Annotated in this window: 50 protein-coding genes and 2 riboswitches (1 of these 52 running past the window's edge); of the genes, 11 read left to right on the forward strand and 39 right to left on the reverse strand. The window is 45.7% G+C overall.

What is annotated here, in order from left to right:
• Positions 1-285 (reverse strand): hypothetical protein (locus MH215_RS24600; protein WP_239293722.1); only part of this gene is annotated, 285 nt, incomplete at its 3' end.
• Between the two features lie 415 nt (positions 286-700).
• Positions 701-1,093 carry a glycine cleavage system protein GcvH gene (gene gcvH, locus MH215_RS24605; RefSeq protein ID WP_239293723.1) on the reverse strand — a complete coding sequence of 131 codons (393 nt, stop codon included), beginning with the start codon at positions 1,091-1,093 and terminating at the stop codon, positions 701-703.
• Positions 1,094-1,433: 340 nt separating this feature from the next.
• A riboswitch (glycine riboswitch) is annotated at positions 1,434-1,557 on the forward strand.
• 3 nt (positions 1,558-1,560) lie between these two features.
• A riboswitch (glycine riboswitch) is annotated at positions 1,561-1,659 on the forward strand.
• Between the two features lie 245 nt (positions 1,660-1,904).
• On the opposite strand from gcvH, the gene gcvT reads away from it, so the two are divergent.
• The 3 genes from gcvT (at position 1,905) to gcvPB (ending at position 5,955) form a co-directional block, all read left to right on the forward strand.
• Positions 1,905-3,041, forward strand: coding sequence for a glycine cleavage system aminomethyltransferase GcvT (gene gcvT / locus MH215_RS24610; protein WP_239293724.1), 1,137 nt, complete (start codon positions 1,905-1,907; stop codon positions 3,039-3,041).
• Positions 3,038-4,393, forward strand: a complete 1,356-nt coding sequence (gene gcvPA / locus MH215_RS24615; RefSeq protein WP_239293725.1) for an aminomethyl-transferring glycine dehydrogenase subunit GcvPA — start codon at positions 3,038-3,040, stop codon at positions 4,391-4,393. Before gcvT ends, gcvPA begins: the two co-directional genes overlap by 4 nt.
• A 77-nt stretch (positions 4,394-4,470) precedes the next feature.
• Positions 4,471-5,955, forward strand: coding sequence for an aminomethyl-transferring glycine dehydrogenase subunit GcvPB (gene gcvPB / locus MH215_RS24620; RefSeq protein WP_239293770.1), 1,485 nt, complete (start codon positions 4,471-4,473; stop codon positions 5,953-5,955).
• A 1,457-nt stretch (positions 5,956-7,412) separates the two neighbouring features.
• Here gcvPB and ptsP read toward each other — a convergent pair.
• The 11 genes from ptsP to MH215_RS24675 form a co-directional block, all read right to left on the reverse strand.
• Positions 7,413-9,125, reverse strand: a complete 1,713-nt coding sequence (gene ptsP, locus MH215_RS24625; protein WP_056701316.1) for a phosphoenolpyruvate--protein phosphotransferase — start codon at positions 9,123-9,125, stop codon at positions 7,413-7,415.
• Positions 9,118-9,393 carry an HPr family phosphocarrier protein gene (locus MH215_RS24630; RefSeq protein ID WP_036617010.1) on the reverse strand — a complete coding sequence of 92 codons (276 nt, stop codon included), beginning with the start codon at positions 9,391-9,393 and terminating at the stop codon, positions 9,118-9,120. Before MH215_RS24630 ends, ptsP begins: the two co-directional genes overlap by 8 nt.
• Before the next feature lie 79 nt (positions 9,394-9,472).
• Positions 9,473-11,527 carry a glucose-specific PTS transporter subunit IIBC gene (ptsG, locus tag MH215_RS24635; protein WP_239293726.1) on the reverse strand — a complete coding sequence of 685 codons (2,055 nt, stop codon included), beginning with the start codon at positions 11,525-11,527 and terminating at the stop codon, positions 9,473-9,475.
• Positions 11,528-11,815: 288 nt separating this feature from the next.
• Positions 11,816-12,670, reverse strand: a complete 855-nt coding sequence (gene glcT, locus MH215_RS24640) for a glucose PTS transporter transcription antiterminator GlcT (protein WP_239293727.1) — start codon at positions 12,668-12,670, stop codon at positions 11,816-11,818.
• Positions 12,671-12,836: 166 nt separating this feature from the next.
• Entirely contained in the window at positions 12,837-14,384 is a 1,548-nt protein-coding gene (locus MH215_RS24645) for a flotillin family protein (RefSeq protein WP_275446328.1), read from the reverse strand.
• A gap of 74 nt (positions 14,385-14,458) precedes the next feature.
• A complete protein-coding gene (locus MH215_RS24650; RefSeq protein WP_239293728.1) occupies positions 14,459-14,995 on the reverse strand; it encodes an NfeD family membrane protein in 537 nt (178 codons plus the stop codon).
• Between the two features lie 282 nt (positions 14,996-15,277).
• The gene (locus MH215_RS24655) at positions 15,278-16,441 is read right to left on the reverse strand and encodes an iron-containing alcohol dehydrogenase (RefSeq protein ID WP_239293729.1); all 1,164 of its coding nucleotides are present in this window, start codon (positions 16,439-16,441) and stop codon (positions 15,278-15,280) included.
• Positions 16,442-16,534: 93 nt separating this feature from the next.
• Positions 16,535-17,122 (reverse strand): MSMEG_1061 family FMN-dependent PPOX-type flavoprotein, encoded by a 588-nt coding sequence (locus MH215_RS24660; RefSeq protein WP_239293730.1) that lies wholly within the window; start codon positions 17,120-17,122, stop codon positions 16,535-16,537.
• A gap of 175 nt (positions 17,123-17,297) precedes the next feature.
• Positions 17,298-18,896 (reverse strand): UDP-glucose--hexose-1-phosphate uridylyltransferase, encoded by a 1,599-nt coding sequence (locus tag MH215_RS24665; RefSeq protein WP_239293731.1) that lies wholly within the window; start codon positions 18,894-18,896, stop codon positions 17,298-17,300.
• Positions 18,897-18,911: 15 nt separating this feature from the next.
• Entirely contained in the window at positions 18,912-19,901 is a 990-nt protein-coding gene (galE, locus tag MH215_RS24670; RefSeq protein ID WP_056701300.1) for a UDP-glucose 4-epimerase GalE, read from the reverse strand.
• Between the two features lies 1 nt (position 19,902).
• Positions 19,903-21,084: a galactokinase gene (locus MH215_RS24675; protein WP_239293732.1), complete on the reverse strand. Its 1,182-nt coding sequence runs from the start codon at positions 21,082-21,084 to the stop codon at positions 19,903-19,905.
• Positions 21,085-21,254: 170 nt separating this feature from the next.
• On the opposite strand from MH215_RS24675, the gene MH215_RS24680 reads away from it, so the two are divergent.
• Entirely contained in the window at positions 21,255-22,196 is a 942-nt protein-coding gene (locus MH215_RS24680) for an AraC family transcriptional regulator (protein ID WP_239293733.1), read from the forward strand.
• A gap of 270 nt (positions 22,197-22,466) precedes the next feature.
• On the opposite strand, the gene mgrA is transcribed toward MH215_RS24680, so the two are convergent.
• From mgrA to MH215_RS24710, 6 genes are all read right to left on the reverse strand, one after another.
• On the reverse strand, positions 22,467-23,474 hold the full coding sequence (gene mgrA, locus MH215_RS24685) for an L-glyceraldehyde 3-phosphate reductase (RefSeq protein ID WP_239293734.1): 1,008 nt from the start codon (positions 23,472-23,474) through the stop codon (positions 22,467-22,469).
• Positions 23,475-23,553: 79 nt separating this feature from the next.
• Complete coding sequence (locus MH215_RS24690) at positions 23,554-24,294, reverse strand: NAD-dependent protein deacylase (RefSeq protein WP_239293735.1); 741 nt, start codon at positions 24,292-24,294, stop codon at positions 23,554-23,556.
• Between the two features lie 41 nt (positions 24,295-24,335).
• Positions 24,336-25,115: an HAD family hydrolase gene (locus MH215_RS24695; protein ID WP_239293736.1), complete on the reverse strand. Its 780-nt coding sequence runs from the start codon at positions 25,113-25,115 to the stop codon at positions 24,336-24,338.
• A 29-nt stretch (positions 25,116-25,144) separates the two neighbouring features.
• A complete protein-coding gene (locus tag MH215_RS24700; protein ID WP_239293737.1) occupies positions 25,145-25,921 on the reverse strand; it encodes an alpha/beta fold hydrolase in 777 nt (258 codons plus the stop codon).
• An 85-nt stretch (positions 25,922-26,006) separates the two neighbouring features.
• A complete protein-coding gene (locus MH215_RS24705) occupies positions 26,007-26,672 on the reverse strand; it encodes a bifunctional 2-keto-4-hydroxyglutarate aldolase/2-keto-3-deoxy-6-phosphogluconate aldolase (protein ID WP_145408163.1) in 666 nt (221 codons plus the stop codon).
• A gap of 84 nt (positions 26,673-26,756) precedes the next feature.
• Positions 26,757-27,722: a sugar kinase gene (locus MH215_RS24710; RefSeq protein ID WP_239293738.1), complete on the reverse strand. Its 966-nt coding sequence runs from the start codon at positions 27,720-27,722 to the stop codon at positions 26,757-26,759.
• A 219-nt stretch (positions 27,723-27,941) separates the two neighbouring features.
• Between MH215_RS24710 and MH215_RS24715 the strand changes: the two genes are divergently transcribed.
• From MH215_RS24715 to ilvD, 3 genes are all read left to right on the forward strand, one after another.
• Positions 27,942-28,982, forward strand: a complete 1,041-nt coding sequence (locus MH215_RS24715) for an acyltransferase family protein (protein ID WP_239293739.1) — start codon at positions 27,942-27,944, stop codon at positions 28,980-28,982.
• A gap of 121 nt (positions 28,983-29,103) precedes the next feature.
• Positions 29,104-29,355, forward strand: coding sequence for a KGG domain-containing protein (locus MH215_RS24720; protein WP_239293740.1), 252 nt, complete (start codon positions 29,104-29,106; stop codon positions 29,353-29,355).
• Positions 29,356-29,671: 316 nt separating this feature from the next.
• Positions 29,672-31,357, forward strand: coding sequence for a dihydroxy-acid dehydratase (ilvD, locus tag MH215_RS24725; protein ID WP_239293741.1), 1,686 nt, complete (start codon positions 29,672-29,674; stop codon positions 31,355-31,357).
• A gap of 159 nt (positions 31,358-31,516) precedes the next feature.
• Here the strand turns inward: ilvD and MH215_RS24730 are convergent, their stop codons facing one another.
• Positions 31,517-32,941: a polysaccharide deacetylase family protein gene (locus MH215_RS24730; protein ID WP_239293742.1), complete on the reverse strand. Its 1,425-nt coding sequence runs from the start codon at positions 32,939-32,941 to the stop codon at positions 31,517-31,519.
• Positions 32,942-33,131: 190 nt separating this feature from the next.
• On the opposite strand from MH215_RS24730, the gene MH215_RS24735 reads away from it, so the two are divergent.
• Positions 33,132-34,358: an AI-2E family transporter gene (locus MH215_RS24735; protein WP_239293743.1), complete on the forward strand. Its 1,227-nt coding sequence runs from the start codon at positions 33,132-33,134 to the stop codon at positions 34,356-34,358.
• Here the strand turns inward: MH215_RS24735 and MH215_RS24740 are convergent.
• The 15 genes from MH215_RS24740 to cymR form a co-directional block, all read right to left on the reverse strand.
• Positions 34,322-36,145 (reverse strand): peptidoglycan D,D-transpeptidase FtsI family protein, encoded by a 1,824-nt coding sequence (locus tag MH215_RS24740; protein WP_239293744.1) that lies wholly within the window; start codon positions 36,143-36,145, stop codon positions 34,322-34,324. The genes MH215_RS24735 and MH215_RS24740 overlap by 37 nt on opposite strands.
• A 114-nt stretch (positions 36,146-36,259) precedes the next feature.
• Positions 36,260-38,521: a methyl-accepting chemotaxis protein gene (locus tag MH215_RS24745; protein ID WP_239293745.1), complete on the reverse strand. Its 2,262-nt coding sequence runs from the start codon at positions 38,519-38,521 to the stop codon at positions 36,260-36,262.
• A gap of 239 nt (positions 38,522-38,760) precedes the next feature.
• Positions 38,761-40,089: a peptidase U32 family protein gene (locus tag MH215_RS24750; RefSeq protein WP_239293746.1), complete on the reverse strand. Its 1,329-nt coding sequence runs from the start codon at positions 40,087-40,089 to the stop codon at positions 38,761-38,763.
• 17 nt (positions 40,090-40,106) lie between these two features.
• Positions 40,107-41,036, reverse strand: coding sequence for a peptidase U32 family protein (locus MH215_RS24755; protein ID WP_056701275.1), 930 nt, complete (start codon positions 41,034-41,036; stop codon positions 40,107-40,109).
• Between the two features lie 15 nt (positions 41,037-41,051).
• Entirely contained in the window at positions 41,052-42,074 is a 1,023-nt protein-coding gene (gene mltG / locus MH215_RS24760; RefSeq protein WP_239293772.1) for an endolytic transglycosylase MltG, read from the reverse strand.
• 93 nt (positions 42,075-42,167) lie between these two features.
• Positions 42,168-42,482 carry a DUF1292 domain-containing protein gene (locus MH215_RS24765; RefSeq protein ID WP_239293747.1) on the reverse strand — a complete coding sequence of 105 codons (315 nt, stop codon included), beginning with the start codon at positions 42,480-42,482 and terminating at the stop codon, positions 42,168-42,170.
• Complete coding sequence (locus MH215_RS24770) at positions 42,483-42,782, reverse strand: DUF1292 domain-containing protein (protein WP_024633075.1); 300 nt, start codon at positions 42,780-42,782, stop codon at positions 42,483-42,485.
• A 12-nt stretch (positions 42,783-42,794) separates the two neighbouring features.
• A complete protein-coding gene (gene ruvX, locus MH215_RS24775; protein WP_186380887.1) occupies positions 42,795-43,211 on the reverse strand; it encodes a Holliday junction resolvase RuvX in 417 nt (138 codons plus the stop codon).
• Positions 43,212-43,338: 127 nt separating this feature from the next.
• Positions 43,339-43,599: an IreB family regulatory phosphoprotein gene (locus MH215_RS24780; protein WP_056701269.1), complete on the reverse strand. Its 261-nt coding sequence runs from the start codon at positions 43,597-43,599 to the stop codon at positions 43,339-43,341.
• Positions 43,600-43,831: 232 nt separating this feature from the next.
• Entirely contained in the window at positions 43,832-46,462 is a 2,631-nt protein-coding gene (gene alaS, locus MH215_RS24785) for an alanine--tRNA ligase (protein ID WP_239293748.1), read from the reverse strand.
• Positions 46,463-46,888: 426 nt separating this feature from the next.
• Positions 46,889-47,956 carry an AI-2E family transporter gene (locus MH215_RS24790; protein ID WP_056701265.1) on the reverse strand — a complete coding sequence of 356 codons (1,068 nt, stop codon included), beginning with the start codon at positions 47,954-47,956 and terminating at the stop codon, positions 46,889-46,891.
• A gap of 574 nt (positions 47,957-48,530) precedes the next feature.
• Positions 48,531-48,740 carry a hypothetical protein gene (locus MH215_RS24795; protein WP_024633070.1) on the reverse strand — a complete coding sequence of 70 codons (210 nt, stop codon included), beginning with the start codon at positions 48,738-48,740 and terminating at the stop codon, positions 48,531-48,533.
• A gap of 10 nt (positions 48,741-48,750) precedes the next feature.
• Positions 48,751-49,272 carry a PRC-barrel domain-containing protein gene (locus tag MH215_RS24800; protein WP_056701263.1) on the reverse strand — a complete coding sequence of 174 codons (522 nt, stop codon included), beginning with the start codon at positions 49,270-49,272 and terminating at the stop codon, positions 48,751-48,753.
• Between the two features lie 165 nt (positions 49,273-49,437).
• Positions 49,438-50,589 carry a cysteine desulfurase family protein gene (locus MH215_RS24805; RefSeq protein WP_239293749.1) on the reverse strand — a complete coding sequence of 384 codons (1,152 nt, stop codon included), beginning with the start codon at positions 50,587-50,589 and terminating at the stop codon, positions 49,438-49,440.
• A gap of 159 nt (positions 50,590-50,748) precedes the next feature.
• Positions 50,749-51,168 carry a cysteine metabolism transcriptional regulator CymR gene (gene cymR / locus MH215_RS24810; protein ID WP_056701259.1) on the reverse strand — a complete coding sequence of 140 codons (420 nt, stop codon included), beginning with the start codon at positions 51,166-51,168 and terminating at the stop codon, positions 50,749-50,751.
• Between the two features lie 438 nt (positions 51,169-51,606).
• Between cymR and mnmA the strand changes: the two genes are divergently transcribed.
• Positions 51,607-52,731 (forward strand): tRNA 2-thiouridine(34) synthase MnmA, encoded by a 1,125-nt coding sequence (gene mnmA / locus MH215_RS24815; protein ID WP_056701257.1) that lies wholly within the window; start codon positions 51,607-51,609, stop codon positions 52,729-52,731.
• A 183-nt stretch (positions 52,732-52,914) separates the two neighbouring features.
• On the opposite strand, the gene crcB (MH215_RS24820) is transcribed toward mnmA, so the two are convergent.
• From crcB (MH215_RS24820) to MH215_RS24835, 4 genes are read right to left on the reverse strand one after another with little or no spacing between them, the layout of a single operon-like run.
• Positions 52,915-53,271: a fluoride efflux transporter CrcB gene (gene crcB, locus MH215_RS24820; RefSeq protein WP_239293750.1), complete on the reverse strand. Its 357-nt coding sequence runs from the start codon at positions 53,269-53,271 to the stop codon at positions 52,915-52,917.
• Positions 53,268-53,666, reverse strand: coding sequence for a fluoride efflux transporter CrcB (gene crcB / locus MH215_RS24825; RefSeq protein ID WP_239293751.1), 399 nt, complete (start codon positions 53,664-53,666; stop codon positions 53,268-53,270). The genes crcB (MH215_RS24820) and crcB (MH215_RS24825) overlap by 4 nt, the downstream gene beginning before the upstream one ends.
• Positions 53,667-53,668: 2 nt before the next feature.
• A complete protein-coding gene (locus MH215_RS24830) occupies positions 53,669-54,976 on the reverse strand; it encodes a replication-associated recombination protein A (RefSeq protein ID WP_239293752.1) in 1,308 nt (435 codons plus the stop codon).
• A gap of 18 nt (positions 54,977-54,994) precedes the next feature.
• On the reverse strand, positions 54,995-55,876 hold the full coding sequence (locus tag MH215_RS24835) for a LysR family transcriptional regulator (protein ID WP_239293753.1): 882 nt from the start codon (positions 55,874-55,876) through the stop codon (positions 54,995-54,997).
• 146 nt (positions 55,877-56,022) lie between these two features.
• On the opposite strand from MH215_RS24835, the gene MH215_RS24840 reads away from it, so the two are divergent.
• Both MH215_RS24840 and MH215_RS24845 read left to right on the forward strand, forming a co-directional pair.
• Entirely contained in the window at positions 56,023-56,778 is a 756-nt protein-coding gene (locus tag MH215_RS24840; protein WP_239293754.1) for an SDR family NAD(P)-dependent oxidoreductase, read from the forward strand.
• A gap of 29 nt (positions 56,779-56,807) precedes the next feature.
• Positions 56,808-57,671, forward strand: partial view of a DMT family transporter gene (locus tag MH215_RS24845; RefSeq protein ID WP_239293755.1) — the 5' portion only. It continues 12 nt past the right edge of the window; 864 of the gene's 876 nt are visible here — the first part of the coding sequence; the start codon lies at positions 56,808-56,810; the stop codon falls past the right edge of the window.

The raw sequence follows: 57,671 nt of genomic DNA on the forward strand, positions 1-57,671 counted from the left end.
TGCCGACACATATCCCCCTAATACAGGAGAGATCCTGGTCGCAATGATCGGTGCAATCGTTTCTGCCAGAATGGCTGTGTTACTGGATAACGCTCGCATGTTCGCTGCTAAATCTTTTACTGTGCTTTTGTCCATGGTGTAGGTTGCGATCGTTGAATACTGAGGTTGGGGAACTGTGCCAATGTAATCACTTGCAGAAGCTTGATTCAGAGTGACAGGAACCAGCGGGTACACAGCCGCCGTAACCATCGAAGCCAGCAACACTTTTTGAATGATATTTTTCATAGACTTGTACACCTCCACATGTTGTTAAATTCTAAATTCAAGAAAGCTGTCGTTCCTTGCTTATATGTCATTATAGACGCTCCAATACGAGAAACAACTGTAATCCGTGAATTCAGGATGATAGCCCCAAATGAGTTAAAGTCATTCAATTGCTGTACGTTCATCCATCAACTTCCATGTCCCATAGGCAATCATGGGCATCTTTTCTGCCTTTGAAACTATAGTTATCCTTACCAAAAATAGGGACTTAGTACCTATCCATTTATCAGCAAATAATATCCTTTCTATGCTTATTCAGCACGACAAACCACAACAAAAAGCACCTTTGTGATTCAAAGCTTCCCCAAAAGGCGATTACTTTGTTCCACAAAAGGTGCTCATATTTATTATAGGTATATTCAATTACATTCGAAGTTTAATCCTCGGTATGTTTGCGATAAGCGTCCGCGTTCATGAGCTTAGATAAGGCTGTACTCAAATCCCCATTTACCCGGATCTCAATCATCCAACCTTCTTCATAAGGAGAGCTATTTACAAGCTCTGGCGCATCTTGTAATGCATCATTGATCGCAATAATGGAGCCGCTAACCGGTGAAAACAAATCAGACACCGTTTTGACAGATTCAATCGTACCAATGCTCTCTTCGGCTTGTACACTGGATTCAAGATCAGGCAATTCAACAAACACAATGTCACCCAGCTGATGCTGCGCGAACTCGGTAATACCAATACGTACGGTATCCTCCCCTACGGTCTGCACCCATTCGTGCTCTTCACTGTACAGGAAATCACTTTTCAATTCGCTCATCGATATCCGCCTCGCTTTTCATTAATGAGTGCATGCGTTCTTCAGCCATTCCTTTTTCCCAGAACATAGCGTATGATATTTTCGATTCAAATGTCAAGATACCTTACAATTTATTTGTGTTCTACTACCTAAAAACAAGCTCATCAAAATACGAACTTACATATACTAGTTATTATTGGAATAGTAAGCGCAGTCTTTTAATTTATCCGAACATTAATTTATATTTAAACACAAATATTCGTATTTATTTGAAAACCGATGACATTGTTCTTGACATTACTATGCAATTCGCGTATTAATGGAAGGAGTAAAACTGTTTTCGTTGTGTGCAATATCGCGGATGAATGTAAAGGGAGAGATTACCCAAACACCCAAATCTGGATGTTCATGCGGTAACGCCGAAGGAGTAAACCACCCGACAAGCGGGCGGTGAATCTCTCAGGCAAAAGGACTTTTACGGGACGCAACTCTGGAGAGCATCTACCCGCCCGGTAGGGCGTTACGATCACCCAAGGGGAAACCTGCTGCATTGGCGGCGGGGTAACTCTCAGGTACCAAGGACAGAGCCTAAGAATACAGCGTGCTTCTGGCATGCCGGTTCTTTGGCCTGTCCTTTTCCTTTTTCCCAAAAAAAAGATGAACTCAGGAACCAAACCGTGCGGCATAACGCATCTCAGAAGTACGGGCTTAAGTAAGACTTATATTCATTACTCAACATACTTATACCATTTTTAATAACGATCATGTCCTTTCAATGATAATCCATATGCAACACATTCAGCCGCTTGACGGCTAATGAAGAGGTGATTCGATGTCTGATTTACTTAGAACTCCACTCTTTCCACTCTATCAGCAGTATGAAGGTGTACGTTGCATTGACTTTGGCGGCTGGGAACTGCCTGTACAATTTAGTGGCATCCAGAAGGAACACGAGGCCGTTCGTGAACGCGCTGGACTGTTTGATGTATCCCATATGGGCGAATTCACCGTTCAGGGTGAGCAAGCGGAGGCTTTTTTGCAGCAAATGACCACGAATGATGTAACTGTGCTTGTTCCCGGTCAGGCACAATATACGTTGATGTGTTATCCCGATGGCGGTGTGGTGGATGACCTGCTCGTGTATAAGCTAGAGGAACAGCATTATATGTTAGTGGTTAATGCCTCCAATATCGATAAGGATTGGGCATGGTTGGTAGAACATCTCGCTCCTGGGGTAACCATGACAAATGACTCTAAGCAGACTGCCCTTCTAGCACTGCAAGGTCCATTGTCTGTTGATATCCTCACAAAAGTTACGGACATCAATGTAGCTACCATTGAGCCGTTTCGTTTTGTACAGAATGCGGAAGTCTGCGGTGTAAAATTGCTGTTATCCCGCACCGGATATACCGGCGAAGATGGCTTTGAGCTTTATGTTGGAGCAGATCAAGCAGCTACGGTATGGAACGGATTGATGCATGCTGGGGAGGATCACGGATTAGTTCCGGCTGGGCTTGGTGCACGGGACACCCTACGCTTTGAAGCAAAATTACCTTTGTACGGACAGGAATTATCACCTACGATCTCCCCGCTGGAAGCTGGGGTTGGTATGTTTGTGAAGCTGAATTCTGGATCTTTTATCGGACACGACGTTTTATCCCAGCAGAAAAATGATGGGCCTGCTCGCAAATTAGTCGGTATCGAAGTGCTGGAGCGTGGAATTCCACGTCCCCATTACCCTCTCTACGCGGATGGTGTACAGATTGGCGAAGTAACGACAGGCACACAATCACCTACGCTGAAACGGAATCTTGGGTTAGCCCTCATTGACAGCAAATATGCTGCGCTAGGTACGCCACTGGAGATTGAGATTCGTGGCAAAAAACTAAAAGCCGAAGTCGTAAAGACCCCTTTTCATAAACGGATACGCACGTCTAAGACACCTACTCAAGGAGCTGATCAAGCATGACCAAGCATCGTTACATTCCCATGACCGAGCAGGATCAGAGCGCTATGCTGGCAACAGTTGGTGTAGACACGATTGAAGATCTCTTCCGAGATATCCCGCAGGAGATTCGTTATCAGGGCGAGCTTCCCGTATCCTCTCGGTTAGATGAATATGCTCTTACACGTCATATGTCCAAACAAGCTGGAGCCAACGCCAACTTCGAGACACACGCAAGCTTCCTGGGTGCAGGCATCTATGATCACCATATACCGTCTGTCATTAATCATGTAATCTCCCGTTCAGAATTTTATACTGCATATACACCCTACCAACCTGAAATTAGTCAGGGCGAGCTTCAAGCCATATTTGAATTTCAATCATACATTTGCGAATTAACAGGCATGGCCGTGGCCAATGCGAGTATGTACGATGGTGCAACAGCTTTTGCAGAAGCAGGAAATTTGGCTGCAGCAGCCACTCGCCGTAAACAATTGATCGTATCACGTACCGTCCACCCGGAAGCACGCCAAGTATTGAAAGCCTATGCTCATGGTCTTAGTCTCGATATCGTTGAGATCGGGTATCAGAATGGCGTAACCGACTGGGATGCCTTACAAGCTGCTATTTCAGAAGATACAGCCGCAGTCATGATTCAAAACCCGAACTTCTTCGGTGCCATTGAACCGATCCAACAAGCAGCTGACCTTGCTCATGCACATAAAAGCCTACTTGTTGTCAGTACCAATCCTATTTCACTTGGACTGCTAGAGGCTCCTGGCAAGCTTGGTGCTGACATTGTTGTCGGCGACGCTCAACCTTTGGGAATTGCCGCGTCACTGGGCGGGCCAACATGTGGATATTTTGCTGTATCACAAGCTCATATGCGCCGTATTCCTGGTCGAATCGTAGGTCAGACGACTGATCGTAACGGCAAACGCGGCTTCGTACTAACGCTTCAGGCACGCGAACAACATATCCGCCGGGAAAAGGCGACGTCTAACATTTGTTCCAACCAAGCCTTGCTTGCACTCAGCGCATCCGTGTATATGTCCACAATGGGAAAACAGGGCATGATCGATGTAGCCGATCTCAATTTGCAGAAGAGTCATTATGCACTCGAAGTGTTCAAAGCTATACCTGGTGTAAAAGCAACCTTCAACACACCAACATTTAACGAGTTCGTCATTCAATTGCCTGAAGGAACAAACGTTGATGCCCTGCAACTATCGTTGCTGGATAAAGGTTTTATCGGTGGTTACGAACTCAGCCGGGAGTATCCCGAGCTTGCCGGACATATGTTACTCGCAGTTACGGAGCGACGAACCAAAGAAGAAATTGACGAATTCGCACGAGCATTGGAGGGATCGTTGTGAACCAAGAAACGAGAACATCACCAGGACAAACCGAGTTAGCGCCTGTTACTGCATCACCGGTGAACACCGAAACCGAATTGAAGAATACTGCTTCAACAGCATCTCCTGCTCCTGAACAGACTCTCATATTTGAACTTAGCAGCCCTGGACGTGTGGCTTATTCTCTACCGGAATGTGACGTGCCTCGCCGAGATCCCGGAGCTTTGATTCCCCGGGAAATGCTACGGTCAGAAGCAGCTGCGTTACCTGAAGTATTCGAAGTCGATGTCATCCGTCACTATACAGCTCTATCCCGCCGTAACTTCGGAGTAGATAATGGATTTTACCCACTCGGCTCCTGTACGATGAAATACAATCCCAAAATTAATGAGGATGTTGCACGCTACAGTGGATTCGCCAAAATTCACCCATATCAGCATGAGTCCAGTATTCAAGGTGCTCTTGAGCTGTTGTACACACTGCAAAAGGATCTTGCTGGCCTGACTGGCATGGATGCCGTAACTTTACAACCAGCTGCAGGCGCCCATGGCGAATGGACGGGGCTTATGATGATTCGGGCCTACCATGAAAGTCGTGGTGAAGTGCGTACTAAAGTAATCGTGCCTGATTCATCCCATGGAACTAATCCAGCCAGTGCAACGGTTGCTGGGTTCGAGACGGTAACCATTCCTTCGCGAGCGGATGGCCTTGTTGACCTTGATGCACTTCGCGGGGCAGTGGGCAACGACACAGCCGCATTGATGCTTACGAATCCTAATACGCTTGGTCTGTTCGAGAAGGATATCCAGGAGATCGCTTCAATTGTGCATGAGGCAGGCGGATTATTGTATTATGATGGCGCTAATTCAAACGCAATTATGGGCATTACCCGTCCGGGAGACATGGGCTTCGATGTCGTACATCTGAACTTGCACAAAACGATGAGTACCCCACATGGTGGCGGCGGCCCTGGTGCTGGCCCTGTCGGCGTGAAAAACCGCCTCGTGCCTTATCTGCCTAAACCGATGGTGATCAAAAATGATCAAGGCCTCTATGCTCTGGACTATGAAGGCGATCAATCCATTGGACGTGTCAAAGCGTACTATGGCAACTTCGGCATCTTGGTACGTGCTTATGCTTACATGCGTACGTACGGCCCTGAGGGACTGCGACGTGTATCTGAATGTGCTGTGCTTAATGCGAATTATATGATGGCACGTCTTGCACCTTATTACGAAATTCCATACCCAGGTGTATGTAAACATGAATTCGTGATGTCCGGTCGTGGACTGAAGCAATATGGTGTTCGTACATTGGACGTTGCCAAGCGGTTGCTTGATTTTGGCTATCATCCACCAACGGTGTATTTCCCACTCAATGTGGAGGAATGCATTATGATTGAGCCTACCGAGACCGAAAGTAAAGAAACACTCGATGGATTCATTGATACAATGATCCGCATTGCGAAGGAAGCAGAAGAAACACCTGAATTGGTGCTTAACGCCCCTTACGGCACACCGGTAACTCGTCTGGACGAAACAACCGCTGCTCGTAAACCTGTATTGAACTGCGCTTGCAGTTAGGACATTTAGAATCTTATTTGAGGGCAAATCAGACTTGAAAACATTTCCACTACCTTTCCGTTGCCTTACCTGAGCCTTTTCGCTGACTTTCCGCTGACTTTCTGTCATACTGCATCTGTGTTGGCTACCTCTTGCGTAGATCGGTACGTCTGTGGAAATTTCCTTGGTTGGAACGTAAATTGGGCACAATCTGCTCCTTTTGGAACGAAAAGTTTTTGCAAACTTTGCATCTTTCAGAGTTATAGAACGTGCCTAACCAAATCATTGTTCACACAAAAGCTCTTGCGGATTGTACTTCTGCAAGAGCTTTTGTGTGTTACTTTCCCCTTCTGCTGATGGCATTGTTGCTGCCAGTTGCTTTTGTCTTCTTACAGATACCAGTGTTACAGCCCAGTTGCTTTCCTCTTCTTACAGAAACTAGTGTTGCCGCCCAGTTACTTTTCCCTTCTTACAGATACCAGTGTTATCACCCCGTTGCTTTCCTCTTCTTACGAAAACTAGCGTTGCCGCCCCATCATGCTGTTAGAACATGTCTTAAACATAGGTAAGCTGTATTCAGATCAATTATGGCGTCTATATTACTCACGTCTAGATTGGCTTATGGGCTCACATGGTGATGTCCAGTGGGATTTTCGGCTCCAGACACTGGCTTATAACCGTGAGCGACAACACCGGTCCATAAGATACTTTATGAACCATGACATCTTATTGAGCCCATAGGCGCACACTGGTGGCGTCCATCGTAGTTCTTAACTCCAGACTGGCTAATGCCTCTGAAGGGACAGCACTGACTCTGAAGATATGCTAAGGAATCCAGGACATCTTATTTGGCCCATAGGCTCAATTTTTCAATTTTTAGGAACACCAGACACGTTATTTCTCGAAATCACCGGCTATTAAAACGAAAAATGGCTGGTATTTCCGATATAACGCGTCTCAGGTTCTTTAGATTTCTGCGGGCTCTTCAAACACCTGAATAAGACGTTTCAGATTCTTTAGAACTGAGTGCCTACTACTCACCACTTAAAAGTCATTGCTAGGAACTTAGCACTTGCGACTTGAGACTTGCATCTTACAACTTGCAACATTTAGAACTCAAATCTTGGCTCTTTGCACTTACACTTGGCTCTCGGCTCTCGGCTCTTGGCTCTTCACATAGCACTTGATACTTGGCTCTCGGCATTGGTAAGTGACCCTAGCTCTCAGCACTTACACTTGGCTCTTGGCATCTAGCTCTTGGCATCTAGCTCTTAGCTTTAGCTAATCCGACTTAATAGTTTCCCTGCTTGAATCAAAAGAAGCCGGCATCTACTGTCAGGTAGATCCCGGCACATGCTGCTCGAAACAAAAAAAGCCAGTAACCGCTGTAACAGCGGATACTGGCAAAATCGCTGCATAAACGCAGCTCATTATCGGAAAAAGAAGACCTTTAAGCTCCGGAGGAAACCCCGGCAAAATTACGCTTGAATGCTTTGAACCAATTCAACGACTTGTTCAGCCGTTTGCATATCCAATGCTTTGGCAGCCAATTCTTGCATGTCCGCACGGGACAATTTCGTGATTTGGCTACGTGCTGGCAGAATGGATGTTGCGCTCATGCTGAACTCATCAAGTCCAAGACCGAGCAACAATGGAATTGCTGTTTCGTCTCCCGCCATTTCTCCACACATGCCAACCCATTTTCCTTCACGGTGAGCTGCATCAATGACCATTTTAACCAAGCGCAAGATGGCAGGGTTGTATGGTTGATACAGGTAAGATACACGTTCGTTCATACGGTCAGCAGCCATTGTGTATTGAATCAGATCGTTTGTTCCGATACTGAAGAAATCCACTTCTTTAGCAAACTGATCCGCCAGAACTGCAGTCGAAGGAATTTCGACCATGATTCCGAGTTGGATGCTGTCTGAAACAGCGATACCTTCAGCAACGAGCTTCTCCTTCTCTTCGAGCAGGACAGCTTTTGCTTCACGGAATTCACCCAGTGTTGCGATCATTGGGAACATGACACGCAAGTTACCGTGTACGCTTGCCCGCAACAATGCACGCAATTGTGTACGGAAGATATCCAGGCGATCCAGACACAGACGAACTGCGCGGAAGCCGAGGAATGGGTTCATTTCTTTTGGCAGATCCAGGTATGGAAGCTCTTTGTCTCCACCGATATCGAGTGTACGAACAACAACAGGTTTACCTTCCATTTTTTCCAATACAGCTTTGTAAGCATTATACTGGATGTCCTCAGAAGGAAGCTTGTCTCTGCCCATGTACAAGAACTCCGTACGATACAGACCTACAGCCTCTCCACCGTTCTCTAGAACGCCAGCAACATCATTTGGAGTACCAATGTTTGCTGCGAGCTCCACATGAACGTTATCCACAGTTACAGTTGGCTCGTCACGCAGTTTTCTCCACTCCGCACGTTGTGCGTCATACTGCTCCTGTTTGGCGCGGTATTCAGCAACAACCTCGTCTGTAGGATTAACCAAGACATGACCATCCAGACCGTCCACAATAATCAGATCGCCTTGTTTCGCTTGAGCCAGAATGTCTTTTGTTCCAACAACAGCTGGGATTTCAAGCGAGCGAGCCATAATTGCGGAGTGAGAAGTACGTCCACCAATGTTCGTTGCAAAACCTTTAACGAATTGGCGATTCAATTGCGCTGTATCGGAAGGTGTAAGATCCTCTGCAAGCACAATCACTTCTTCACTGATCTCTGCTGGACTCATGAAGTCGATACCAAGCAAGTGATTTAGCACACGCTTGGTTACGTCACGCATATCTGCTGCACGTTCTTGAAGATATGCACTCTTCATGTTCTCAAACATGGAGATAAATTGTGATGCCGTTTCGTTCAAAGCAAATTCTGCATTGATCATGTCATCTGCAATTCTAGCTTTAACCGGATCAATCAGTTCCGGGTCATTCAGAATGAGCAAATGCGAAGCAAAAATCTCAGCTTTTTTCTCGCCAAGCTCTTGTAAAGTACGCTCTTTGATCGCCTCAAGCTCAGCCTGGGATTTACCCAGAGCTGAGTCGAGTTTCGCGATCTCTGCGTCAACGTCGTTAATTTGGCGTTTTTCTACAGAGTAATCAGGATGCTCCAAGATAAACGCCTTGGCGATAGCAATACCCGCCGAAGCCGCGATCCCGGAAACATTAAGCATTAATTTCGCCCAACCCTTCGTTAACCATAACGTCAGTCAAAGCTTGAAGAGCTTCAGCTTCGCCTTCACCTTCAACGATGATGCTGATAGTGTCGCCTTGTTCCAATCCGAGGGAAAGAACACCCAGAATGGATTTCAATGTTACTTTTTTACCGTTAGCTTCTGCAAAGGATTCTGCACCTTTGAATTTGTTTGCTGTATTTACCAAGGCTGTCGCCGGACGTGCGTGGATACCATCTTCATCTGTAATTCTGAATGTTTGTTGCATTACAATCATCTCACTTTCGCAATTTGTTTTTTTAGGCATTGCATATATTTACACTTGCTTGCCATCATCGTAACACTTCTTATTTTATCTCAATGATTGACTGATCGCCAATCTTCAACACGCCACTCTTCTTAAGAGTGACTGTAGAGCCCTCTGGCAGGTTGGTGAAAATGACTGGTGAAATAATCGATGGAGCGTTCGCTTTTACATACTCCAGATCAACTTCCATAATCGGCTGTCCTGCCGATACCAAGTCCCCTTCCTGCACAAGCACGTTGAAGCCCTGACCTTTCAGCTTCACCGTGTTCACTCCTATATGAACAAGCACTTCCTTACCACCGTCAGACATAATACCTACGGCATGTTTGCTTGGAAATACATTAAACACTTTACCATACACAGGAGATGTTATCGTTCCGTCATGTGGCAGAATTGCGAATCCGTCACCTGTCATTTTCTCGGCAAAGACCGGATCAGGTACATTCGTAATATCCAGTAACTCACCATTGACTGGCATGACGATATCTTCTGCAACAATACGTTCACCTTGCTCTCCTTGCGCCTTTTCTTCCTCTGGCGTTGGCTTCAAATTAGCAGCCGGAGTTGGTGCAGGTGTACGTCCTGCGATGATGTCTTGCATTTGAGATTTAATTGTATCTGAACGTGTACCGAAGATGGCCTGTACATTATTACCCACTTCTAGCACGCCAGATGCACCCAATTGCTTCAAACGGTCTTTATTTACATTCGATTTCTCGTTCACTTCAATCCGCAAACGAGTAATACATGCATCCAGATGTTTGATGTTTTGTTGCCCACCGAATGCAGCAAGAATATTGTGCGGTAGGTCGTCTGTCGAACCCGTCCCTCCGCCTGCTCTTGTTTCCATGGTTGCTTCTTCACGTCCTGGCGTCTTGAGATTGAATTTGCGAATAATAAATCGGAAACCAATATAGTAGATCACCGCAAGAATCAAACCAACGATAATAACGTCCCACCATGGTGTGCGATTCGGAATAATCCCGAAGATCAGGAAATCGATGAACCCACCGGAGAAGGTCATTCCGATCTTGACACCAAGAATTTGCATGGTCATGAATGACAAACCTGCAAAGATACAGTGTACTGCGAATAGCACAGGCGCTACAAACAAGAAGGAGAACTCTAGTGGTTCTGTGATTCCTGTCAGGAATGAAGTCAGCGCTGCCGAACCCATGATGCCTGCTACATACTTTTTGTGCTCTGGTCTTGCTTCATGGTACATCGCAAGTGCCGCTGCGGGCAAACCAAACATCATGAACGGGAATTTACCTACTTGGAAGGTTCCCGCCGTAATATCGGCACCATCACGAAGCTGATTGAAGAAAATTTGCTGATCTCCTCGAATAACATCTCCAGCCTTATTCACGTATTCACCGAACTCAAACCAGAATGGTGAGTAGAAAATGTGATGCAAGCCAAACGGAATCAATGACCGTTCAACTACACCGAAGATGAATGCCGACAATGTTGGACTTGTATCTACCATGAAATGAGATACAGCATTCAGTCCATTTTGAATTGGAGGCCAGACAATCACCAGAAGTAACCCAATGATGAGGGAAACGACTGAAGTGATAATCGGAACAAAACGTTTGCCTGCGAAGAAACCTAGATAAGACGGCAACTCAATTTTGAAAAACCGATTGTAGCATAGTGCGGCGGTAATACCTATGATAATACCTCCGAACACGCCGGTACTTAATGTAGGGATACCTAGTATACTCGCATACCCCGGTACTTCCCCAATCATGGCTGGCGTAACACCTACAGCTGTACCTAGTGTCACATTCATGACCAGATAACCGATGATGGCTGCAAGTCCAGCTACACCTTCACCACCAGCTAATCCTACGGCTACACCAACGGCGAACAACAGTGCAAGATTATCAAATACGATCTGACCCGCATTCATCATAATCGTTGCGATCGAGTTCACCCAAGGAGTATCTAGCGCCGTAACGTATTGCAAAAAGTCTGGATTAACCAGCATGTTACCAATGCCTAAGAGTAATCCTGCCGCAGGCAAGATCGCTACAGGTAGCATTAGCGCTTTACCAACTCTTTGCAGAACACCAAAAAGCTTTTTGAACATCGCGTCGTTTACTCCCTTTCGTTCTATGTTAGTATGTCTTGATGCAAGCAAGGGGACACAAAAAAAGCATGAATTAATAAAGGAATCGAAATAACCTTTTCGGGTATAGCATACCCGGGTTAAGGTAAGAACAATCACACTTTAATAACTCATGCCTGATCGAGTCAGTAACACGTCGCTTATGTTTATTCAGTTGCTTGATTACGGAAACCATTGTAGCATCACTTTAATTTCAGTGCAAGCCTTTACAGGAAATTTCCTAAAAACCATTCCACATGTGGAAATATATCACTTCTTCTCTTCTTCTTTCCTCTGATACAACCGTTGAAGATGAATAGTAAGATATCCCACCTCAGCTGGATACACAGGCAGATTCAGCCTTTTCTCCATAACTTTTGTTAGCTTCCATGCAAGCGAGTACATTTCAGGGTATTCCAATTTCAAAAGAGAATCCAATTTATGAAGCTCCTCGACTTTGTCTCCACGACGAACACGCTCTAGAGCAAAACGCAGATGAGTTAATAAACGTGAATAATCCAGCGATTCCGTTTCAAACGAATAGTCCAACTGCTTCGAGACAAGACTCACCAAATCCGTTATCAATTGAGAATGCTCTCGTACTTGGGAGATGCTCTGGTTCGTCATAGCACTATAGATATGAAGGGCAATAAACCCGATCTCATCCATCCCTAAATCGACGCCCAGCTTCTCTTTAATCAAACGAACAGCGTATTCACCCATACGATATTCTTCCGGATAAATCTCGCGCGTTTCATATAAAAATGGATTTTGAATGACGATTCCCTGTTCCTTACGCTTCAACGCAAAAGAAATATGATCCGTTAATGCGATATGGATATGCTCATTTAATGGAACATCCGTACGTTCAGCAATATACGTAATGACTTCGTTAATAATCTCGATCAACGCTTCATCCACTTGTGGAAGAAGCTGCTTGTACTGCTCCTGCTCCTGCTGGTTCTTCAAAATAAACATTTTCTCCACAGCCATAAGTGGGATATTGTCACTTGTTTTGCGGTTAAAGCCGATGCCTTTACCAATGACGACGACTTCCCCATGTTCAGGATGCTGTGCAATGATTACATTATTATTTAGCGCTTTATCTACATGCAGGCTGCTCATTGTTTGCACCTCTTTTTTCACACCATCTTGGGCGTGATGAAGTCACACCCTGTTACGAACGAAAAGACATCCGGAGCGGGCAAACCGCGCCGGACGTCTTGCTTAAAAAGTAACAAAAATTCGCCTTAAGGTCAATAGAGCTTACCACTGACAATGCTTGTAATACTTACTCGTCACCTCTCGTTTTTTCCACAATTCTATCTACGATGGACGGAGTCGTTCCAGAATCGCTCTGTTGCACAGCAACTGGTGCAGCTGTTTTGGTTTTGGTAAGGCCTTTAATCAACTGTTCGACATCAATCCCGGACACACTTTTGAGCATCTCTGGTGCAGTTGCCATCAATTCAGTTACATAGTTGCTAACACGCGTTGCCCCTTCACCTTTACCAGTATCTACCACCGTCAATTTATCAATGGATGAGATTGGTTCTGCAATTTTGCCAGCCAGTTCAGGCAGCATTTTGACAATGATATCGAGCACGGCTGCTTCGCCAAACTTTTGGAAAGCTTCAGCAAGCTTCTCTTTTGCTTCTGCTTCGGCAAGACCACGCAGGCGGATAACTTCAGCATCCGCTGTACCTTTAGCACGCTCTGCATCTGCCATAGCCTGACCTTCAAGTCGCTTCTGTTCAGCTGTTGCCTTGGCATGCGTTTCGATGGAGTACTGTACAGCATCGGCTTCACGCATTCTCTTGGCTTTATCCGCTTCGGCAGCCTGTTCCACCGCATAACGGTCCGCTTCTGCCTTCTTCTTCACTTCCGCATCATATTGCTTCTCACGTACGACGATTTCTTTCTCCTGTAGATCAATCTCGCGTTCTTTACGAACGAGCTCAACCTTCATTTCTTCTTCCACCACGGTCTGTCTCGCGCGAGCTTCATGGATATGGTACGCCTGATCGGCTTCTGCTTTCGCTGTATCCTGATCCCGCTTAAACGTCGCTACTTTCAGTTCCTTTTCTTTAGCTGCCTCGGCGATATTCGTATCACGCAGCAATTCGGCTTTTTGACCCTGTTCTTCTGCGTTAGCCTTCTGAATACGCGCATCACGCATCGCTTCCGCTTCAGCAATCTCAGCATCACGCTTCACCGCGGCAATTCTCGGTTTACCGAGAGCATCCAGATAGCCCTGTTTATCACGAACATCCTTAATGGTAAATGAGACAATTTGAAGCCCCATTTTCTTCAGATCTCTAGCCGCTACTCCCTGCACCTCTTGTGCAAACCGATCCCGGTTCCGGTATACTTCTTCCACCGTCATTGTACCGAGGATAGCCCGCAAATGCCCCTCCAGCACCTCCTGTGCTTCGCTTCTCAGCGCTTCTACAGGTTTACCGATAAATTGCTCAGCTGCCGTAGCAACATCCTCTACAGCGCCTCCAACCTTGATAATCGCGACACCGTCAGCAATAACCGGCACACCTTGTTCCGTGTACACTTCAGGTGTGGAGACATCTAACTTGTGGGATAACAAGGAGATGAACTCAGATTGCTGGAATACCGGCAGAATAAATGCACCGCCACCACGAACAATTTTAATTTTTCGGCCAGAGTCATCATCGGAAATATTTTTGCTACCCAGGAATGACCCCGTAACGATCATCGCTTCATCCGGTCCAACCGTTTTGTATCTTGCCCAGAACGCCAAACCCAGAATCAAAATTACACCAACCACAACAACCGGAATCAACAATACATCCCAATTCAAATCCATTCCACATCTCTCCCTTTAATCTTTGTTGAGTACAACTTAACTTCGTATACTTACCTGTTACTACGTGGTCTCACTCATACATCTTTAAGTACATCATCTTCCCATTCCGACACTCGTAACACACCATCTACTACATCAATAATAACAACACGCGCTCCCGCCGCAATGGGACGATGTTCAAAACTGGATGCCGTTTGAATGGTACTGCCAGAGGCGAAACGGATCATTACTTCACCAAAACCCTTTTCCGGCACCGGAATCGTAATCTCTCCAATTTTGCCTGATAGTTCCTTCATTGAGAATCCAATGGAGACATCGCTATTGCGCATCGGTTTGATATATGCAAAAAATACCAGTAAAGCTGCAGCAATACCTATTAGCAGGGATAATATTAGCCCCGTCATCGCACTTAACGAGCTATAACGTGTCAGCATAATGCCTGCCCCGCCAAAAGCTGTTATGGAACCAGCCAACACAACAGGTTTGAAAAAATCAACACCAGGTAACTCAAAGGCTCCGTCCAGCAAGCCATCAATTAAGTCACCTAGCACAAGACTCACGACCGCAAATATGGCTCCGCCGATAAGACAGCCCCAATAGATGGACTCCATTCCCCGTTCCTCCTCTCCTCTGCCGCAATCTCAATTCTAACTGGGCATTCCACATGTAAATAAATACGTACAAATCGGCAAAATGTTTCAAAATGTTTCCTCAAATGTATTCAGAAGCCGATAATGGGTATTATCATCATGTATTTCACCTCATGCTTTACGATGCTCAGTCAAGCTTAAGCGTCCCGCCTCACTTATTAAAAAACATGAAAAACCGCCAGTTTCCTAGGAGGAATCTGGCGGTTTCACTACGTCATAGCTATACGACTAATCTCTATTTAATTACAGAGAAGCTTGGTAGATGGATACAACATCTTCACGTTGCAGCTTTTTGAAGTTACCAAATGGCCCAAACAACATCGCTTTGTCAGCCATTACATCGATCTGACTGTCATCGATATCGTAGTCTGCCAAACGGTTAGGCGCACCAATGGACGTCCAAAATTGGCTGAGCGCATCGATACCTTCTTCAGCTACCTGTCTGTCCGACTTACCTTCAGGATTCACATCGAACACGTTAATAGCCAGACGCTTGAAGCGATCCACATTCACATCTAGATTATGCTTCATCCAATGCGGGAACAGGATTGCGAGTCCGCCACCATGCGGAATATCATACACAGCGGAGACCGCATGCTCAATGTTATGTGTTGCCCAGTCACCTGCAAGACCCATGTTAAGAACGCCGTTCAATGCCATCGTTCCGCAGTACAGGATCGTTTCACGCAGCTCGTAATTTTCCAGATCATCGACGAGGCGAGGTGCTGCATCCATTACTGTACGAAGAATCGTCTCACAGAATCCAAGTTGCACAGGTGTATTCTCATCTAGATGGAAATAGTGCTCCAGTACGTGTGACATCATGTCAACCATACCATAGACCGTTTGATCCCGAGGCACTGTGTATGTATTGACTGGATCAAGGATGGAGAACGCTGGGAATGAATATGCACTGCCCCAACCCAATTTTTCCTGTGTATCCTGATTCGTAATAACGGAGCCAGAGTTCATCTCGGAACCTGTAGCTGCCATCGTCAACACTGTACCAAGCGGGAGAGCATCTTGTGCTACTGCTTTGCGCTGTGCAAAATCCCACATATCGCCGTCATACTTCGCACCAACAGCAATTGCTTTAGCACAGTCGAGTACACTACCGCCACCAACAGCCAGTACGAGGTCAATGTTATTTGATTTGCAGAGGTCTACGCCTTTGTGAACTGTCGAAAGACGTGGGTTAGGTTCAACGCCTGCTAGTTCAGTTACTTCAGCGCCGATCTCGCCCAGCAAACCGATGACTTGATCATACAAGCCACTGCGTTTGATACTACCGCCACCATATACAAGCAAAACCCGTTTGCCGTATTTCGGAACTTCTGTCTTCAACGCCTCTAGTTGTCCTTTACCGAAAATCAAGCGGGTTGGATTATAAAATTGAAAAGATCTCATGATCTATATCGCCTCCATTGGAGATTTATGTTTGTAACACAACTCCCATTATAGTACCCCATATCTAGAAAAACAAATCTATAGATGCTAACTTTATATCAATCCGTTAATCTGCAAGTGTGCTCGGAACATTTCACTGGAGGAAGGCAAATCCTCCGATTGTACCCATGTTTCAGAATCCCACAGCCCTGCCTGTTTGAACGCACGAGGACAATGGATAAAGCATTCTTCCACATTCACAATCACAGCCGCACCAATCGTTTTACCGCTCCAATTCATACTCTCGATAAATTCTGGATCGCTCGTAATCGAGGCCGTCCCATTAATGCGCAGCACTTCATTCATACCTGGAATCAGGAAAAGCATACCTACCCCTGGGTTAGAAAATATATTCATTAATGAGTCAATACGGCGATTGCCCGGACGTTCGGGGTAAACCAAACGAAATCGGTCTAATACTTTCACAAATCCTGCTTCATCGCCCCGAGGAGATACATCGCTCTTCCCATCTTGATCGGACGTAGATAAGAAAAACAAGGGTGACATGGATACAAAATTCTGAACATGTGAATCTACATAGGAGATTGCTTTATTCCGTACATGTTCATGCGGTTCTCCTACCATGCTCTGCAATTCCTTCGCGTCAGTAATTAATGGAATATTCAATGCCTGCTTTTCCAATTATTCGTCCCCGTTTCTTCATCAGCATTGTGCTTCTACACACTTCTTCTCATTATACATGGGTGAGAATCCCATTCCAAACGATCAGCAAAACACCAAAAGCACCCGCTCCTGATTGAGCGGGTGCTTTTGATTTCATAGATATTCTATTGTAAAGAAGATTGGAATGTCTATGTTATTCGGTATAGCCCATGCTAGTTACAAAACGACGGAACGCCTGACGTCCAGCTTCATCATGTTTGTACACACCTGCATGTTCCAGAATTTCAGCAAATTTCAAACCAACTTGTTGCTGCACAAGCGCAACCGCTTCTTCTTTGGTTAAGTTAGCGCCGTGGTTCTGCTTCAATTCCTCAGTCCAGCGCAGATGCTTGTTCAGATCATGATCCGCAGCCTGTGCCGCCTCAGCTAGCTCGTTGTCTCCTGCCAAAATGTTAGCAATACCATCCAGCTCTTCCTTCAGACGCCCTGGCAGAATCGCAAGACCCATAACTTCAATGAGTCCGATATTCTCCTTCTTCAGGTGGTGCATCTCGCGATGCGGGTGGAAAATACCTTCAGGATGCACATCATTCGTCCGGTTGTTACGTAGAACAAGATCCATCTCATAACCACCGTCTGCACTACGACGAACGATTGGGGTTACCGTGTTATGCGGTACCTGTTCTCCGTCCACATCGCTGAATGCTTGAATATCCACTGTAGAATCACTGTAGACCTTCCAAGCTTCATATACAGCATTACCTGCTTCAAGCAGCTCTGCTGGATCGTGGGAAGCCAATCGCATTACAGACATCGGCCATTTCACAAGACTCAGCGTAAGTCCAGGTGAATCTGCATGGCGGAATACCGCCTCTGACTGTGCATTTTGGATCGCAAACGTATGACGTCCACCTTGGAAGTGATCATGCGTTAGGATAGAGCCACCTACGATCGGCAGATCGGCGTTAGAGCCGATAAAGTAATGTGGGTACTCCCCAACAAAAGCAAGCAGTCTGCGCAGCGTGTCTTTGGTTAGTTTCATTGGTACATGATCATGATGGAAAATAATGCAGTGCTCGTTGTAGTAAACATATGGCGAGTATTGGAACAACCAAGGCTCACCGTTCAGCTCCAACGGAATCACACGCAGGTTTTGACGAGCGGGATGATTCACCCGGCCCGCATAACCCACATTCTCACGACACAACTGACATTTCGGATAGACCGGTGGTGGAAGCAATTTTGCCATTGCGATTTCTTTCGGACTTTTCTCCGGTTTCGAAAGATTGATGGTAATCTCCATATCGCCGTAAGCCGTATCCTGTGTCCAGTAAACGTTCTTCGCGATCCGATCCATCCGGATATAGTTAGAGTGAATCGATAGCTCGTAAAACTGCTTGGTTGCTGCCTCAATGCCTTCAGTCTGCTCCGTATGACGGAAAGCACGAACGACCTCTGATGGACGAGCCATAAGATGGCCCATAATTTTGGCATCCAGCAAATCACGGTACGTATCTGTATTTTCAGGTATAAGACCAATGGTGAATCCATAATCAATCAATGTATCCAACATGGCCTGTGGACCATCGGGTACAGTATTATCTAATACTCCAGCATAAGGTTCCGAGAATCCGAACTGTTCCAGCAAGAGATTACGGCTATAATCCCAATCTGCTTCTTCAATCAACTTGTTGTGCAGAGCAAATGCAACCAGACGTTCAATGGCATGCAGTGCTTCCTGCTGCTCGGGTGTCCGCTCTGTGGCACCTGCTGCATTATGAGTCTGTGACATATGGGTATTCGCCTCCTAGTTTTTCCCGTAGCCATTAGGGTGAGATTGGTGCCAGCCCCAAGCGCTCTGAATGACATCTTCCAGGTTGGTACGTGTTGGGCTCCAGCCCAGCACGGATCTTGCTTTAGCAGACGAAGCAACCAGAACTGCTGGGTCACCTGCACGACGTGGCTCTTGTACAACCGGAATATCCAATCCAGTTACTTTCTTAGCTGTTTCAATGACTTGTTTAACTGAGAATCCTGTACCGTTACCAAGGTTAAACACGTTGCTGCTCTCGCCTTTGCGAAGGTAATCTACAGCCCGCAAATGCGCATCTGCCAGATCACTTACGTGAATATAGTCACGGATACATGTTCCGTCCTCAGTGTCATAATCGTCACCAAACACAGCGATATGTGAACGTTGTTTCAGTGCTGTCTGCAACACGAGTGGGATCAAGTGACTTTCCGGTTGGTGATCTTCACCAATTTTGCCGCTGTCATGAGCGCCGGCTGCATTGAAGTAACGCAGGGATACATATTTGATATCCTGTACTTTATCGAACCAAGACATCATGCGCTCCATCATGAGCTTAGTTTCGCCGTATACGTTGGTTGGTTCTGTACGGTCGCTCTCTTCGATCGGCACCTTCTCAGGCTCACCGTAGGTTGCTGCTGTAGAGGAGAACACAATCTTACGCACATTCGCTTCATTCATTGCTTCCAGCAAGCACAATGTACCGAAGACATTGTTGTCATAGTATTTAACCGGAGCTGTCATGCTCTCACCTACCAAGGAGTTCGCTGCAAAGTGAATAACTGCGTCAATCGAGTTCTCTGCGAACAGCTTTTTCAGAATCGCTTTGTCACGAAGATCCCCTTCATACAATTTACCGCCGAGTAATGCTTCGCGATGCCCTGTTTGCAAGTTATCCAGAACTACAACCTCTTCACCACGTTCCAACAAAGCCGCTACCGTATGCGAACCAATATATCCTGCTCCACCTGTTACCAAAATTGCCATTTTACTTCGCCTCCTTCAATTCTTTAACACCGTCGCCTACTCCGCACACATAAAACTCACCTTTGAGGCTCGTACGTGCTTCATACGCTGCCCCAACTTCACTAACAAAACGCTCTACATCATCTTCATGTACCAGAGATACTGTACAACCGCCGAATCCTGCACCTGTCATTCGAGCACCAAGTGTACCTGGAATCCGCTGAGCTTCTTCCACCATAACATCCAGTTCTTCACAGCTTACTTCATACAAAGAACGAAGCGATTCATGAGAAGCATTCATCAGTTTGCCAAAGGTAACAAGGTCGTTCTCGCGCAATGCTTCTACCGATGCCAGTACACGTGCATTTTCTTCGACGACGTGCTGTGCACGTTGTCTCACTTTCTCATCTGTAATCTGATCTTGAAGTGTTACGAACTGCTCTGGCGTTAATTGCGCCAGGTAATTCAGTGCAGGCAGCTGTTCCTTCAAAATGGCAAGTGCCTGCTCGCATTGGGAACGGCGTTCATTATAAGCCGAATCCACCAAACCACGACGTTTGTTCGTGTTACCAATAATCAATTTATAGGAACCTGTACGGAAAGGCACCTTCTCGTATTCAAGGGTATCACACATCAACAGAATCGCATGATCCTCTGCACCGTTGGCAACAGCAAATTGATCCATAATTCCGCAGTTGACGCCAACAAATTCATTCTCCGCCTTCTGCGACAGCAGTGCTAGCTGCACCGTATCGATATCGGAAACACCTTCTAGTGATTGGATCGCGTATCCGGTGAGAACTTCCAAGGAAGCAGAGGATGAAAGTCCTGCGCCATTTGGAATTTCGCCGTGGTATAGGAAGTCATACCCTTTCGTTACCTTCACACCCTTGCCTGCAAGCTCAACCATGACACCAACAGGATAGTCCGTCCATTCACCTGTTTTCTCTTCTCCAACAGAAGAAATGGTCAACGTTCCTTCGTAGAACATGTTCGTAGAGGACAGTTGCAGCTTGTTGTCCTCTCGCTCTCGAATAACCAATGTTGTACCAAATTCAAGTGCTGCCGGAAGTACATATCCACCGTTGTAATCGATATGCTCACCGATCAGATTCACACGACCAGGGGCATGAAATACACGGATGTCCGCTCCACTTTCTCCGTACTTATCGATAAACTTTTGTTTCAAATCATTTATGTTCACCGCTGCTGCACCTCATCTCAATGTTGTAGGTTTTCTTAATGTTATTATATAAGAAAGCGATACCTCTTGAAATGAAACCATGTGTGTTTCATATGGATAAATGTGACCTTAACACGTATAATGGAGCAAATAACACATTCTTAATGTAGATAGAAAGAAGGCTTGTACTCATGACTGAGTCCCGATCGGAGCAGACCCCAAACCCACCAAACACGAAGCTTCAAGAGACGTCGGGCAAAAGTGGTGCTCTTAGTTATTCGGTGGCCTCCAATCCCGTATATTATGAAAGAGGCGCACTACATGTCCTGTTTGCAGGAGCAAGTCAGACATTACCTGGACACGCCCTTGGGCCGAAATTGTACGATTATTACCTATTACATTATGTAGAGAAGGGTTCTGGTACATTCCGTACAGAACTGCATTCATACGAGTTAGCCGCCGGAGACTGCTTCCTTATTCATCCGGGTCAATTGGTTAGCTACCAATCTCATGCCCGGAATCCTTGGCAATATCGTTGGATCGCCTATACGGGAAGCCAAGCAATTCAGCATACGGAAGCTGCCGGATTTCGCCCGGAGAAATCCGTGTTTCATGCTGGGACAGCATGCGGTATTGCCGACTGGCTGTCTGTCATGCAGGAAGCTTTTGCCCAGCGCAAAGAAAGCTCTCATTTTACCTCTCTGGGCACACTGTATATGATTCTCGCTGAAGCGCAAAATCACCTTGCTGAGGTTCAAACTTTAATTCCAGGTGAATCTTCAATTCGCAGAACCGTTAAACAAATGATCCAATACATGTCGACACAATATGCCTATCCTGTCTCCATTGAACAGATGTCAGCCAGTCTAGGTTATAATCGCGCCTATCTATCGCGTATATTCAAACAAGAAACCGGCCTAACTCCGGTAACGTATCTGCTCAAGCTACGCATTGATAAATCGCGGCAGTTACTCCGCGAACGACCAGACCTATCGATTGAGCAGATCTCTGACTCTGTAGGGATTGCGGATGCGCTATACTTCTCGAAACAGTTTAAACGATTTCACGGTGAAGCCCCTAGTCTATACAGGGAGAACATACTCTCGAGAAGTAACGGAGCCAGGAAAACATAAGAAAAATGCCTAACGTCGTACTTTCACAGAAGAAAGACCGAGTTTAGTTGTGGGTTTTCTTGCGATAATTGAATTGTTCAGCTCCGCTGAAAACTTATAAATTCTATGATCTAAAAAAAGGTGCATCCACGCCGATATGGCTAAGATGCACCTTTTCCACTTCATTTATTTCAATCAGAGCTTCGGTCGCCATGATCCTATCATGTACATGGTTCGAAAGCTTACTCTTGGAACAACCGCTATTAGGAATGCATGGAAAGAGCGAGCTTATTACTTATCACCATGCTCAGGACGAAGGATGGATTCAATGCGCTCCAATTCCTCGGTAGAGAAATCCAGTTGGCTTAGCGCTGCTACATTCTCCTCAATCTGAGCAGGGCGGCTTGCACCGATCAATGCAGAAGTCACTTTGCCATTCCGGAGCACCCAAGCGAGTGCGAACTGAGCTAGACTCTGGCCACGTGCGGCTGCAATTTGATTCAGCGCACGAACTTTTCGCAGCGTCTCTGGCGAGATGTTATTTTCATTTAGAAATACAGATGGTCCTTTTGCACGAGAATCCTCAGGAATACCATTCAGGTACTTGTTCGTGAGCAACCCTTGAGCAAGTGGACAAAAGGCGATACTCCCCGCACCATATTCCTCTAGGACATCCTGTAACCCATCTTCAATCCAGCGATCCAACATCGAATATTTAGGTTGATGAATCAAAAGTGGTGTCCCTAGTCCCTTCAGAATTTCTGCGGCTTGCTTGGTCTGTTCTGCAGGGTAATTCGAGATCCCTACATAGAGGGCTTTACCCGAACGCACGATATGGTCAAGAGCCATCATCGTTTCTTCCAGTGGTGTTTCCGGATCATAGCGATGGGAATAGAAAATATCGACATAATCGAGTCCCATCCGTTTCAGACTCTGATTCAGACTAGATACGAGATTTTTGCGGGAGCCCCATTCGCCATAAGGCCCAGGCCACATATAATACCCAGCCTTGGTGGAGATGATAAGCTCGTCTCGATAGGGCTTCAGATCCTGTGCCAGCACCTGTCCAAACAATTGCTCTGCTGATCCAGCTGGAGGTCCATAATTGTTGGCAAGGTCAAAGTGTGTAATACCTAGATCAAACGAACGCATAATCATGTTACGTCCATTCTCTGCATTATTAATACCACCGAAATTATGCCAAAGTCCAAGTGAAATAGCCGGCAGTTTCAATCCGGAACGTCCAACTCGATTATATTTCATTACCTCGTAGCGAGTATCGCTGGCCACGTAGACCATATTGAATCCCTTCTTTCCCCAGATTCCGCTTCTATTCATCCGGCACCATACCGGAGCGTGCGGTTATTTGATTTGCTTTCTAACCCAGAAGCTGGTCCACAGTATTCATTACCTCACCGATGGGCTCTGTAATCAGTAAGTCAGCCTGACGATCATACGCGGTAGGTGTAGCGTTAAGCAGCACGGTATGCTTGCCTTGAAAGTACGTAATAAGTTGGGCTGCAGGCTGTACCGTGAGTGATGTTCCCCCTACCAATAATAAATCCGCTGTAGAGATCGCATCCACTGAGAGATACAATGTATTCTGATCCAACTCCTCTTCGTATAGCACCACATCTGGCTTGACTACCCCTCCGCAGGAGATACAGTGGGGAACGATATCTTGAGAACGAATGATATCATCAAGCGAGTAGAATCGTTTACAATCCATACACGCATTACGATGAACAGATCCATGCAACTCAAGCACGTTCTTACTACCAGCCTTCTGGTGTAAACCGTCGATATTTTGCGTGATAACAGCTTGTAGGCGCCCTTCATTCTCCAAGCGTGCAAGCAATCGATGGCAGCCATTCGGCTCGGCTTGTGGATGGAGCATCTTCCCCCGATAAAAATCATAGAAGATATCCGCGTGCTGATCAAAAAAATGACGGCTCAGCAGTTCCTCCGGTGGATAAGGTGAATGCTGCTCCGTTTGATACAGGCCGGCGGCAGAACGAAAGTCGGGAATTCCGCTTTCGGTTGAAGTGCCTGCCCCGCCGAAAAAGACAATTTTCGTACTTTCCTGAATCCAAGAGACCAATTGTTTTGTTGCGTTCATCCTCTCTCTCCTCCCTTTTATTGAAATGAACCGCTGAACCTTCAATTTTCGTTAGGAAATAAGCTTAGCTCCTCATAAGTTCGGATAATGACATCAGCATCATGTAAATGGTCAGTCGCTTGATCTTGTGGACAGAACCCAATAACGCAGGATGCCCCTGCACTACGTCCCATCTGCATATCTCCGTTACTGTCACCAATAACAATCGCTCGATCAGGACGAATATGTAATTCATTACAAGCCAACATAACCGATTCTTGGTCTGGTTTGCCTAATGTAACCCGATCAGAGCCGACGATGGATGTGAAAAAGGATCGAATCCCCATCCAATCCAGATGTATTTCCGCAGCTGCGGTGCTGTCGGAGGTTACTACCGCCATCGGAATGGATGCATCTCTGCATTGCTGCAAAAATGGTATAAGACCTGCGATAGGTTCTGCAAGCTTATTTTGACGTACCTCTCGCATAGCTACACTTGAGAACTTGCGAATCATCGTGATTGATTCGTTCCATGGGATGCCCGCGGCATACAACTGTCCAGCCAATAATCCATTGCTTTCATCTACTGTAGCAATCACGAATGGTCCCTGTGGATCGTATCCGATGATCTTGCCTGCACCGTCATGCTTCGTGCCTAACACGTCACCACGATCAACTGTAAACGTAGCCCCCCGTTCGCTGAGTGCCTCTTCCAATTGCCGTAACATGGTTTCTGCCCAAGGCCCCCATAGATGCAGGAACTCTAGTAAAGTTCCATCTTTGTCAAAGAGAATGCCCTCACAGGGGTACGCTACATCATACACGTGAAGCTTGAAGGTCATATGGTATCCTCCCCATAGTAACAGGCTATCTATTGAATGCCCTGTAGCCAATCCAAAACGGTTTTTACCGTCTGTGTTAACTGCTCTTCTTCACTGATTCCAGGTTCTCCATCACCGCTCTGGTGACCATAATCACCGAATTGGGAGTGATTTCCTCCTTCGATGGTATAATACACGGTATCTTCAGGTAAGTAAGCACGCCCACTTTGGTATTTCGTCGAATTTACAACTTCATCATTCGTTCCCAGAATAGATAACGCTGGAATATTTAATGATTTCACACTACCTTTTTCATCTGGATATGATGCTAAGAAGAATATGCCTTGAAGTGCATCAGGATGGGCAGCTGCATAACGAGCAGCCATTGAACCACCTAGAGAATGTCCACCCATGACGAATGTTTCGTCAGGATATGCATTTCGAATCTCATCAGCTAGATCTTGCTTAAGCACCGCCAAATTGACAGGCATTTTGGCGATAATGGTATGATGGCCTGCTTCCGCTAACTTATGGGCGAACGGTGCATAGCTTTCCGGTTTGACCAATCCACCCGGATAGAAAATAACGCTCACACCTTCAGGCTTTTCAGGAGCAAAATCAATCCAGTTTTCTTGTTCACTTACCGTGACCTGATCCGCAGTTTCCATAGCCGTTTGAGCTATTTCCTGTGGTCCATAAGGGGTTAACACTTTATAACCAACATATCCTAAACCAATGACAATGAGCGCCAGAAGAACGAGCAAGAATTTCCATATGCCCCTTTTCTTGCGCCCTGTGTTGTACCGATTCCTATTTCTCAACTTCATTCACCTTTCTTCGCTTCCGCAGGTGCCGCGGCTCGCAAGAATGAGAGCCTCATACGTCCCGGCTCCCATTCTCCGCATATTCATCCTATTCGGCTTTGGCCTTACGATAAGCGTCCATATATTGTTCCGCTTTGCGACGGACATGACTCAAGTCCCCCGTTTTTACTGCTTCGGTCGTCAAGTCGGAACCAATTCCTACCGCTACCGCGCCACCCTTGATCCAATCACCCAAATTAGACAAAGAAACCCCACCTGTCGGCATAAAATTCGCCTGCGGCATTGGGCCTTTCATTGTTTTGATAATTGAAGGATCATACAGATTACCTGGGAATAATTTCACAATGTCCACGCCAAGTTCCAAAGCACGTTGAACATCTGCAATCGTCATCACACCTGGCAAAATAGGGATACGATACAAGTTGCAGATCTGAACGGTATCTGGATTCAGAGATGGCCCAACGACGAATTCAGCACCTGACATAATAGCTGCACGCGCTGTTTGGGGTTCTAGAACGGTGCCCGCACCAATAATGGCAAACTTCTCAGGATCTTGTGTATTCCAATGATAGACACGACTTAATTTCTCAATCGCTTTGAGGGCACTGGGAACTGTCATGGTGATCTCTATGACTTTGATCCCACCAGCAATGGCTTGTTCCGCCATCGCGATAACTTGATCGGCAGAATCCGCACGCAGGACGGCAACGACACCGTTGTCCGTTATTTTTTGCAGTAGCTGAAGCTTCTTCATTTCATTCTCTCCCTTGTCAATGTGATCGGCATTGCAATCCTTACATTTAGAACGAAGATGAGACATTCATGATATCAGCAGCGACTAGCGCTCAACATGAGCTACGTTGTTCAGCTTAGCCTCTACCTGCTCCCACGTCGGGAGTGCTTCCCAGTCCCCCACAGCCTGTATCACCATAGAACCTGTCAGGTTTCCTAGTCGAGTAGCTTCTTGAGGGGAATAACCTTTGATAATGCCTGACAGAAATCCTGCACAGAAACCATCACCCGCTCCGACCGTATCCAGCACATGATCCGCTTTGAAGTACGGAACTTCCGTTAGGGTACCATTCACTAATACATAGGTCAAATCAGGACCGCCTTTCACAATGCAGACTGCGTCCAGAGCGGATAAACGATCAAGCACCCTTTGATCATCTTCTTCGTTGTATAACAATTTCATCTCATCCAGACCAGGCAAGAAATAATCCGCCTGTTCAGCCAGCCGAAGGATAACAGGACGTGCTTCTTCAATCGACCAGAGCTTTAAGCGCAGATTCGGGTCAAAACTCACTTTCACACCAGCCTGCTTGGCGATATGTATAGCAGCTTCAACGGTAGCAAGACCTGTTGGACTGATCGCTGCTGTAATGCCAGTGATATGCAAAATTTGTGCACCTGCGATATAGTCCTGATCAAGATGCTGAGGTGTCATCGCGCTGGCAGCAGATAGTTTCCTATAATAATGAACCGATGCTTTCCCGGAAGCGTTCTCACGAATCATAAGACCCGTAGGTTCCGTATCACTTAGGGTTACTCTAGATACATCTACACCTTCACCCCGAATCGCCTTCAAGATCATACTACCCAATGCATCTCTACCAAGTCGTCCAAACCAGCCGCTTGTATGGCCAAGACGTGCGACACCAATCGCCAGATTGCTCTCTGCCCCACCAAATGATTTATCTAATGAAGCTGCGTATTCCAATCCACGAGTATCCTTCGCGGTCAAAAGCCCCATACTCTCACCAAACGTGATAATATCAGGGCTTTGGCTCGTTTTCGTTGACATATTTCATCCCTCCTTATATTTACAGTTTCTCATCTTCTTGTACCATTGTCATCCCGTATGCAAGCGTTGTCAATCCCAAAGCGTTCATTTTGTTGTCACAGCTTGGTGAAAGGATAACGCTTTCTATTGTGAAAAATATCACAATAGATTAACCACTTTCATATTACCCTTATTGCAGAAGTACTTTTTGCATACAAAGGGGTAACAGGAGGCTACATCATGAACATTCGGACAATACATCGTGATGATCCAGATTCATTTTTTTACAATTTAAGGTTCATGCTCATCGTATGTGTTCTTGTAGGAAACGCGCTTGAACCAATTATTACACGTTTTGCTGGAGCAGAGACATTGTTCCTGTGGATATATACGTTTCATATGCCACTGTTCGTGTGGGTAACCGGGTATTTTGCTAGACACACTCTTCAAGGAGAATCCGGTAAACGTGTGCTTCAGCACATCGCCATCCAGTATGTACTATTTCAATCCTTATACGCATTGATGGATTTCACGGTGTTCCATACGCCACATATGCGCTTATCTTTTTTTGCACCTTACTTGTTATTATGGTTCCTAGCCAGTCATTTCTGCTGGAGGCTCTTAGTTCGGGTCACATTATCTTGGAAACCGATCTACCGGTTGATTGGCTCCATTATTCTTGGAATCATCGCTGGATATCTACCTGTAGATGGTTTCTGGCTCAGCTTCTGTCGTACGTTTGTTTTCCTTCCGTTCTTTATCATTGGTTATGACTACGGAACAGCCATTCGCTCCCATATAAAATCAAACTGGAGCCGTTATGTAGCTGCACTATTCTCCGTGGGTGTACTCATTTTGATTGGCGTAGGGGGAATGCAGCTCTCACCTGGCTGGCTGCTGGGAAGCATGACTTATGCTGAACTAGGTCATTCCGAATGGTATGCAGGCATTTACCGTCTAGGCATATACGCAGTACAGCTTGGGTCAGCCGCATTATTTCTAGCTTGGGTTCCTACAATCACTTCCAAAATTACTGAAATGGGACGACGCACCCTGTATGTGTTCCTGCTGCACGGGTTTCTCGTTCGTCTGGTCGTCTGGTCTGGCGTTTACAATTATATGGAAAGCAGTTTATATATTCCGGTCATTATTGCGATCGCTGTCCTGTTTGCTGTTATCCTTGCACATCCTGCGGTTCGCCATACATTCAGACCTCTCATCGAACCTAATCTTTCGCGTTTCACCTTTCACCGTCAGGAGGTTTCCAAACGCTCAGCATGACTTTAAATTGAATACAACACCGTGTTCGTTGTCCGAATCATTTTGTTTCAGCCTGCAAAGACCGTGGTAAATAGGCATACGCGCTACAAAAAACAACTTATAATCTAAGGAGTGATTTGTAATGGCACGTCCACAAATGTCAGAACACAAAATGACTCGCGAAGAAGCGGGACGACTGGGTGGTAAAGCCACCTCCAAAAAGTATGATCGTAGCTTCTACCAAACCATTGGTAAAAAGGGCGGTGAAGCGACCTCGGATGCCCATAACACAGACTTCTATAAAGAGATAGGGCGCAAGGGCGGGAACGCCACTTCCGAGACACATGATAAAGAATTCTATCGGGAAATTGGACGCAAAGGCGGAAGCAACTAACTTATCTTGAACATTTCGATCCGATATATATGAATAGCTGTGTTTCTAACTTAGAAGTCGAACTCCATGGATTTGGAAGCCGGCTTCTTTCTATTGATTGTAGAAATATGACGACGATTGTGATAGACTCTATAAAAAAACCGGGTTGTTCACGGGTTTAAAGCAGCAAAGAATTTCACAAACTACGGGAAGCTCGAACCGGCAATTGTCGGTCTATTTTTTTAGAGTACGGATGAAATTTAACGACAGAGCCACTGCCATTTTATTTCCATTCATGTTGCTCGAATACACTATATAATTTGGGGGGAAATACACCATGTCAGCCAATAAGATGCGTTCCGATATGATCAAAAAAGGTTTTGACCGCGCACCGCACCGCAGTTTGTTGCGTGCCGCAGGCGTTAAAGAAGAAGATTTTGGCAAGCCGTTTATTGCCGTATGTAACTCTTACATTGATATCGTTCCTGGTCATGTACATCTGCAGGAGTTTGGTAAAATTGTAAAAGATGCAATCCGTGAAGCTGGCGGCGTTCCATTTGAGTTCAACACAATCGGTGTTGACGATGGGATTGCAATGGGACACATTGGTATGCGTTACTCCCTTCCAAGCCGTGATATCATTGCCGATTCCGTTGAGACGGTAGTATCCGCTCACTGGTTCGACGGTATGGTATGTATCCCGAACTGTGACAAAATCACACCAGGTATGATGATGGGTGCACTTCGTTGTAATATCCCTACCGTGTTCGTAAGTGGCGGACCGATGAAAGCTGGTCGTGATAGTAACGGTAAAGCTCTCTCCCTGACTTCCGTATTTGAAGGTGTAGGTGCTTACCAAGCGGGTAAAATTGATGACAAGAGCTTGCTTGAGCTTGAACAGTTTGGCTGTCCAACTTGTGGCTCATGCTCCGGTATGTTCACGGCTAACTCCATGAACTGTCTAGCAGAAGCAATGGGACTGGCTATGCCAGGTAACGGAACAATTCTGGCTGTTGCTCCTGAGCGTCGTGAGTTTGTTAAACAATCTGCGAAACAATTGATGGAACTCATCAAACTTGATCTGAAACCACGCGATATCGTTACTGTCGAAGCAATCGATAACGCGTTCGCTCTGGATATGGCAATGGGTGGTTCTACCAATACGGTACTGCATACGCTGGCATTGGCTCATGAAGCAGGCATTGAATATCCAATCGAGCGCATCAATGAAGTAGCTAACCGCGTACCACATCTGGCTAAGCTTGCTCCAGCTTCTGATCTGCACATCGAAGATGTTCACAATGCAGGCGGCGTAAGTGCAGTTCTGAACGAATTGCTGAAAAAACCAGGCGCGATCCACGCTGATTGCATTACCGTGACAGGTAAAACGATCCGTGAGAACGTTGAGGGTCAAGAAATTCAGGATACCAACTGTATCCACACAATAGATAATCCTCACTCCGAAAAAGGTGGACTGGCTGTATTGTTCGGTAACCTTGCACCTCAAGGAGCTATTATCAAAGTTGGTGCAGTAGATGCTTCGGTTGGCGGATATCACAAAGGTCCCGCAATCTGCTTCGACTCTCAAGATGAAGCTCTGGCAGGCATTGCGAATGGCAAAGTTAAAGAAGGACATGTTGTAGTTATCCGTTATGAAGGACCAAAAGGCGGACCAGGTATGCCTGAGATGCTTGCTCCAACCTCCCAGATCGTTGGTATGGGTCTCGGTGCCAAAGTCGGCCTGATCACTGATGGACGCTTCTCTGGCGCATCCCGCGGAATCAGTATCGGACATATCTCCCCAGAAGCGGCTGAAGGTGGTCCAATCGCCTTTGTTGAAGAAGGAGATATCATTGAGCTTGACCTGAACAACCGTATCATCGAGTTGCACATCAGTGACGAGGAGTTCGAGCGTCGTCGTGCAGGTTGGAAAGGCTTTGAACCAAAAGTGAAAACCGGATTACTGGCTCGTTACTCCAAACTTGTAACGAACGCAAGTAACGGCGGCGTGTTGAAAATCTAATTCAAATGGTTCCATACCATTGATTAGAAACCATAACAAAAGGGTGGCTTCTTACCAACACGGTAAGGAACCACCCTTTTTTCTTAACATTAGGAAGAAAAAAAAGAAATCATGACTTTTGTATCTCTACTTACCTACTTATACATGCGTGCGTTCTTATCACATTGGAGGAACGTTTCTCAATTCAGCTCCTGACAACAAATCCTGTTGAGGCTCCTTCAAAGTAGTGTGCACCTGCTCAACCGTCACTGCAGCGAAACTTCTCGTTCCATAGTGCTGCAATAGATGTCCCATTGGCATGGCGATGACTTTAGGTACAAGCTGTTCGGAACGCTGTTTCAGACGCTTGGTGCCTGCAGGGTGAATGACACTGAGCAGTAATTTCAAATAGATCTTAGAAGCCGCACTAAACGGCCCAGGGGGCAAATCCCGAACAGTAAAACCAAACTTCTCTGGTCCACGATTAATCATACTCACGCCATACAATGCTTTAGCAGAGTTCAGCTTCGGATCGGTTGAGATCTGCCGAGCCAAATCAGGTAACTGCTGTTTGATCGCACGAATCATACGAATTGCTAAGTGCATACTGGAACGTGAAGTCATGCCTAATTCGAATAATTTTTTATTATCAAAATGAAGTTCAATCACTTGATCCCCATTCTGCATCACATGTCCATCGGTCATCTCAACCATTGCACCGTGATACACACGTGGGCGGTAATGTAATAACGGATCTTCCGGAGAAGCTGTTCTCAGATGATACATCCAGTGAAACACGTTCTCCCAGAGCAACCATAGCGCGACAATACCTCTCTTCCAGAAGGATAACTGAACCTGAGATTGACTATTCTCTTGAGATTCACTCACTGTAGCGCCCCCTCGCATTAAGGTATCCACCCGCACACTCCGCAACCCTCGTCTGTCAGCCTCTTGGAGCACAACCTGCAAAGCCTCAAGCATATGTTCAGGCGCTTGTGCGTCAGCTCCCAACGTTGTACCACGATCATGCAATAACATGACCTCGCCACCCCTCAGCTCTTTCAGCATTCGTTCGGTTAGCTTCTGGACTCCTACTCGACTTTTCCAGTCTTCAAACATTGATGACCATAATATAATTTTCCGATCTTTTTGGCTAAAAAAATCAAACAGGTTCATGATGCCCCATGGCGGACGGTAATAACAGGATTTCACCCCGGTCACTTCCTGAATAATCTGCCCCGTCTGCTGAATCTGCTTCCGAACGGTTCGAGGTCTCATTAACCAGTTCGTCTTGTGGATATAATTATGAATTCCGATCAGATGCCCTTCCTCATGCATTCGCTGGATTAAATCCCGATGATGGGCTGCATGCTCTCCAACAACAAAGAACGTCGCTTTGGCATCGTATTGCTTGAGCAGCTGCAGCAGCCTTGGTGTATACACTGGATCTGGCCCATCATCGAATGTCAGGGCAAATTCGGTCTCGCTTTTTCCTCGCCTGAATACCCGAAAACCAAAAAGCCTACTAATCAAACTTGGAATAAAGGCGTAAAATGATGAAATATACAATGCCCACATCAATAGGCTATGAAGTAGACTTGTCATGCTTCAATTCCCCGTCTCTCTCGCTGAATTATGGCTACCACTTTATGTGCTATGGAAAAGAAACCACCTATCATTTTATCACAATTCAGCCTTATCTTGAATCCTATTTTCCAAAAAAGAGTATGATCGTGTACAATGAATGCATTCCTATTTTTACCTTTCACCTTATACATACGAAGGAGTAGAGCCTATGTTACCGTTATACAAAAAATATGGACGCACCGTCTTCGACATTGCGTTACTCGTGTTGACCGTTTATTTCATCATGTACGGATTCAGCCGTCTGTATCAAATTGCTGCGCCCGTGTTCCTTTCTTTTATTGTTTATTGGATGATCGAACCATTGGCTCGTTTTTTACATCGAAGAGGATTGCCGAAAACGTTAGGTGCTGCTATATCGGTTTTGTTATTTCTCGGGGTCATTGTCGCTCTGTTTTTTGGATTGGGGCTTATCATTATCTCTCAGATCTCCAACCTACAAGATAATTTTCCATCCTATATCGAAATGGTTCAACAGCAATTCACCAACCTGGTTCATTTTGCACAGGACAAATCGGATGCCTTGCCTGTAAGCATCATGGACAAAGTAAATGAGTATTTTGCTACACTGACTGGATTCATCTCGACATGGGTATCGAGTGGTGCTCAGTATCTCATTGGATTTCTAAGCTCCTTCTCTTCATTTATTACCAACTTCGGGATCGCCATTATTCTCGCCTTTTTCCTTAGTATTGAGATTGAATCCTGGCGTAAGTTCGCCCGTGCCAAAACACCAAAAACCTTAAAGCTTGCGATTGAATTCATGCGCAATCATGTGTTCAAAACCATTCGTTCCTATCTAAAAGCACAGATGATCATGATGTTAATCACCTTTGTATTGATCTATGCTGGATTATTGATCTTAGGAACAAGCAATGCCTTTACGATTGCGGCAATCTGTGCAGTCTTTGACCTTGTTCCACTGCTCGGTGTTCCTGTTGTATTCATCCCTTGGATCGTCTATCTGTTTATTGTGGGAAACAGTACATTAGCCATCGGCCTAATTGTCCTGCTCGCAGTAACGATGCTGACACGTCAGTTGCTAGAGCCCAAAATATCAGGTAATTCCATCGGTGTCTCTTCGGCTTACTTGATGCTCTCATTTATGCTTATCTCGCTCTCAATCTTCGGGCTTGCAGGCGTGGTATTGTCTCCAGTGTTGTTAATCTTGCTCAAAGAACTGCTGCAACAGGGATATCTACAACAATGGATTCACTTGCCAAAAGATGAGTTTGACTCCTCTCCACTCGTCATGGATACACCAGTTGTTGCCGGAGCCGGAGCGGCAGGTCATCATTCAGACGACGCTGCACATCATAGCAAAAATTCTATGCAAGCATCTCAGCGTGCTGACGATGGGGATCCCTCTGCCAAGTAATCCATAATGTTGCGAAACAGTGCAGTAGCTTGGTGTGAGCTTCCCGGAGCGACATGTTGAACTAACACAGCAACTGCATATTTGGGATTTTCCACTGGCCCATAACCTATAAACCATTGATGATTCAGCTTACGCCCTTGCTGCTCAACTTGAGCCGTTCCAGACTTCCCTGCAATATGCCACTTGGCCTGCTGCAGGGTTTTTCCCGTTCCATCCGTAACCACTCCTCTCATCCACTTTAACAACTGATGAGCCGTAGCTGGTGAGATCTGTCCCACGGAAGATGGCGAATCGTGTAAAGGCATCTCCAGCATCGTATCACCATCTGCATAACGTATGCGTTGAACTAACCTAGGTGCACTCACTTTGCCATCATGCAAGAGAGTAACCATCAGATTGGCTGCTTGAAGAGGTGTAACCAGCGTATCTCGCTGTCCAATTGAAGTCTGCACTTTAGCTCCTTCATCTAGTATGGAAACCGCTGTAGTCCGAACTCGACCCGCCTGTTCATGATCAAAGTGTCGCAGGATGGGCATTCCCCCAATATGCTTGCTCTCCCAACCAATGGTACGTGCAAGCCCTAGAGCATTGGCGGTACGTTCTAGTTGTTCCATGCTTAATCGGCGAGCCGTCTCGGCAAAGACGATATTACAAGATTGAGCAAAACCTTCTTCTAGATGTAACGTTCCATGTCCGTGCTCTTTCCAGCAAGATAGTCCGTATTTCCCCCATTCCCCGTTACAATGAAAGGTTTCCCGTGGAGATACTGCATGTGATTCAAGTGCCGCAGCGGCTGTGACGATTTTGAAAATAGATCCCGGAACGGCTCCTTGGATCGCACGATTGGCCCAAGAGGATTCCGTCGGCTCCACATGTTGTGGTGTATACATGGGCATAGAAATCATCGCTCGCACATCAGCCGTGGCCGCATCCAGCACAGCGACTGCTCCTTCACGGATACCCGACTGCTTCGCAATGGTCTCCAAACCCTGCTGGAGATCTATATCTACCGTCGTCTCTACTTGTAAAGGGTAATGACTATTGGTTGGAGCAATAACTCGTGGCTGCATTTCAGGAATGATCTCACCAGAACCTGTAACCATACGTGTGAGCAACGTAGGTCCCAGTCCCATCATCAATGGCTCAAGCGTCCTCTCTAGCCCCGCTGCTCCCGACTTCATGGCAAATGGTTGCTTTACTTCATTTATATGTGCTGTTGAAGCTACTAGGCGATTAGGTTGCTCAGCTAAATACCCGAGCCATTGCATCCCTGTATATCTCTGATCATATCGGCTCATCATCGGATAAACATATGCCCCCATGTCCTCCAATTGACGGATCTGGGCTACTTGTGAATCACTTAATACAACAGGCTGTTGATTGCCTGCTGTCCATAACCGAGGCGTATGGTCTTGGTCCCACTCTTGTTGTAACTTCTCGACATCCGTATGTAAAATAGTAGCCAGCTGGTTCAACTGAGAAGATGCACGATGGATCGTTGCTGAAACAGTGACAGGTTGATGCGGAAATAGAACAAGCACCCATTCCATTTTTCCCGTTAATGACTTCCCTCTATAATCTGTAAATTGCCCTCGACCCGAATCAAGCATCACACCCCGTTCTCGCTGTAGTACAGACATCTCCCGCAATGAACGAGTGGTACCCGGAATTACCTGATTCACTTGAATAATCTGAATCCAAGCTAGACGGAACAGAAGAATGGCAAAAACACCCGTCAAAAGTAAACAGGCTATAAAGATTCTGCGTTTTAAGTGTACATTCATCATGCTCACCCTTTAGCGTTTTAGCATAGTATGCTGCAAAGGACATGTATGTATCCAATAAATAACAGCAAAAGACCTGTTCCATCATCGGAACAGGTCTTCTCTTAGATTATGTGATTACACGGTGAAACGTGACAAGGTGTTTTTCAATTCGGTGGATACATTCTGCAGCTTATCAGACAGGTTAACCAGCTGATTACTAATATTTTGCTGTTCACTACTGAGTGAAGCAACCTCTTGTGAGGTAGCTGATGATTCTTCCGCTACAGCACTAACGTTACTCATCGCTTCAGATAGCGTAACCTGTGATTGGTTCAAGTCTCCAATTGAGCTTGTTGCCATATCCAGTCGTTCTACGAACGCACCCATTTGTTGCTGAACTGAAGCAAAAATGACGTTAGTGTCCTTCACGGAATCCATTTGTTCTTTGAACAATGGGTATGCATCCGATAAGGCTGTAACGGTTTCATTCATTTCGGCCATGATGTTGTCTGTAATTTCTCCAACCATGTCAATCGACTTCCTAGATTGCTCAGCCAATTGCCGCACCTCATTCGCAACGACCATAAATCCGCGCCCCGCCGTACCCGCCCTTGCCGCTTCAATCGTAGCATTAAGGGACAGAATGTTCGTTTGCTTCGTAATATTTTGCATTACATCGAGCACCTTCAGAACAGAGGACGTGCTCTCTTTAAGGGAATCCACTTTGTTCACCAGTGCACCAATCATTTCTTCGGTCTTCTGGGTTTTGGTCATCAATTGATTCAAATGCTGAATACCCGTTTCACTGGACTTCTCAACATGACGTGCGGATTGTCCCATTTCCTCATTGGCAGCGACCACACTTTCCATCTGACGAGAGATGTTATCTGTGAGATCATTCCCACGCTCAGCTTCGTTTGCAAGACTGCTCGCACCTCCTGCAATCTCTTCTGTAGCTACAGCGATCTCAGAAGCGGAAACAGCCGTTTTCTTGGAAGCATTGCTGAGCTCCGACGCTGTATCCAGCACTTCTTGTGCAGAACGATTCGTTTGTTCAACAAGCTTGGTAATCTGCTCCATCATCTCATTGAAGGCAGCCGACAATTGACCAATCTCATCCTTAGATGTATACGGCGTGCGAACTTTAAGATCACCTTTGGCTCCTTGTTGCATCAGGTCTTTCAATTTACCGAGCGGACGGGCAAACATACGAACCATCCAAATACCGATTAAGACTGCGATTGCAGCATCAAGTAGTGCCATCCACAATGTGAGCGTAAGAATACCCTTGGCATCTTTAACCAATACGGACGTTGGCAACATACCGATTAATTTCCAGTTGGAGGATTCCATCGTGCTATACACAGCTAACATCTCTGTGTTCTTACCATCCACCGTGTATTCCGTATTAAGACTTCCTGTCGTTTCGGTAAGATCTTTGAAAAATGCCAGTTCGGTATCTTTTCCTGTCCGATCCGGAATGGTAGAAGCAACAACTTTATTGTCTGGAGCAATCAACTGTAGAACTGAACCTGCACCCAGATCAAGCGATTTCAATTGTTCTTCCAATACTTCTAATTTAAGTTCAATAATTAAGACATACGATTGGTTGGAGCCTTGCAAGTTCTTCATTGAACGAGCAATGCGGAAGGTTGGCATAGATCCATCTTCTTCATTCTCTGTAGGCAACCAGCGATATCCACCGGATTGGGTGAGCTCAGCATACCAAGGCTCAGTACGAATGCTTCCCATGGAGGAACTACTATTCCCTGTACCCATCGTTGATTTCGTTTCATCCGTAGGAACCAAATAAATCGCTTCCATGGATTTGTTTGTAAAAGCAATATTGGACAACTGTTTGTTGATGGAACTAGAATTCACAAATAGGTCATACGCAGACAAGTTCTTGTCAGACATTTTCTGCAATAACGATTGCATCTCTGGATCGAAGAAAATCTGTGTGGATGTATCCACAAAACGTTCTAAAATAATATCCAGCTTTTGCTTGGTTTGATCAATCGTCTCTTGGTTAGAAAGAGAAGCATTTTGTTCAATCGTGTTTTTGGCTTTATTATAAGATAATAGCCCCAAGCTAACGACAAAAATCATAATTGCAGCAAAAAAGATAAAGAACAATTTGACGCCAACCGATTTAATTGGATTCGCTTTCTTAATTTGGGATAACGTTGAACCCCCTAGATTCTTCCACTTCACATTTTTCAAATCTGGCTTGCTCCATTTTACTTTAAAGGGCTTTTTATTCGGAGCTCCATCCGCTTTGCTATGTACAGCTTTTCCCTTTTTCGTAATCTTTTCCTTTAACACGTTTAACACTTTATTTTCCTTCACCGGCTTTTCCTTCTTTTCCCCATTTTCTTTCTGCTTCTTTTGAACCATTCCCATTCACCTGCCAGTTTCTACTTGTTGGATTTTTCTTACTTTCCCCTATAAACATGTATTATTCGACAGTTTTCCTATTTCCCCTTTACTAAAACGAAATTTTTTTACAACTTTTTTCCTAATTTTCTATACAAAAAAGACCCCCTTTAACCGATATACGGAGGTCGTTTTTATTGTTTTATAACATAATATTGTCATTTCATAATACTATTTTGTTATATTATAGGTCTGTAAGACTATTTCTTTTTTCTCATCATATCGAAGTAAGAAATAGGTTGATCTACTTTCATTTTGATACGTTGCAATGGGTGTCTTGCCGCATCCAGAACATTGCCTTCCTCATCCTGCAATTCTCCTACAACTTGTTTGAAGAATGTCCCACCTGGGCCGAAAAACTCAATTTGATCGCCCGGCTTGAAGTGATTGCGTTGTTGAATTGTCGCCATACCCGTAGCAGCATCATAATCCATAACAAGCCCTGCGAAGTCATAAGGAACTGCTTTTTCTTCTGGCTCGTAGATGTGATCCTCATGGTCTGGAGTGTCATAGAAGAAACCTGTGTTTAACGGACGGTTTGCAGCCTTATTCATCTCTTCAACCCATTCCGGTTTCAACACATAATTTTCTGGATCAGCCATATAAGAATCAATCGCTTGACGATACACGTTAACCACAGTGGCTACATAGTGGATGGATTTCATACGCCCTTCGATCTTGAAGCTATCCACACCTACGTCGATCAATTCAGGAATATGCCCGATCATGCACAGATCTTTGGAACCCATCGAGAACGCGTTATCCTGTTTTTCAAACAACGGAATCTGATTCTCACCCAGGTTAAACGGAGCAGGTGCTTGCATCTGCATCTCTTCTTCGCTGACCCATACCCCTTCTTCTCGTGCATCTTCGAATAGATCATACTTCCAGCGGCAGGATTGGCAGCAGCCTCCGCGATTGGAGTCCCGATCCGTAAAGTGGTTAGATAATACACAACGTCCGGAATATGAAGAACACATTGCACCATGGATGAAAGCTTCAATCTCGATATCGACATGCGCCTTGATCTCCTCGATCTCCTCAAAGCTTGTCTCACGACCTAGAACAACGCGTGGAAGTCCTTCATCTTTCCAGAACTTCACAGCTTGCCAGTTAAGGGTTGACTGTTGGGTACTCAAGTGAACCTCAAGTCCAGGAACCGCACGCAGCGCTACTTCAATAATGGCTGGGTCTGCTACGATTACAGCCGAAATGCCGGCATTGTACAGATTCTGAAGATACGTTTCTATCCCCTCAATATCTTCATTGTGTGCATAGATGTTCGTTGCCACAAACACTTTCGCGCCGTATTTCTTGGCAAATTCAACACCTTCACGCATTTCCTCAAAGCTAAAATTGTCTGCATTCGAACGTAAGCCATAAGCCTGTCCACCAATATACACAGCATCTGCGCCGTAATGGATTGCAAACTTCAGTTTTTCCAGATTCCCAGCCGGAGCAAGCAACTCCGGTTTATCCAGACGGTTACGTTTGCCGGAGAACTTCCGCTGTACCGCCACTGTTTCCATTTTCTTCACCTCTTCTATTAATACACTTGTTCTTTGTAGAAAAACCCAAATGACAATTCCCGTTCAGGATCTTGCAATTCACGAACTTCATCCAGCCAATCTTCGGAGAAGGCATATGCATCAGCATCTGAGATATAATGATCAATTGCTTTTCGGTAGGCCTTAACTACTGCTACATTGTAGGCTAGCGGCTTCAAAATGCCTTCAATCTTCAAGCTATGCACACCTGCCTCCATTAGCAAATGTAGATCCTCCAAAATGCAAATATCCTCTGAACTCATAATATGTGTCCCGTTCACATCTTCATAGATCGGGAATTTCTCATCCCGTCGCTCAGCTTCAATCAAGAACAAGCCACGCTCTTTGCCGAGATCTCCCTCCACAGGACGACCCTGATGTGCCATGTAACTCTGTACGAGGCTACGCTTGGAATGATAAATATTAGTCATCCCATGTACCTGTACCTGAGCTTCCACCTTCAAAAAAGGAACCATCTCTGTAAGCTCGTCCATGTTCAGCTCGCGCGCCAACACAACACGACTAGCACCTTTTGTCCCCCAATAGTTGGCGGTGGCATAGTTGGTCGACGTCATCTCTGCATTCCAATGGAGCTGAATGTGTGGAGCGTATTCTCGAATAGCTCCAAGCACCGACGGATCATTAAATTCCACTCCGTGTACACCGATTTTGCCCAATGCTTGCACGTACTCAGGTAGTTCCTTCAGCAGATCATTAGACATCAAGTTCGTCATAGATACATAGACGCGTGCCTGATGTTGAGTTGCAAGTTCTACGACCTTTGCTGTCTCTTCTATAGTGAAGCTACCAGGAAGTCGCATACCGAATCGATCATCCCCAACTAACAGGGCATCCGCGCCTGCCTGTAACAGTACCTCTGCTTCATTTACATTCGCTGCTGTAACCAGCAGTTCATGTTTCTTACTCATATACATCCCCTCCGCTTATTGCGCAGCCTTACTCTTGGCTATATTTTGCTGATGTTCCTTATACGTTTTGGCAAACAAATGCCCGGACGAACCGTCTTTTTTGGTTACATAAAATAGGTATTCTGAAGCTTCTGGTTGAAGTGCCGCCTGAATGGACGGTAGACTTGGACTTGCGATGGGCCCCGGAGGTAGCCCTTTGTTCAGATACATATTGTAGGGACTCTCTACCTTTAGATCCTTGAAAAGTAATCTAGCCTTTGGCTTGTCCAACAAATACTGCACTGTAGCGTCAATCTCCAGCTTCATGTCCTGATGAATCCGGTTATAGATCACACCCGCGACTAGAGGACGTTCAACATCGACGACAACTTCTCTCTCCACTAGCGAAGCGATAGTCAGCAATTCATGCAATGACAACTTCTTCTCTTGCAGCTCAGTCTCCAGATTCGGAATTGAATTCACTTTGGTCTGGAACTCCTCCAGCATGCGCTGCATAACATCATGGGTAGAGCTGTCCTTTTTGAGTTCATAGGTTTCTGGAAACAGATACCCTTCGAGCACATAACGCAGCTCTTCATCTACTGGAATATCTTTAATAATATCTACATCAAAGGCCGAAGGGTCATTGGCAAGCTTGATAAATTCATCGCGATCCACAATGCCTTCTTCCGATAATTTATCTGCCATTTGCAGCACAGTATACCCTTCCGGAATCGTAAACTTCACCATTTCCTCGGGTACAACTTCACCATTATTCAGCTTGTTCACGATCTCCTCATATGACACACCTGGATTCATCGAATAGGTACCTGCCATAAAATTCGAACCTTGCTTCTTCCATTTCAAGTATCCTTTAAAAGCTAGGCCACTTCGAATAAGACCTTCTTGCTGTAGTTGTTCTGCAATTTTCGATGTTCCTGTTCCACTTTTGATCTCAAAAACGATCGGCTCTGTTGAAGCTTCGAGTGGACGCATCATGTTCCAGGCATACGCACCAGCCCCACCGACAGCTATAACAATGATAAGCAGAAGAATCATCCAGACTTTCCCTTTCAAAAAAGAAACAACTCCTTTACACAACCAAAAAGAGCGGACTTCTCCGCCCTTCCGGTTTCTTCAATTTGAAGCTGATTAATCTTCATCAATGGGAAGTGTACATTCATCGTATAATTCCGAAATGTCCTCCCATTCTTCATCATCGTCAATCGTTACTAACTCCGGCATGATCTGGTCTTCACTACCTGGTAATACTCTCAGAAGTTCAACTTCGTCATAAGGACGCAATGAGCTTCGAAGTACGGCGTATTGCTGACCATGCACTTCGAATTCAGCCAGCAAGTCGTAGGGATGTGATTTCCCGTTCTCTTCCTCGAGCTCAACTTGAGCACCAAAAGCCAAACGCAGTGAATCTGTCCATTTTAGGTCTTTGCGGCTGTATTCAGTCATTTAGTTCGCTTCCTCTTCATCTTCTGCTAAGAATGTATTAAACGTCTCCTCAACGATATCCCATTCGGCATCATCTTGGATGACGAAAAGTTTAATGTCGTCGCCCTCTTCTTCGTAACGGAATGCATATACATCCGTCTCTCCATCCTCGGGCTCAACCGGAGCAACCATCATGTACTTGGCCTCCGAACCATCTACTTCAAACTTCATGATGACTTCGAATTCTTCTTCATTGCCCTCGTCATCCGCGATGTAAATAATCTCCGATTCTTCTTCCATACCCAGTTGATCTTCAGCCATTGTTGATCCCCCTCACCTTTTACTGTTGGCATCTAAATAGTTTTGCAAAATCAAGCTTGCGGCCATTTTGTCCACAACCTGCTTGCGTTTTTTCCGACTGACATCCGCTTCAATCAGCGTTCTTTCTGCTGCCATGGTTGTCAGCCGTTCATCCCAAAGGTGAACAGGTAAATTCAGTTCGCCCCGCAGGCGTTCGGCAAAATCGATACAGATTTCACCACGCGGCCCTACGGTGCCGTTCATGTTTTTGGGGAGCCCTACAACGATCTCGCTAACCTCGTGCTCGCGCACAAGCTCGGCAATTCGACCGAACTCACCTTCATCCCGGCGGCGTTCAAGCACTTCCAATCCCTGGGCAGTCCAACCGAAGGCGTCACTGACAGCAACTCCGATTCTTCGGTCCCCATAATCCAAACCTAATATTTTCATCATGCTCTCCCATCCTCAAGCCTGCTTAGGAGGATGAATCATCCTCTCTCTCAAGCTTCAGGCTGACTACTGTCGGTTCATTTCCCGCTGCCCTGCATGGGTTGCATCACAGCGGAAGCGGTGTACATTACCGGTGATTGGCCAGATAAGAACGTACAAGCTCTTCAATGAGCTCATCGCGCTCCTTTTTCCGAACCAGGCTGCGTGCATTGTTGTGACGAGGGATGTATGCGGGGTCGCCAGAGATCAGATACCCGACAATCTGGTTGATAGGATTATACTCCTTATCGACCAGTGCATCATATACCGTGAGAAGAATCTCTTGGGAGGATGCCTCCTGCTCGTCAGCTTTCACATTAAATTTAACCGTCTTATCCATGGAGTCCATTGATGACACCTCGCTCCTGCATGAACATGGGGACCATGTCCTGCCGAATTGATTTCTGCTTATATAATAACATATTCTGACTGTCACGAGTAAACAAAGGAGAAGCGAATTGTGTTTTTTGCTTGACTGTTACGGTTTACAGCAAGTTGTTGCTGTTCATTCGTAACTGAAAACAGTAATTTATATTCGCTTCATCCTCTGTAGATGTTCAATTCAATTGATTTCGTTAGAATTAAACAACATGCTCACTTACAAGTGATACAGCCACTTTCAGTGCTTCATCCAGCTTGGATGCGTCCTTACCTCCAGCTTGTGCCATATCTGGGCGTCCACCGCCACCGCCGCCGCACACAGCTGCAACTTCTTTGACAATCTTACCTGCATGAAGACCTTGCTTCACTTGCTCTGCAGGTACAGCGACAACAAAGTTCACTTTACCATCTGCAGGAGCACCCAGTACGAGGACTGCATTAGGCAGTTTCGCCTTCAGTTCATCCGCTACAGTTCGCAGTGCATCCATGTTCGGAGCATCTACACGAGCCGCTAGCACCTGCGTGTTACCCGCTTGTACCACTTGATCGGTCAGTTGACCTGCTTCCATAGCACTGAGTTTGCTTTGCAGGGATTCTGCTTCTCTCGCTGCTTCTTTCAATTGTTGATTCAAGCCTTCGATCCGTTTAGGCACATCAGCAACATTCGCTTTGAGCAAGGTAGCCGATTGTTTCAACAGTTCTAATTGACTCTCAACATAGAGATATGCACCACGACCCGTAACAGCTTCAATACGGCGTACACCGGAACCAATTCCGCTTTCGCTTACTAGTTTGAAAATTCCAATCTCCGATGTATTATTTACGTGGCAACCGCCGCAAAGTTCCAAACTGTAGTCTCCTACTTGAACTACGCGCACGATATCCCCGTATTTTTCACCAAATAGCGCCATTGCGCCCATTTCTTTGGCCTCATCGATCGCCTTCAATTCGATGTTCACGTTCAAGCGATTCCAGATCTGTTCGTTAACCTGACGCTCAATCTCCGTCAATTCTTCCGGTGTAATGCTACCGAAGTGAGAGAAGTCGAAACGCAGACGTTGTGGTTCAACCAATGATCCTGCTTGATTAACGTGAGTTCCCAGTACATCCTTGAGCGCTTTGTGCAACAGGTGGGTTGCGGTATGGTTTTTAATAATATCCCCACGTTTGGACGCATCCACCTCTGCCTTAATGACATCACCTACACGCAGCTCACCAGCTTCTACCACGACCAAATGTACATGTTGTCCCATTGGAGCTTTGAACAAGCCTTGAACTTTAGCAGTCATATTCGCTCCGCGCAATAAACCTTGGTCACTGACTTGTCCGCCACTTTCCGCATAGAACGGTGTTTGGTCAAGGATGACCTGGCAAGACTGCCCTTCACCGACAGCATCCACAAGCGCTTCGTCAGCAACAATAGCTACCACTTTTGCTTCCTTCAACAGGTCAGTATAACCAACAAACTCGCTTTTAACCTCTAGATCAGCAAGAGGGCCACCTTGAGCCTTCATACTTTCGTTCTCTTGACGACCTGCTCGTCCAAGATCACGTTGTCTCTGCATCGATACATCGAATCCTTCACGATCTACCGTGAGGCCATTCTCAGCTGCATAGTCTTCTGTAAGGTCAAACGGGAATCCGTATGTGTCATACAATTTGAAAGCTTCTGGTCCACTAATCACTGTGCGTCCTTCCGCTTTAGCTGTTGCACTAATATCAGCTAGAATCGCCAATCCATCGCTAAGTGTTTCATGGAAACGCTCTTCTTCCGTTTTGATGACTTTAGCAATGAACTCTTGCTTCTCCACTACTTCTGGATAGTACACGCCCATAACCTCACCGACGGTAGTTGTCAGTTCATACAGGAACGGACGGTCTAGTCCAAGCACTTTACCGTAGCGCACTGCGCGGCGGAGCAAACGACGGATAACATATCCGCGGCCATCATTACCTGGCAGAATGCCATCACCTACAGCAAAAGAAACCGTACGGATGTGATCCGCAATCACTTTTAGCGCAACGTCAATTTCCACGCTATCATTATATTTAACACCAGCAAGTGCTGCTGTTCTCTGAATCATCGGTTGGAACAGATCGGTATCGAAGTTGGAATCCACATTTTGAAGAATGGAAGCAAACCGCTCGAGGCCTGCGCCTGTATCAATGTTTTTGTTCGGAAGCGGGGTATAGCTGCCATCTTTATTGTGATTGAATTGTGAGAATACCAAGTTCCATACTTCGAGGTAACGCTCATTCTCTCCACCTGGATACATCTCTGGATCATTCATATCGTTGCCATAAGCTTCGCCGCGGTCGTAGAAAATCTCCGTACATGGTCCACAAGGACCTTCACCGATGTCCCAGAAGTTTTCGTCCAGCTTAATAATTCGTTCTGCCGGTAGACCAATCTTTTCATTCCACAGTTTGAACGCTTCTTCGTCTTCTGGATATACCGTTACGGACAGACGCTCTGGGTCGAAACCAATCCACTCTTTGCTTGTTAGGAACTCCCATGCCCATTCGATAGTCTCTTCCTTGAAGTAATCTCCAATAGAGAAATTACCTAACATTTCGAAAAATGTATGGTGACGGCGCGTTTTGCCGACATTTTCGATATCATTCGTACGAATACATTTTTGCGAGTTCGCAAGACGCGGATTCTCTGGCTTCTCACGACCGTCAAAATACGGTTTGAGCGGCGCCATACCTGCATTAATCCACAACAAAGATGGATCATTGTGAGGTACAAGGGATGCACTTGGTTCAATTTTATGACCTTTACTTGCAAAAAACTCTAACCATTTAGACCGGATTTCACTAGCTTTCATGTTGGTCTTCCTCCAATTTAATTATAATGTCCGGTGCTGTAACTCCCCCGGTTTGTTAATCATGATAATGCGATAAAAACAACACAAAAAACGCCCCTGATTATATCAGGGACGATGTTATCGCGGTACCACCCTGGTTATTGCCATTTATCCAGGATAAATAGACAATCGCCTCGTTGATGCGAATAACGGTCGCTTCCGGCAGGGTTGTCCTGCACTCCGAAATTAGCTTTCTGCCGCTTCAACTTCCTAGACTCTTCCAGCCATCAGGCAGATTCAACTCTGCTCCGAAGGAGTCTATTCTCTGAGAAAGGAACCCCGGCATACTTTATTTCATCATCGATTTCATAGTCTAAACATACACCCTCATTATATCGATATGCCTATCAGGTGTCAACGCACGTAACTTCCGCTCCCAGACTGGCTTTATTCAATCCTTCGCTTGATGTAATATGCGAAGAAATGCTGCATAATCACTTTCAGGACTGCAAAGACAGGTACGGCAAGAATAAGTCCAACAATACCAGCTAGCTCTCCCCCAACGAGAAGGGCAAAGATAATTGACAGCGGGTGCAGGTGCAATGTTCGCCCAACCACCTGTGGTGATATGACGTTACTTTCTAACACCTGACATAACGTATTGACGATGACCACGAACAGCACCATTTTGAGAGATACAGTTGACGCCATTACGACTGCAGGTGCTGCCCCCAGAAACGGACCCAGATAAGGAACAATATTAAACACAGCAACAATGCTTGCCAGCAATAAGGCATAGGGCATATCTACAATCACGTAACCGATGTAGGCAAAGATCCCCACGATCACACACACAATAAATTGCCCACGAATGTAATTGCCCAGTGCTGCATCAATCTCTTTCATGACTGAAACAATGGCTTTGCGACGTGAGCGGGGTAAGTAGGCAACAACAGTACGCTCAAATACTTCAAAGTCCTTAAGCATATAGAAAATAAGAAAAGGCACGATAAATACGTTGAACAACACGTTAATTGTTGCTCCGATATTATCCATCAGCACCGTAATCCCTTGTGTCAGTCGATCCTCCATTTGAAAAAACCAGCTATTCATGCCCGTGCGCACGCTTGGCGGCATTAACTTGTTATCCATGCTATTCATTAAACTTTGGGCTCGCATCGAAAGCTCTGGCATATGTTCATTCAACTCTTCCAGTTGTTCAATCAATACAGGGATCACATTCATTAAGATCACACCGATACAGGTCAGGAAAAAAGCATAAATCAGCAGGACTGCAATTGTCCTCGGCACTTTACGCCCACCTAGCATACTTACAATTGGATTCAGAACATAAGATATGATAAGTGCTACGATAAAAGGTGCCAGAACTGTTCTCAGAAATCCATATATATGTAGCAGCAATGGCCTTAACAGCCAGATAAAATATAAGATAATTAAGCCCAGCAGCAGCCAGATGGCGTAACGGAACAGCTTGTGTTTGGTTAATTGCTCCACTTGTATCTCTCCCTTTTGGACTGGCTCTGAAAGTCAGTATATGTAGGAAAGAGAATATTTATTAACAGGACATGTCTCAAAACTCGCTGAAGTGCATCTTTTACCGCCTTTTCGCCCCTGCTGCATACTTCGGAATTTTCAGACACGTACTAGAGGTTGTTCAAAAAAGTTAGAAACCGCATTTATTGAACACGCACTATATCTAAACGCAAAAAAACGCCTCCTTCTCATTGAGAAAGAGACGCATGTTGTAATCCGGTCGAGCATATATTATGGCATACTCTATGAATTACTATGTAACCACACATCAATATGCCCTGTTGCGCGTATCGCAACAGCATTTAACGACATAAACTGTCATCAAACCGCATATAGAGGAAGTTCATTGACTTTAAGTACGTGTTCAAAAAGGTCGGTTTTCAGTACCAAGAAGATGGGATGAAGCTAGAAATGGAGTAGCGGAGCGTAGGCAAAACTACGTGAGCAACGGACATTTCGGCTGAATCCCATATTCGACGTTGAGATGCAACTCGCGCATCTTTCGTAATCAAAAGCGGACTTTTTGAACAACCTCTTAAGAAGACGCGTGCAGGTGAGGGAAGTCTTGTGGCAATTCTTCACCGAAGAACAAGTCATCGAGTGAGCTAAGTGTGCCGTCTTCTTCTACCTGATACACGGACATCTTCTCTCCGTTCACCGTTAATTCGATAAAGCAACCCCAGCAATAAAACTGGTGGGAACCAATTTTCCCGATATCTTTGGAACTACAGTTTGGACATTTCATATTCATTCACCTATCCATTAACAGAATGAATGGCATTTTCCAAGCGTTGCTCACTCAGTGGAGGTACCATAACGGCATTTTCCCCGATAGACATATCGCTTGTACATGGCAGCCATTTACGGCCCTCAATCAAATCGGACACGAACCCGTCCGTAATTTCAATCCCTATTATTGTATTTCCCAACTCTTGGTCAAAATAAACATCAGAGATTCGTCCTAATAACAAACCCTCTTCAGTAAGTACATTTCTCTCCTTCAATTTAGATTGACCGAGAAGGTACGTATGTTTTATGTCGTCGGCTCCCGTCTTGCGGACAGCCTGTTGATTACGGATCATGACGGCATCTTCGCCGTAGGCAACGATATCTTGCCACTGCACGATTTTGACATGACTGGTAAACAGGCCTTTGTTCTCAAGTTCAATGCCTTCAATTTTCCAATCGTCACTCACAATGAAATCCTGGATTTTGCCGACCTGTTTGCCATCCTCAACATCAAAAACAGCTAGACCGATCATTTCCTGAAGCTTCATCGTAGGGTCCCCCTCATCTTCTTATCATTAAATAGGCGCGGTGCTATCATTGTTAGGTATGCCCAAAGCTTATGAATGGCAATCAGATACCAACATCCAAACCGCTCTATCCAACCGATGAAATGGAACTTCTTCCCTCCTTATGTCCCATGTGTAAAGATCCCCTTAGGGTCTATTACGCAGTCGCCCAAGAATGGTTCCAATTTTTTCGGCGGTTATCCTGATTTCTTCCGTAGTATTACCCAATCCCCAGCTAAAACGAATCGCTGAATGCAAAAATGCTTCTGGAAGCTTCATCGCTTTGAGCACATGGGACAATTCAAGAGAACCTGATGTACATGCCGAGCCGCTGGCAACAGCAATCCCCTCCATATCGAGGTTCATTAACATCGTTTCCGTGGACACTTCAGGGAAGCTAATATTTATAATGTTGGGAAGCGTGAACTCGGGGTGGCCGTTCACATGAAAATGCTCTGCCCCCACGTGCTCCTTCAATTGTTGAAGCAACAATGCTCTAAGCTGCAGATCATGCTTGTAACGCACTTGTTGTTCTGCCGAAACAAGTCGTAATGCTTCAGCGAATCCGGCAATGCCAGCCATATTCTCTGTTCCTGCACGTCTCTGCCGCTCCTGCAACCCTCCATGTGCTCTTGCTTCCAGTACAACGCCACGCCGCACATAGAGTGCACCGACACCTTGTGGCCCATTGATTTTGTGAGCAGAAAAACTAATCAAATCCACAGGCAAGTCATGACAGGAAATTTGTTGTGTACCCAATGCTTGAACCGCATCGGTATGGAACCAGATATCATGTTGTCTTGCAAGCTCACCAATCTCACGTATAGGCTGAATTGTACCCACTTCATTGTTGGCAAACATAATCGTAATCAGAATCGTGTCTGGACGAATAGCATCACGTAACTCATCCACGTTAATTCTTCCGTGTTGATCAACAGGCAGATAAGTTACTTCGTATCCTTGACGCTCCAATTCTTGACAAGTATGCAATACGGCATGATGTTCAATCTCCGTTGTAATGACATGACGTCCACGATCTTTTCTTGCTGATACCGCACCAAAAATAGCTAGATTATCACTTTCCGTTCCACCTCCAGTGAACACTAGCTCATCCGGCAAACAGCCCAAAGCCTTTGCTACAGCATCTCTTGAGCCGCTGACAACGCGTTTGGCATCTCGGCCAAATGCATGAATACTAGACGCATTCCCATATTGCTCTGTCATAACTTTCATCATCGCTTCTGCGACTTGTGGATGCATTGGTGTGGATGCAGCGTGATCCAGGTAGATTCTTTGCATTTCACTTCACTCCGTTATCGTTAAAGTACGAATTCGCAATTAAATTCACATGTACAAATATGCTTAAATAGCTCGTTGCATGGCTAAAGCCCCCATAATGGGGGCTTTATATGTGTGATCTCTGATGCTCGTCATCTTATTTAGATATGGAACATTTCATTAAATGTAGAACATATAGCTGTCTTTTTTCTCCTGATCCTCGAACGTAATAAGATCCTTCAATGTCGTGGAATCCAGTACCTCTGCAATGCTATCACGAATACGCAGCCATAGATCCCGCTTAGCCGGGTCATCTTCTTCGGTGAAGTCCACCGGAGAGATTGGCCCTTCCAGTACGCGAATCACGTCACCTGCGGTTACTGTCGCAGGATCGCCTGCCAGAATGTAGCCACCGTAAGCACCACGAATACTTTTAACAAGTCCTGCATTACGCAGCGGAGCGATCAGTTGCTCCAGATAATGCTCGGAAAGCTGGTTGCGCTCGGCAATGCTTTTAAGTGATGTAGGGCCTTCGCCTGTTCTTGCAGCCAGCTCCATCATGATTGTGAGACCGTAACGGCCTTTTGTTGATATCTTCAAAGGAGTCACCTCTTTCAATTTTCGAAAAAACGCACGATAAATCTTAACTTACCCTATGTGATTCATGACCGTCTTTCCCTTATTGTGTGGTTAAGAATGGGAAAATACAGGTCTTATACTTCTAATCCTACGTATTCCGATCATAACCCTCAGCTAATGTTAACATATCTGTCTGCGTTATGGAAAACAAAGATTGACGATTTTCAAAAAATGTACGCCTACAGTGGACACTATCCAAAATTGGCCGGGTGTATCGTAACTTAGACCAGGTTATGCTAAAATAAGAAAAGCGTCCATTGACGTGCTTCATAGAAGCTTGATCGCATTCAGCGAAAATGTTTCTTACCTTATTAGAAAGAGGATGCTCCGAGGCTTTCACTTTCTGATATGATAAGGAACGAGAACGAAACACATTTATATATAGAAGTGGTGATAACGATGTCCAAAACAATTGAAAATACACGGGTCGTCGTTGGCATGTCCGGGGGTGTCGATTCTTCCGTAACTGCGCTCTTGTTAAAAGAGCAAGGATACGATGTCATCGGCATTTTCATGAAAAACTGGGATGACACAGACGAGTTCGGCCACTGTACCGCTGAAGAAGATTCAGAGGATGTGCGCCGGGTTTGTGAACAGATCGGCATTCCATACTACACTGTCAACTTCGAGAAAGAATACTTTGATAAAGTATTTTCCTATTTCCTTGATGAATATAAGTCAGGTCGCACGCCAAATCCTGATGTCATGTGTAATCGTGAGATCAAGTTCGGCGAATTCCTGAACAAAGCGCTTGATCTGGGTGCAGATTATGTAGCAACAGGTCACTACGCCCGCCTTGTTGAAGAGGATGGTCAATTCAAACTGCTGCGTGGTGTAGACAATAACAAGGATCAGACCTATTTCCTTAACGCTCTCAATCAGAACCAGCTATCCAAAGCAATGTTCCCGATCGGTCATCTTCCTAAACCGGAAGTACGCAAAATTGCTGAAGCAGCCGGTCTGTACACTGCGAAGAAAAAAGATAGTACAGGTGTCTGCTTTATTGGCGAGCGCAATTTCAAAGAGTTCCTGAGTAACTACCTACCGGCCAAAGGTGGAGATATGGTCGATATCGTTACCGGTGAAGTCAAAGGTCGTCATGATGGCCTAATGTACTACACACTTGGACAGCGCCAAGGTCTCGGTATTGGTGGGTCTGGTAATGGTGAGCCTTGGTTTGTTGCTGATAAGGATCTAGAGCGTAATCAATTGCTCGTTGTACAGGGCGATGCCCATGCAAGCTTGTACTCAACAGGTCTCACAGCAACCGGTGTAAACTGGATTGCCGGCGCCGAGAAGGTGCCTAACGTTCCATTCCGCTGTACCGCAAAATTCCGCTATCGCCAGCCCGATCAAGGCGTAACGCTGACATGGCAAGCAGACGGTAGTGTCGATGTACAATTTGACCAACAGCAAAAAGCCATTACACCAGGTCAAGCTGTCGTTTTCTACGACGGAGAAGTATGCCTTGGCGGTGGAACCATTGATCAAGTGCAAAAGGTACCTGTACCCGCAATGCAATAACAAATGGCGTTATGATGTAGTTTAGGACTGTGCACAGTTCTTCCATTATCATAAAGAAAGCCTTGTATCTCGATAAGAAAAGCCACCTTTCATGTATACCATGAGAGATGGCTTTTTTCCTGCTTTTTATTGCAAAAAAAATTAATTTTTCTATCTTGGCAACCCGTCTGATTTCCTCGTTAGTCAAACGATCCAGGTTCCTACATAAGCAGCAGCAACACCTAGCACGACCGAACTAACGACGTACACCGCAGCTCGTGCATGACGCGCTTGATTCAACAAGCCAAGTGTTTCATACCCGAAGGTGGAGAAGGTGGTATATGCTCCGCAAAAACCTGTACCCCCTACCACCCATAACCAATCCGGTATTATAGCCGACTGATGCCAGCCATACAGTAAACCCAGCAATAGAGAACCACTAATATTAATCATCCAGGTTCCCCATGGAAACCCCGTACCGACGGAGCCCGAGATCCATTTTCCCAGGCTATAACGAAGTAGCGCACCCACCATACCTGCACACCCAATCCACAGGATCATGAAGCACCTCCGGCCGATGATTTGTTGAGCATACTATGTCCAATCTTGATGCCAAGTCCACAGAGAAACAGCCCCATAACCAAACTAACGAACAGGTATATCAGAGCTCTTTCCCATAGCCCTCCCTCAATCAACCGTACGATATCTAGACTAAACGTAGAGAATGTAGTGAATGCTCCCGTAAAACCAGTGCCGATCGCTAGGCGAAGTTGGGGTGTTATTTTGCCCGGTACAGCAATGGTGAAGAACCACCCCAAGAACAGGCTTCCAAGCGCATTAATCAACAGTACCGCCCAAGGAAAACCTTCATTCGCTGCAGGCATCCAGACCTGTACTCCATACCGGGTAAGTGTTCCTATCAATCCACCACACGCCACATATATGAATTCTTTCATAACTACAAGTCTCTGCGCCGTTGTTGATTCAACCGAATTTTCGATTCATTCCCCTGCTCTGTCGCTTCGTAAAATACACGGCGTGATAGCTGCTTAGGTAGGTATTCCTGCTTCACATAATGACCTGGATAGTTATGCGGATATTGATATCCTTCATGTCCAAGTTTCACTGCGCCTGAGTAATGGGTATCCCTCAAATGAAGAGGAACCTCTGCCGATTTCACTTCATCGATGGCATTCATCGCTTTGGATATGGCCGTATACACCGCATTCGATTTAGGGCTCTCTACCGCGAATAGAATCGCTTGAGCAATGTTCAGCTTGGCTTCAGGCCATCCGTTGTTCCGATATGCATCCAATGCGCCAATGGCTTGTGTCATCGCTTGTGGGTTAGCAAGTCCAATGTCCTCACTGCTCGCTGCAATCAGGCGACGAATAAACGTCATCGGATCCATACCGAGTTTCTCCACTGCATATAAAAACCAGAATAATGCCGCATCACTAGAACCACGAATGCTCTTGTGGAAGGCAGATAACACATCATACTGCGTTGATTCATCCGCTTTTACAATGGGACGCCGAATCGACTCCTCCGCTACACCAAGCGTAATATGAATCGTACCATCCTTCTCTGGTGGCGTCGTCAGGGCAGCCAGTTCAAGTGCATTTAACGCTCGGCGAATATCCCCATTAGCCATCGTAGCAATATGCTCAAGCGCTTCCTCGTCTACCTGCAGATCCATGAAACCCAGCCCTTTGTCTACATCCGTAAGCGCACGACGCATCGCAATCAGAGAATGCTCCTTGTTTAAAGACTCCAACTGGAACAGGGTGGAACGACTCATTAAGGCTCCATTGACATAGTGAAAAGGATTCTCCGTTGTAGCCCCGATAAAAATAATGGTGCCTTTCTCAACTGCCGGAAGAAGCGCATCCTGTCTAGAGCTATTGAAGCGATGAACCTCATCCAGAAATAGAATCGTTTTGGTTCCATACAGCTGCTTGTTCGTATGCGCCTGTTCGATCACTTCACGCACATCTTTGACAGAGGCATCCACTGCGTTGAGACGCACAAATTGCCCTTGTGTATGCTTCGAGATGATGTTAGCAAGGGTTGTCTTACCACAGCCTGGAGGACCGTATAATAAGATTGAGGAAATCTGATCCGCTTCGATCGCACGTCGCAGTAATTTACCCTGTCCGATAATGTGTTCTTGTCCAATATATTCATCAAGCTGCTCTGGCCGCATCCGGTCAGCGAGCAGTCTTGCCTGTGGCTGTGAATCTTGTTGAAATGAAAATAAATCCATGATCTATCACTTCCTTAACTAATGACCTCTACTCTCTATCATATCATATTCTTTCGGTAACAAATCCATAATTGCACGTAGAGCACTACTAACAAAGGCATCTTTGCGAGTGATAAAATACGTCATCATATGATTCATACCCAAAGGAAGTGAATGTTTACGCAGTAATCCTTGTTGCAGATGTTGCCGAATCACAATTTCAGGTAACAATGAAATCCCCATGCCTGAAGTAACCCCACTAATAATGGCTTCAAGGGTACCAAACTCCATAATTACGGGACGATTAACACCGTTGCTTAGTAACCAATCCTCCAAAATTTTACGGTAGGAGCACCCCATACTGTACACCAAAACAGGCTTCTCAACGAGTTCTTGATTCTCTGGACGAATGCCAGAGGATACAATAAATAATTCCTCGTCGTAGACGGGTACCGCAGAGAGATCAGGATGATCACATGAACAGCCTATAAAGGCTCCTTCCAGCTCATAACCCAGCACCTGATCAATTAGATACTGTGAGTTGCCTGTGCTTAATGACAGGGAAACCGATGGATACAGCGTATAATAACTCGCAAACAGCTCTGGCAATCGCACAGCCGCAGCCGTCTGTGTAGAGCCTATTCGTAGCGGGCCTGTTGGCTCATTGGTGGCACATAGTGCTTTCTCTGCTTCATTCAACAATCCGATAATCTTATCCGCATAGGTAAGCAGCAACTCCCCCGCAGGAGATAACGTCATTCCCCGATTATGACGAATGAACAGTAAAGTACCGACCTCTGCCTCCAAGTATTTGATTCTCGCTGTGACATTGGACTGCACATATCCCAGGCGCTCCGCTGCCTTGGTCAAATTGCCTTCCTGGGCTACATATTGAAATATTCGTAGATCTCCGCTCTCCATATGATGATCATATCCTCCTCACCTGACATCACTATTAATGATATCAAGTTCATTAACAATCATTATACAGTATGACAGATCAGTCCTACAATTGAGGGTATCTGGATACAGCATATCGCTGTGTCACCCTAGGAGGATGTATAAGTATGGCAAATCATCATAATAGCTGGACAGAGCAAGTGGTTTTAATTACTGGAGGTGGTACAGGCATCGGACGAGCAACCAGCATACTTTTGGCTGAACGAGGTGCGAAGGTAGTTGTCAACTATTCCCGTTCCCGTGAAGATGCCGAGACGACTGTGCAGTTCATTAGGGACTCAGGTGGGCAAGCCATGAGCATCCAGGCTAACGTTGCATCTGACCTTGAGGTTCGTCGTATGGTTGCGGCAGTTGCTGAAACGTATGGACCTGTGACCCAACTGGTCAACAACGCAAGCATTACGCATCATATTCCACTGTCTGATCTAGAATCTGTAACGGATGACATCTGGAATGAATTGTACGATGTGAATGTTAAGGGCATGTTTTATTGCGCACGTGCTGTCTCAGACGGAATGAAACAGGCTGGTCACGGGGCTATCATCAACTTGGGGAGCATTGCAGGCAGCACAGGTTCAGGCTCATCTCTTCCCTACGCTGTATCCAAAGCAGCTGTACATGGCTTAACCCGCTCACTCGCTCATGCTCTTTCGCCTAATATCCGGGTCAATGCGATTGTCCCTGGTGCAGTGTCTACACGTTGGTGGGCAGGCAACGAAGAACGAATGAACCAGTTGGCAGGGAGTATTTTGCTACAGAAAATAACGCCTAGTGAAGATATCGCCCATATGATCTGCGCCGTTCTCGAACAACCCTCCATGACAGGACAATTAATAACAGTCGATGCTGGTCAGACATTGTAACGTGAATTATTGAAAGGAGTACTAATGGTATGAAAAGCGGACAATACACACTACTGATTATCATCACCACCTTCATTATGGGAACTTCATTTCCTGTTGGTAAAATAGGCATGCATTATGCTCCGCCCTTCTTGCTTATGGGACTGCGTTATATCCTCGCCAGCATCATTATGGCCTATATTGTGCGTAAACGACCACTGCCTGTAGGATGGCGACAATGGTTACAGGTAGCCTTGATCGGACTATTCCAGTCCGCTGGTGTCATGGGCTGCGCTTACTACAGTATGAACTGGATCACTTCGGGAGAGTCGGCCATTCTGACCTTCACCAATCCCCTACTGGTCATTCTATTCAGTGCAGTTCTGTATGGGATGAGGTATCGCTTGAGCCAGTGGGCTGGTGTTCTGTTAGGCTTCATAGGGGTTGTGTTAACGTTTGGTCTGCAGCTGAGCGTAAGTCCTGGAACATGGATTGGTCTTGCCGGCGCCTTCTGTTTTGCCGTGTCCACATTACTGATTAAACGCTGGGGAGCTGCGCAGGATACGTTTGTGCTTACCGCATACCAAATGCTCGCAGGTGGCATCGTTCTTCTGATCCTAAGTGCTTGGACGGAAGAACCCCATTTTGTTCTAAATGCGACCTCTATCTTTGTCCTGCTGTGGCTCGCACTCATCTGTTCGATCATTCAATTCTCACTCTGGTTCTATCTGTTACAACATAGTGATCCAGCCAAAACAAGTTCTTTCCTCTTCTTGGCTCCGTTCTTTGGTGTACTTTCAAGTTGGATTTTGCTATCTGAACGCATGGAGTGGATGATGGGTGTAGGCGGGGCGTTCATCTGTATCGGTATTTATCTGGTCAATCGACGTCAACGTATAATGGAGATGAACACA

The organism is Paenibacillus sp. ACRSA (assembly GCF_022346845.1).
In the GTDB taxonomy this organism is placed as follows: Bacteria; Bacillota; Bacilli; order Paenibacillales; family Paenibacillaceae; genus Paenibacillus.

Excerpts from the sequence above, each read along its gene's own strand:
- mnmA (WP_056701257.1), top strand. The coding sequence starts at position 51,607 with ATGTCCAAAACAATTGAAAATACACGGGTCGTCGTTGGCATGTCCGGG.
- gcvPA (WP_239293725.1), top strand. The coding sequence starts at position 3,038 with ATGACCAAGCATCGTTACATTCCCATGACCGAGCAGGATCAGAGCGCT.
- ilvD (WP_239293741.1), top strand. The coding sequence starts at position 29,672 with ATGTCAGCCAATAAGATGCGTTCCGATATGATCAAAAAAGGTTTTGAC.
- MH215_RS24830 (WP_239293752.1), bottom strand. The coding sequence starts at position 54,976 with ATGGATTTATTTTCATTTCAACAAGATTCACAGCCACAGGCAAGACTG.
- MH215_RS24680 (WP_239293733.1), top strand. The coding sequence starts at position 21,255 with ATGACTGAGTCCCGATCGGAGCAGACCCCAAACCCACCAAACACGAAG.
- MH215_RS24770 (WP_024633075.1), bottom strand. The coding sequence starts at position 42,782 with ATGGCTGAAGATCAACTGGGTATGGAAGAAGAATCGGAGATTATTTAC.
- MH215_RS24745 (WP_239293745.1), bottom strand. The coding sequence starts at position 38,521 with ATGGTTCAAAAGAAGCAGAAAGAAAATGGGGAAAAGAAGGAAAAGCCG.
- MH215_RS24840 (WP_239293754.1), top strand. The coding sequence starts at position 56,023 with ATGGCAAATCATCATAATAGCTGGACAGAGCAAGTGGTTTTAATTACT.
- alaS (WP_239293748.1), bottom strand. The coding sequence starts at position 46,462 with ATGAAAGCTAGTGAAATCCGGTCTAAATGGTTAGAGTTTTTTGCAAGT.
- MH215_RS24715 (WP_239293739.1), top strand. The coding sequence starts at position 27,942 with ATGAACATTCGGACAATACATCGTGATGATCCAGATTCATTTTTTTAC.
- ptsP (WP_056701316.1), bottom strand. The coding sequence starts at position 9,125 with ATGCTTAATGTTTCCGGGATCGCGGCTTCGGCGGGTATTGCTATCGCC.
- crcB (WP_239293750.1), bottom strand. The coding sequence starts at position 53,271 with ATGATCCTGTGGATTGGGTGTGCAGGTATGGTGGGTGCGCTACTTCGT.
- MH215_RS24645 (WP_275446328.1), bottom strand. The coding sequence starts at position 14,384 with ATGGATTTGAATTGGGATGTATTGTTGATTCCGGTTGTTGTGGTTGGT.
- mltG (WP_239293772.1), bottom strand. The coding sequence starts at position 42,074 with ATGATTCTTCTGCTTATCATTGTTATAGCTGTCGGTGGGGCTGGTGCG.
- MH215_RS24740 (WP_239293744.1), bottom strand. The coding sequence starts at position 36,145 with ATGATGAATGTACACTTAAAACGCAGAATCTTTATAGCCTGTTTACTT.
- MH215_RS24710 (WP_239293738.1), bottom strand. The coding sequence starts at position 27,722 with ATGTCAACGAAAACGAGCCAAAGCCCTGATATTATCACGTTTGGTGAG.
- MH215_RS24735 (WP_239293743.1), top strand. The coding sequence starts at position 33,132 with ATGTTACCGTTATACAAAAAATATGGACGCACCGTCTTCGACATTGCG.
- MH215_RS24750 (WP_239293746.1), bottom strand. The coding sequence starts at position 40,089 with ATGGAAACAGTGGCGGTACAGCGGAAGTTCTCCGGCAAACGTAACCGT.
- MH215_RS24800 (WP_056701263.1), bottom strand. The coding sequence starts at position 49,272 with ATGAAGCTTCAGGAAATGATCGGTCTAGCTGTTTTTGATGTTGAGGAT.
- MH215_RS24720 (WP_239293740.1), top strand. The coding sequence starts at position 29,104 with ATGGCACGTCCACAAATGTCAGAACACAAAATGACTCGCGAAGAAGCG.
- crcB (WP_239293751.1), bottom strand. The coding sequence starts at position 53,666 with ATGAAAGAATTCATATATGTGGCGTGTGGTGGATTGATAGGAACACTT.
- MH215_RS24705 (WP_145408163.1), bottom strand. The coding sequence starts at position 26,672 with ATGAAGAAGCTTCAGCTACTGCAAAAAATAACGGACAACGGTGTCGTT.
- MH215_RS24690 (WP_239293735.1), bottom strand. The coding sequence starts at position 24,294 with ATGAACGCAACAAAACAATTGGTCTCTTGGATTCAGGAAAGTACGAAA.
- ruvX (WP_186380887.1), bottom strand. The coding sequence starts at position 43,211 with ATGAAAATATTAGGTTTGGATTATGGGGACCGAAGAATCGGAGTTGCT.
- gcvT (WP_239293724.1), top strand. The coding sequence starts at position 1,905 with ATGTCTGATTTACTTAGAACTCCACTCTTTCCACTCTATCAGCAGTAT.
- mgrA (WP_239293734.1), bottom strand. The coding sequence starts at position 23,474 with ATGGTCTACGTGGCCAGCGATACTCGCTACGAGGTAATGAAATATAAT.
- MH215_RS24780 (WP_056701269.1), bottom strand. The coding sequence starts at position 43,599 with ATGGACTCCATGGATAAGACGGTTAAATTTAATGTGAAAGCTGACGAG.
- MH215_RS24835 (WP_239293753.1), bottom strand. The coding sequence starts at position 55,876 with ATGGAGAGCGGAGATCTACGAATATTTCAATATGTAGCCCAGGAAGGC.
- MH215_RS24655 (WP_239293729.1), bottom strand. The coding sequence starts at position 16,441 with ATGAGATCTTTTCAATTTTATAATCCAACCCGCTTGATTTTCGGTAAA.
- MH215_RS24730 (WP_239293742.1), bottom strand. The coding sequence starts at position 32,941 with ATGACAAGTCTACTTCATAGCCTATTGATGTGGGCATTGTATATTTCA.
- MH215_RS24795 (WP_024633070.1), bottom strand. The coding sequence starts at position 48,740 with ATGAAATGTCCAAACTGTAGTTCCAAAGATATCGGGAAAATTGGTTCC.
- gcvH (WP_239293723.1), bottom strand. The coding sequence starts at position 1,093 with ATGAGCGAATTGAAAAGTGATTTCCTGTACAGTGAAGAGCACGAATGG.
- MH215_RS24805 (WP_239293749.1), bottom strand. The coding sequence starts at position 50,589 with ATGCAAAGAATCTACCTGGATCACGCTGCATCCACACCAATGCATCCA.
- galE (WP_056701300.1), bottom strand. The coding sequence starts at position 19,901 with ATGGCAATTTTGGTAACAGGTGGAGCAGGATATATTGGTTCGCATACG.
- ptsG (WP_239293726.1), bottom strand. The coding sequence starts at position 11,527 with ATGTTCAAAAAGCTTTTTGGTGTTCTGCAAAGAGTTGGTAAAGCGCTA.
- MH215_RS24665 (WP_239293731.1), bottom strand. The coding sequence starts at position 18,896 with ATGTCACAGACTCATAATGCAGCAGGTGCCACAGAGCGGACACCCGAG.
- MH215_RS24700 (WP_239293737.1), bottom strand. The coding sequence starts at position 25,921 with ATGAAGTTGAGAAATAGGAATCGGTACAACACAGGGCGCAAGAAAAGG.
- glcT (WP_239293727.1), bottom strand. The coding sequence starts at position 12,670 with ATGAGCAGCCTGCATGTAGATAAAGCGCTAAATAATAATGTAATCATT.
- MH215_RS24765 (WP_239293747.1), bottom strand. The coding sequence starts at position 42,482 with ATGACTGAATACAGCCGCAAAGACCTAAAATGGACAGATTCACTGCGT.
- MH215_RS24755 (WP_056701275.1), bottom strand. The coding sequence starts at position 41,036 with ATGAGTAAGAAACATGAACTGCTGGTTACAGCAGCGAATGTAAATGAA.
- MH215_RS24695 (WP_239293736.1), bottom strand. The coding sequence starts at position 25,115 with ATGACCTTCAAGCTTCACGTGTATGATGTAGCGTACCCCTGTGAGGGC.
- MH215_RS24630 (WP_036617010.1), bottom strand. The coding sequence starts at position 9,393 with ATGCAACAAACATTCAGAATTACAGATGAAGATGGTATCCACGCACGT.
- MH215_RS24650 (WP_239293728.1), bottom strand. The coding sequence starts at position 14,995 with ATGGAGTCCATCTATTGGGGCTGTCTTATCGGCGGAGCCATATTTGCG.